Source organism: Algoriphagus aquaeductus, from assembly GCF_003253485.1.
GTDB classification, from domain to species: Bacteria; Bacteroidota; Bacteroidia; order Cytophagales; family Cyclobacteriaceae; genus Algoriphagus; species Algoriphagus aquaeductus.
This window is the reverse complement of the sequence record NZ_QKTX01000002.1, coordinates 1-57,671: the sequence shown is the minus strand read 5'-3', so window position 1 is coordinate 57,671 and position 57,671 is coordinate 1. Positions and strand designations below refer to the sequence as shown.

46 protein-coding genes (1 of these 46 running past the window's edge) are annotated in these 57,671 nt (G+C 44.1%); 27 read left to right on the top strand and 19 right to left on the bottom strand.

Translation table 11 applies throughout. The annotated features are described in order from the left end of the window. Positions 1-1,169 carry the 3' portion of a S8 family serine peptidase gene (locus CLV31_RS02565; protein ID WP_111391321.1) on the top strand. Its footprint begins 217 nt before the window's first position, so only the last 1,169 of its 1,386 coding nucleotides appear in the window; the start codon falls outside the window, past its left edge; it ends in the stop codon at positions 1,167-1,169. A 73-nt stretch (positions 1,170-1,242) separates the two neighbouring features. Here CLV31_RS02565 and CLV31_RS02560 read toward each other — a convergent pair whose 3' ends face one another. Beyond that, entirely contained in the window at positions 1,243-2,409 is a 1,167-nt protein-coding gene (locus CLV31_RS02560; protein WP_111391320.1) for an immunoglobulin domain-containing protein, read from the bottom strand. 453 nt (positions 2,410-2,862) lie between these two features. Here CLV31_RS02560 and crtD point away from each other — a divergent pair, with 453 nt between their 5' ends. Beyond that, positions 2,863-4,329, top strand: a complete 1,467-nt coding sequence (crtD, locus tag CLV31_RS02555; RefSeq protein ID WP_111391319.1) for a 1-hydroxycarotenoid 3,4-desaturase CrtD — start codon at positions 2,863-2,865, stop codon at positions 4,327-4,329. A gap of 735 nt (positions 4,330-5,064) precedes the next feature. Here crtD and CLV31_RS02550 read toward each other — a convergent pair. Further along, on the bottom strand, positions 5,065-5,487 hold the full coding sequence (locus CLV31_RS02550; RefSeq protein WP_111391318.1) for a nucleoside-diphosphate kinase: 423 nt from the start codon (positions 5,485-5,487) through the stop codon (positions 5,065-5,067). A gap of 186 nt (positions 5,488-5,673) precedes the next feature. Here CLV31_RS02550 and CLV31_RS02540 point away from each other — a divergent pair, with 186 nt between their 5' ends. The 4 genes from CLV31_RS02540 (at position 5,674) to CLV31_RS02525 (ending at position 9,019) form a co-directional block, all read left to right on the top strand. Beyond that, positions 5,674-6,708, top strand: a complete 1,035-nt coding sequence (locus CLV31_RS02540; RefSeq protein WP_111391316.1) for a DHH family phosphoesterase — start codon at positions 5,674-5,676, stop codon at positions 6,706-6,708. 234 nt (positions 6,709-6,942) lie between these two features. After that, positions 6,943-7,869 (top strand): FKBP-type peptidyl-prolyl cis-trans isomerase, encoded by a 927-nt coding sequence (locus CLV31_RS02535; RefSeq protein ID WP_111391315.1) that lies wholly within the window; start codon positions 6,943-6,945, stop codon positions 7,867-7,869. A gap of 38 nt (positions 7,870-7,907) precedes the next feature. Continuing rightward, a complete protein-coding gene (locus CLV31_RS02530; protein WP_245943304.1) occupies positions 7,908-8,468 on the top strand; it encodes an FKBP-type peptidyl-prolyl cis-trans isomerase in 561 nt (186 codons plus the stop codon). After that, positions 8,465-9,019: an FKBP-type peptidyl-prolyl cis-trans isomerase gene (locus CLV31_RS02525; protein ID WP_111391313.1), complete on the top strand. Its 555-nt coding sequence runs from the start codon at positions 8,465-8,467 to the stop codon at positions 9,017-9,019. Before CLV31_RS02530 ends, CLV31_RS02525 begins: the two co-directional genes overlap by 4 nt. Before the next feature lie 10 nt (positions 9,020-9,029). Here the strand turns inward: CLV31_RS02525 and CLV31_RS02520 are convergent, their stop codons facing one another. Then, on the bottom strand, positions 9,030-9,626 hold the full coding sequence (locus CLV31_RS02520) for a methyltransferase family protein (protein WP_111391312.1): 597 nt from the start codon (positions 9,624-9,626) through the stop codon (positions 9,030-9,032). Between the two features lie 33 nt (positions 9,627-9,659). On the opposite strand from CLV31_RS02520, the gene CLV31_RS02515 reads away from it, so the two are divergent. After that, positions 9,660-10,886, top strand: coding sequence for an NAD(P)-dependent oxidoreductase (locus tag CLV31_RS02515; RefSeq protein WP_111391311.1), 1,227 nt, complete (start codon positions 9,660-9,662; stop codon positions 10,884-10,886). Continuing rightward, complete coding sequence (gene deoC / locus CLV31_RS02510) at positions 10,879-11,544, top strand: deoxyribose-phosphate aldolase (RefSeq protein WP_111391310.1); 666 nt, start codon at positions 10,879-10,881, stop codon at positions 11,542-11,544. The genes CLV31_RS02515 and deoC overlap by 8 nt, the downstream gene beginning before the upstream one ends. On the opposite strand, the gene CLV31_RS02505 is transcribed toward deoC, so the two are convergent. Beyond that, complete coding sequence (locus tag CLV31_RS02505; RefSeq protein ID WP_245943303.1) at positions 11,541-12,701, bottom strand: Na/Pi symporter; 1,161 nt, start codon at positions 12,699-12,701, stop codon at positions 11,541-11,543. The genes deoC and CLV31_RS02505 overlap by 4 nt on opposite strands. Positions 12,702-12,874: 173 nt before the next feature. On the opposite strand from CLV31_RS02505, the gene CLV31_RS02500 reads away from it, so the two are divergent. The 7 genes from CLV31_RS02500 (at position 12,875) to CLV31_RS02470 (ending at position 20,791) form a co-directional block, all read left to right on the top strand. Beyond that, entirely contained in the window at positions 12,875-14,011 is a 1,137-nt protein-coding gene (locus CLV31_RS02500) for a hypothetical protein (protein WP_111391309.1), read from the top strand. Positions 14,012-14,023: 12 nt separating this feature from the next. After that, on the top strand, positions 14,024-14,467 hold the full coding sequence (locus tag CLV31_RS02495; RefSeq protein WP_111391308.1) for a nucleoside deaminase: 444 nt from the start codon (positions 14,024-14,026) through the stop codon (positions 14,465-14,467). A gap of 102 nt (positions 14,468-14,569) precedes the next feature. Further along, a complete protein-coding gene (locus CLV31_RS02490) occupies positions 14,570-15,175 on the top strand; it encodes a superoxide dismutase (protein WP_111391307.1) in 606 nt (201 codons plus the stop codon). A gap of 299 nt (positions 15,176-15,474) precedes the next feature. After that, the gene (locus CLV31_RS02485) at positions 15,475-17,910 is read left to right on the top strand and encodes an outer membrane beta-barrel protein (protein WP_111391306.1); all 2,436 of its coding nucleotides are present in this window, start codon (positions 15,475-15,477) and stop codon (positions 17,908-17,910) included. A gap of 107 nt (positions 17,911-18,017) precedes the next feature. Continuing rightward, the gene (locus tag CLV31_RS02480) at positions 18,018-19,343 is read left to right on the top strand and encodes a serine hydrolase domain-containing protein (protein ID WP_111391305.1); all 1,326 of its coding nucleotides are present in this window, start codon (positions 18,018-18,020) and stop codon (positions 19,341-19,343) included. A 79-nt stretch (positions 19,344-19,422) separates the two neighbouring features. Further along, complete coding sequence (locus CLV31_RS02475) at positions 19,423-20,073, top strand: TatD family hydrolase (RefSeq protein WP_111391304.1); 651 nt, start codon at positions 19,423-19,425, stop codon at positions 20,071-20,073. Continuing rightward, the gene (locus CLV31_RS02470) at positions 20,066-20,791 is read left to right on the top strand and encodes a tRNA threonylcarbamoyladenosine dehydratase (RefSeq protein ID WP_111391303.1); all 726 of its coding nucleotides are present in this window, start codon (positions 20,066-20,068) and stop codon (positions 20,789-20,791) included. The genes CLV31_RS02475 and CLV31_RS02470 overlap by 8 nt, the downstream gene beginning before the upstream one ends. On the opposite strand, the gene CLV31_RS02465 is transcribed toward CLV31_RS02470, so the two are convergent. Then, positions 20,792-21,256 (bottom strand): MaoC family dehydratase, encoded by a 465-nt coding sequence (locus CLV31_RS02465; RefSeq protein WP_111391302.1) that lies wholly within the window; start codon positions 21,254-21,256, stop codon positions 20,792-20,794. A 193-nt stretch (positions 21,257-21,449) separates the two neighbouring features. On the opposite strand from CLV31_RS02465, the gene CLV31_RS02460 reads away from it, so the two are divergent. The 3 genes from CLV31_RS02460 to mtgA all read left to right on the top strand — a co-directional run bounded on the left by CLV31_RS02460 (position 21,450) and on the right by mtgA (position 26,252). Next, positions 21,450-23,309, top strand: a complete 1,860-nt coding sequence (locus tag CLV31_RS02460) for a DUF3857 domain-containing protein (protein WP_111391301.1) — start codon at positions 21,450-21,452, stop codon at positions 23,307-23,309. After that, on the top strand, positions 23,302-25,224 hold the full coding sequence (locus tag CLV31_RS02455) for a DUF3857 domain-containing protein (protein WP_111391300.1): 1,923 nt from the start codon (positions 23,302-23,304) through the stop codon (positions 25,222-25,224). Before CLV31_RS02460 ends, CLV31_RS02455 begins: the two co-directional genes overlap by 8 nt. A gap of 332 nt (positions 25,225-25,556) precedes the next feature. Next, positions 25,557-26,252, top strand: a complete 696-nt coding sequence (gene mtgA / locus CLV31_RS02450; protein WP_111391299.1) for a monofunctional biosynthetic peptidoglycan transglycosylase — start codon at positions 25,557-25,559, stop codon at positions 26,250-26,252. Positions 26,253-26,679: 427 nt separating this feature from the next. Here the strand turns inward: mtgA and CLV31_RS02445 are convergent, their stop codons facing one another. Beyond that, positions 26,680-28,407, bottom strand: a complete 1,728-nt coding sequence (locus tag CLV31_RS02445) for a chloride channel protein (protein WP_111391646.1) — start codon at positions 28,405-28,407, stop codon at positions 26,680-26,682. Positions 28,408-28,511: 104 nt separating this feature from the next. Beyond that, positions 28,512-29,444: a M28 family peptidase gene (locus tag CLV31_RS02440; protein ID WP_111391298.1), complete on the bottom strand. Its 933-nt coding sequence runs from the start codon at positions 29,442-29,444 to the stop codon at positions 28,512-28,514. Positions 29,445-29,514: 70 nt separating this feature from the next. On the opposite strand from CLV31_RS02440, the gene CLV31_RS02435 reads away from it, so the two are divergent. Beyond that, positions 29,515-30,501 carry an NTPase gene (locus tag CLV31_RS02435; RefSeq protein WP_111391297.1) on the top strand — a complete coding sequence of 329 codons (987 nt, stop codon included), beginning with the start codon at positions 29,515-29,517 and terminating at the stop codon, positions 30,499-30,501. 195 nt (positions 30,502-30,696) lie between these two features. Here CLV31_RS02435 and yjjX read toward each other — a convergent pair whose 3' ends face one another. Both yjjX and CLV31_RS02425 read right to left on the bottom strand, forming a co-directional pair. Then, the gene (gene yjjX / locus CLV31_RS02430) at positions 30,697-31,266 is read right to left on the bottom strand and encodes an inosine/xanthosine triphosphatase (protein WP_111391296.1); all 570 of its coding nucleotides are present in this window, start codon (positions 31,264-31,266) and stop codon (positions 30,697-30,699) included. Positions 31,267-31,286: 20 nt separating this feature from the next. Then, positions 31,287-31,994 carry a YebC/PmpR family DNA-binding transcriptional regulator gene (locus tag CLV31_RS02425; protein ID WP_111391295.1) on the bottom strand — a complete coding sequence of 236 codons (708 nt, stop codon included), beginning with the start codon at positions 31,992-31,994 and terminating at the stop codon, positions 31,287-31,289. Between the two features lie 143 nt (positions 31,995-32,137). Here CLV31_RS02425 and CLV31_RS02420 point away from each other — a divergent pair, with 143 nt between their 5' ends. Next, on the top strand, positions 32,138-33,478 hold the full coding sequence (locus CLV31_RS02420) for an NAD(P)/FAD-dependent oxidoreductase (RefSeq protein WP_111391294.1): 1,341 nt from the start codon (positions 32,138-32,140) through the stop codon (positions 33,476-33,478). An 83-nt stretch (positions 33,479-33,561) separates the two neighbouring features. Continuing rightward, on the top strand, positions 33,562-33,975 hold the full coding sequence (locus CLV31_RS02415) for a DUF4890 domain-containing protein (protein ID WP_111391293.1): 414 nt from the start codon (positions 33,562-33,564) through the stop codon (positions 33,973-33,975). A 102-nt stretch (positions 33,976-34,077) separates the two neighbouring features. On the opposite strand, the gene CLV31_RS02410 is transcribed toward CLV31_RS02415, so the two are convergent. The 5 genes from CLV31_RS02410 to mutY form a co-directional block, all read right to left on the bottom strand. Next, positions 34,078-35,550 carry a glutamate synthase subunit beta gene (locus tag CLV31_RS02410; RefSeq protein ID WP_111391292.1) on the bottom strand — a complete coding sequence of 491 codons (1,473 nt, stop codon included), beginning with the start codon at positions 35,548-35,550 and terminating at the stop codon, positions 34,078-34,080. Between the two features lies 1 nt (position 35,551). Further along, complete coding sequence (gene gltB / locus CLV31_RS02405) at positions 35,552-40,045, bottom strand: glutamate synthase large subunit (protein WP_111391291.1); 4,494 nt, start codon at positions 40,043-40,045, stop codon at positions 35,552-35,554. Positions 40,046-40,438: 393 nt separating this feature from the next. Then, the gene (gene gldE / locus CLV31_RS02400; RefSeq protein WP_111391290.1) at positions 40,439-41,788 is read right to left on the bottom strand and encodes a gliding motility-associated protein GldE; all 1,350 of its coding nucleotides are present in this window, start codon (positions 41,786-41,788) and stop codon (positions 40,439-40,441) included. 72 nt (positions 41,789-41,860) lie between these two features. Beyond that, complete coding sequence (locus tag CLV31_RS02395) at positions 41,861-42,328, bottom strand: single-stranded DNA-binding protein (protein WP_111391289.1); 468 nt, start codon at positions 42,326-42,328, stop codon at positions 41,861-41,863. A gap of 45 nt (positions 42,329-42,373) precedes the next feature. Beyond that, a complete protein-coding gene (gene mutY / locus CLV31_RS02390; protein ID WP_111391288.1) occupies positions 42,374-43,423 on the bottom strand; it encodes an A/G-specific adenine glycosylase in 1,050 nt (349 codons plus the stop codon). A 145-nt stretch (positions 43,424-43,568) separates the two neighbouring features. Between mutY and CLV31_RS02385 the strand changes: the two genes are divergently transcribed. From CLV31_RS02385 to CLV31_RS02375, 3 genes are all read left to right on the top strand, one after another. Continuing rightward, positions 43,569-43,877, top strand: coding sequence for an HU family DNA-binding protein (locus tag CLV31_RS02385; RefSeq protein ID WP_111391287.1), 309 nt, complete (start codon positions 43,569-43,571; stop codon positions 43,875-43,877). Between the two features lie 18 nt (positions 43,878-43,895). Then, positions 43,896-44,726, top strand: coding sequence for a tetratricopeptide repeat protein (locus CLV31_RS02380; protein WP_111391286.1), 831 nt, complete (start codon positions 43,896-43,898; stop codon positions 44,724-44,726). A 182-nt stretch (positions 44,727-44,908) separates the two neighbouring features. Next, the gene (locus CLV31_RS02375; RefSeq protein ID WP_111391285.1) at positions 44,909-46,480 is read left to right on the top strand and encodes an Rne/Rng family ribonuclease; all 1,572 of its coding nucleotides are present in this window, start codon (positions 44,909-44,911) and stop codon (positions 46,478-46,480) included. A gap of 12 nt (positions 46,481-46,492) precedes the next feature. Here the strand turns inward: CLV31_RS02375 and CLV31_RS02370 are convergent, their stop codons facing one another. From CLV31_RS02370 to CLV31_RS02360, 3 genes are read right to left on the bottom strand one after another with little or no spacing between them, the layout of a single operon-like run. Further along, entirely contained in the window at positions 46,493-47,596 is a 1,104-nt protein-coding gene (locus tag CLV31_RS02370) for a DUF4221 family protein (RefSeq protein ID WP_111391284.1), read from the bottom strand. A gap of 57 nt (positions 47,597-47,653) precedes the next feature. Then, complete coding sequence (locus tag CLV31_RS02365) at positions 47,654-48,109, bottom strand: hypothetical protein (protein ID WP_111391283.1); 456 nt, start codon at positions 48,107-48,109, stop codon at positions 47,654-47,656. Between the two features lie 40 nt (positions 48,110-48,149). Continuing rightward, complete coding sequence (locus CLV31_RS02360; protein WP_111391282.1) at positions 48,150-48,494, bottom strand: DUF3127 domain-containing protein; 345 nt, start codon at positions 48,492-48,494, stop codon at positions 48,150-48,152. 343 nt (positions 48,495-48,837) lie between these two features. Here CLV31_RS02360 and CLV31_RS02350 point away from each other — a divergent pair, with 343 nt between their 5' ends. Beyond that, a complete protein-coding gene (locus CLV31_RS02350) occupies positions 48,838-49,440 on the top strand; it encodes an RNA polymerase sigma factor (protein ID WP_111391280.1) in 603 nt (200 codons plus the stop codon). Next, positions 49,415-49,648, top strand: a complete 234-nt coding sequence (locus CLV31_RS02345) for a hypothetical protein (RefSeq protein WP_111391279.1) — start codon at positions 49,415-49,417, stop codon at positions 49,646-49,648. The genes CLV31_RS02350 and CLV31_RS02345 overlap by 26 nt, the downstream gene beginning before the upstream one ends. A gap of 41 nt (positions 49,649-49,689) precedes the next feature. Here CLV31_RS02345 and CLV31_RS02340 read toward each other — a convergent pair whose 3' ends face one another. Continuing rightward, complete coding sequence (locus CLV31_RS02340; RefSeq protein WP_111391278.1) at positions 49,690-50,553, bottom strand: alpha/beta hydrolase; 864 nt, start codon at positions 50,551-50,553, stop codon at positions 49,690-49,692. 1 nt (position 50,554) lies between these two features. Continuing rightward, entirely contained in the window at positions 50,555-51,982 is a 1,428-nt protein-coding gene (locus CLV31_RS02335) for an aldehyde dehydrogenase family protein (protein ID WP_111391277.1), read from the bottom strand. A 469-nt stretch (positions 51,983-52,451) separates the two neighbouring features. On the opposite strand from CLV31_RS02335, the gene CLV31_RS02325 reads away from it, so the two are divergent. Continuing rightward, the coding region (locus tag CLV31_RS02325; protein ID WP_146250855.1) for an Ig-like domain-containing protein at positions 52,452-57,671 on the top strand (5,220 nt) is incomplete at its 3' end.

Sequence of the window (57,671 nt, the reverse complement as noted above, 5' to 3'; positions counted from 1 at the left end):
TGCGAAAGTATTCCGAGTCTTTACTAGCCAGCCATCGTGTCGCTCCTTCTCAGATTCGGATGACGTATAGTGCTGCTATTGATGGGTTCGCAGCACATCTAAGTGAAGAACAAGTCAATTCTCTTCGAAAAGACTCCCGTATCCTTATCATCGAAGAGGATGAATGGATACACCTGGACGGAGCTGCCTCGAAAGGGGGAGGAAAGGGAGGAACTACGACCAAAGGACCAAAATCCTATCCAACCGAACCAGCGCCTACCGAGCCAACTCCAACTGAACCGTCTGAGCCAACTCCAACCGAACCTGAACCAAGTCAGCCCACGCCTTCGGATCCTACACCTAGCCCTGAGCCTTCTCCTTCAATTGATTATGGTCCGGAGACTTCAGATCCCAATCAGGAGGTGCCTTGGGGTATCCAAAGAATTGGTGGGTTCTCTACCTATAAGGGAACCAATGTTGCTTTTGTAATTGATTCAGGGATTGATTTGGACCATCCTGATTTAAATGTCTTGGCAAGCCTGGGATTTAGGGCCGTCACCGATGATATCAGTACCACTTTGGATGATGAAAACAGCCACGGTACCCATGTAGCCGGAACAATTGCCGCTATCAACAATAATTTTGGCGTAGTTGGTGTAGCAGCTGGAGCACCTGTGGTACCGGTCAAGGTCTTGGGACCGACAGGTAGTGGAAAAAAATCTTGGTCAATTGCAGGAATAGATTACGTTGCTGGTGTAGGGAAGCCCGGAGATGTGGCCAACCTAAGCTTGGGCGGTTCTCCAAGCACGATCCAAGATGAGGCGGTGCTCAATGCAGCAGCCAAAGGGATTTTTATGGTGATTGCAGCGATGAACAACGCTGACCTCGCCAGCAATTATTCTCCGGCAAGAGTAAACGGGACTAATGTTTTCACTATTTCTTCCATGGATAGCAATGGGGCCTTGTCTTCCTTTTCCAACTATGGAAATCCACCTGTTGATTATGCCGCTCCGGGACGTAGTGTTCGCTCTACGATGCCGGGTGGAGGTTACGGTTCAAAAAGCGGAACTTCCATGGCAACACCTCATGTATCAGGGATACTATTGTTGAAAGGGGTTCGTACCAATGGGTTTATCACCGGAGACAAGGATAGTCAACCGGATCCGATCGCCTATCGAGCCGATCGATAATATTTTGGACAACAACTAAAAAAGCCCCGGAGCAGATCACTCCGGGGCTTTTGACATTATGATGGACTAATTTTTATTCAGTTTCACACTCTTTGGTCAGATCCAAGTGAATGACATAATACCTAGATCCGTCTCCTGAAAATGTAAGGCTGGAGCCTTTGTACAAGGTAAACAAACCGGAAGCTGGTCTACTACCTGGAAGAGTTGAATAGCCTTGGGCTTTTACCGGATCAGAAACATCCTGTAGAGACCAAGATCCCAAGTCGATGGTAAACATTCCAGTGCCTGAGTCATAGCTTACAGCTCCATCAGTAAGTTCTTGACCGGCATAGATGGCTTGACTCGCAGGTCCCTGAGTATCAAAATAGAACCACCAAGCTGATCCATCTCCTTCTGAATTGCCTCCATATCCAGTTTCTTCTCCGCAGGTATCCGGATCATCGTCTCCTCCGCCGTCATCATCACCGCAATCCTCCAAAGTTAAGGTGATTGGCGTTCTGGTTTCGCTTTCACAACCATCGAATAGAAGGGATGCAGCCCAGTAAGTCACACTACCAACTACATTTAAACTTGGATCTTCTACAACATTACCTCCAAACTCATCGTTATACCATATGACTGTTGCACCATCGGGAGCATCCGCAGTAGCAGTCAATGGTCCATTTTCAAGACAATCGGACTGATTGTCTCCGGTAGGAGCATCTGGTGCTTCAGTTAGGTTGTAGCAGAAGGTCAAGTTACTTAGCCCTGCTACAGTTGGTTTTTTACCTCCGGTCATGGGAGGAGTCAGACCAGTATCACCGGTTACTCCTGGTCCATACTTGTAGATATGGGAGGAGTTGCTTCCCTTGACGATCACTGCGATATTTTCCAAGCAATAGCCTTCAGGAGCATCAAAGCTCCAACTCAGGGATTTTCCGTCAACAGATACATTCACGGTGAATCCCTCAGGCCAAGTCATTGAAAATGCGCCATCTTCATAGTTGTTTCTTCCAGAAGAAAACTCATAAATACCTGCATCAGCACAAGTGGCATTGCCCCCATTTCCACCTGTCCAAAGAATAGGTGTCAAAAGTGCCGAAGTGCTGATTCTTGCATTTTCAAGACCTGAAACAGCCATCTCATCATTCTGGTCAGATACCAGATCCGCGTCCTCAAATTGAGTACAGCTCACCATAAAAATCATAAGTACCAAGCTCCATAACCCGATGGAGAAGTTGGTGAAAGTTTTTGTTTTCATATTCTTGAAAGATTTTCGGAAATCTAGAAATAAAAATGTATTTCAAATCAATAAAAAAGTCATACAAATCAAAAAATACCTATAAAATATTTGCATTTTTTACTATTTAATTACTTATAGTTTTTAATTGATCTGAATAGACAGTCGATTTAAAGATTCACTTTTATGTGTATTCGTATCATTGCGCGTTAGATTTTTCAAGGTCAATTAACTATTTGAAAAATCCCCCTAACCCCCTTGAAGGGGGAATCCCCCTGTTTTGATCCTTAAAGCCAATTTTAAATTGGTAACGTGCAAACCGGCGAATTCGCATATTCATTTTTTTGATCGAAAGATTTCAGGAGGAAGCAGACAATATTTCAGAAATCAAAACCAATGCGCCCAAATAGCAATTATCATTGTCTCGAAATTCACTTTTTTCATAAGAGAAAGTGATCTTTAAAAAAGGAAATCATGACTAAGCATTGCATCATCGTTGGGTCAGGGATAGCAGGTATCGCGGCTTCTATCCGAATGGCATTGAAGGGCTATCAGGTCCAAGTCTTTGAATCCAACGCCTATCCCGGGGGCAAACTTTCGGAAATCGAAATCCAAGGATATCGCTTCGACGCGGGACCCTCGCTCTTTACTTTGCCCGATCAGGTCGAAGAGCTTTTTTTGCTGGCGGGAAAAGATCCCAAAGAGCATTTTGAATACCAAAAGTTAGAAGTAGCCTGTCATTACTTTTGGGAAGACGGGAAGCAGATCAAAGCTTGGGCCGATCAAAATCGATTTGCTGAAGAGGTGGAGACCAAGCTGGGTGAATCCGGTACTACCATCCGGGCGGCCTTAAAGCGATCAGCCTTTATCTATGATCACTTGGCTCCGCTTTTTATGCACCGTTCCTTGCATCAATTGAGCACTTGGATTAGACCCCAAGCGCTGAAATCTTACCTCAAAATGGGAAAGCTTGGGATTTTTTCGACCATGAACAAGGCCAATGAAGCGCTCTTTGCCCAGCCCAAACTGGTGCAGCTCTTCAATCGCTACGCTACCTACAACGGTTCGGACCCTTATCAGACCCCGGCTACACTGAATATCATACCCCACCTGGAGTTCAACATCGGCGCCTTTTTCCCCAAGAAAGGAATGCATGAGATCACGCTCAGTCTCTATCGCTTGGCACTTTCCCTTGGGGTGACCTATCATTTCAACTCCTCCGTGGAAGAAATTCTGGTGGAAAAAGGAAAAGCGATCGGAGTCCAAGTTAAAGGCAAACCGGTCTGTGGAGAGGTAGTGATCAACAATATGGATATGGTCAATGCCTACAAGACCATCCTGAAAAAACAAAAACAGCCCAAAAAATTGCTGGAACAGCCCAAGTCCAGTTCTGCATTGATTTTTTATTGGGGGATCAACAAAGTCTTTCCCGAGCTGGACCTGCACAACATCCTCTTCTCGGACGATTACCGAGCAGAGTTTGAACATATTTTCAAAAAAGGGAGCATCTACCACGATCCCACGGTCTATATCAATATCACTTCGGTCTATAAGCAAGACGATGCGCCTCCGGGTTGTATGAACTGGTTTACCATGATCAATGTGCCCAACAATCAGGGCCAAGACTGGGATCAACTCATCACAGCGGCAAGAAAAAATATCATTGCCAAGATCAATCGAATCTTAAAAACGGACGTAGAACAGCTGATCGAAGTAGAACAAATTCTAGAACCGCGCACCATCGAGTATAGGACCTCTTCGGCGCAGGGGGCGCTTTACGGCAACAGTTCCAACAATAAGTTTGCGGCATTCCTTCGCCACGCCAACTATTCATCCGATATCAAAAACCTGTATTTCTGTGGAGGCAGTGTGCACCCGGGAGGTGGGATTCCGCTGTCCTTGCTATCGGCAAAGATTATGACGGAGATGGTGGGAGGCTAGGATGTAGGGGAGGGGTCAATTTTCAATGACCAAGCTCGATGGTCAAGGATCAAGGATGTTAAAGCTTGATCTCTGGTCATTGTCCATTGCCCTTTGATTTGAGAATTTCTATGTTCAAGGATCCCCTCCATTTTTACCTTGAAAATTGTTCATTGATCATTGTCCATTGCTTATTGAATCAATTTTCAATGACCAAACTCAATGGTCAAGTGAATCCATAAACCAAGCCTTGAAAATTGGTCAATGTCCATTGATAATTCAGAATTTCTATGATCAAGGCGCCCCTCCTATTTTGCCTTGAAAATTTGTCATTGCCCATTGCTTATTTAATCAATTTTCAATGACCAAACCCAATGGTCAAGTGAATCCATAAGCTAAGCCTTAAAAATTGGTCATTGCCCATTGAAAATTGGAAATTTCATTGACCAAGGCGCCCCTCCATTTTTACCTTGAAATTGTTCATTGATCATTGTCCATTGCTTATTGAATCTATTTTCAATGATCAAACTCAATGATCAAGTGAATCCATAAACCAAGCCTTGAAAATTGGTCAATGTCCATTGATAATTGAGAATATCTATGATATAAAGGCGCCCCTCCTTTTTTGCCTTGAAAATTGGTCATTGGTAATTGCCCATTGGTCATTGTCCATTGCCTCTAGCTACCTGCTGGCAGATACTAAAAAAGCCATCCAAAATTGCTTCTGGATGGCTTTGATTTGTGTTGTCTCTTGGATCAGATGACTCGCTCGTACTGATTGAAGAAGAAGCTGCCCTCGATGGCTGCGTTTTCGTCTGAGTCAGAACCGTGAACGGCATTGGCCTCAATGGATTTTGCGAAAATCTTGCGGATTGTACCTTCAGCAGCATTTGCAGGATTGGTAGCTCCGATCAGCGTACGGAAATCCTCTACGGCATTGTCTTTTTCCAAAATAGCAGCCACAATAGGACCGGAAGACATATACTTGCACAGATCTGCGTAGAAAGGTCTTTCATTGTGGACTTCGTAAAATTTGCCGGCCAGTTCCGGAGTCAATCGGGTAGCCTTCATCGCTACGATTTTGAAGCCTGCTTCTTCGATCATTTTCAGGATTGCGCCTGAGTTGCCAGCTTCAAAAGCATCCGGCTTGATCATGGTGAATGTTCTTTTTCCTGCCATGGGATTGGGATTTGCATTGGTTTATTTCGGCCGCAAAAATAGGAGATTTCGGCGTAGTATCGCCTATACCTTTGAGAATTCTCGGCTAGTCACTTCATTATCAGTCATCTTCATACTTTGGGATTTCTGGAAAATTTATGGACATTTGCAGCCTACTGGAGCCAAATGTGCCGCTGATTTGATCTAATGGAAGCTTTAGCTAAGTTTAAAAAGGAACTATCCTCACCCAAGAAAATATTCATCACTACTCATGTCAAGCCCGATGCAGATGCCTTGGGTTCTTCTTTGGGTCTGGCTAACTACCTGATCAAAAAGGGGCATGATGTCAGCGTGGTGACCCCAACTGATTATCCCTATTTTCTTACCTGGATGAAAGGAAATGATGAGGTGCTGGATTTTTCCAAAGCCTCAGATAAGCCTCTGGCCACCGCCAAATTGGAAGAGGCGGAGATGATCTTCTGTCTTGACTTTTCTGTTTTGAACAGGGTGAATGAACTGGGGGAAATGATCCGAAAGTCCAAGGCCTTTGTGGTGAATATTGACCATCACCAAGATCCTGAAGATTTTGCCGATTTCAGATTTTGGAGTACCAAAGCCGCGGCCACGTGTGAATTGGTGTATGAATTGATTGTGGAAATGGGCGACAAATCGCTTATCGACAAGGAAATTGCAGAATGCCTTTATGCCGGAATCATGACGGATACCGGAGGATTTCGTCACCCCAACACCACCAAAAATGTACATCTTGTCGTGGCAGAACTGATTGATATCGGGGCTGATTCGGCACAGATTTCCAATTTAATCTACGATTCCAATTCCGTCAATCGACTCAAATTTATAGGCTTTGCCATTACCAGACGATTGGTAGTGAGAGAAGACCTGCATACCGCGTATTTTGTGATCAGTAAAAAAGATCTTAAAAAATATCAAAGCCAAACCGGGGACACCGAAGGATTGGTGAATTATGCCCTATCTTTGGATGGGATCAAACTTGCAGCCTTGTTTTCAGAGCGTGAAGATGGAATCAAAATCTCATTCCGATCCAGCAGCGATGTAGCGGTCAATAAGTTTGCAGCGTCCTATTTCAGCGGAGGAGGTCATAAAAATGCTGCCGGTGGCAAATCTACCCAAAGTCTGAAAGATACGGTGGAGCGGTTTGAATCCTTGGTGACTCAATGTCAGGAGGAACTCTTCCATTCGGAATCCGTGACGGTAGACTAAATACCATGCAAATACATTTCAATATCAATCATCCAACAATCCAAAGAAAATTTTAAACAAGGGGAAGGACGAATCCAGGAATGCCTCACCCCTAGGCGTTGTTTCACTGGAAAAGTTACTTGACCTTTGCCTTCAAATCATTCTCCGATGAAATGCTACACAGCGAAACTTCTTGACGAAAGATGAATCGTTTTAGCCTTTTCATCTGACCTTAAAAATTCAATTAAAAAACCAATGAAAAATTACAAAAGCCTTGTGGCGCTGCTTACGCTTCTTACCGGAGTGAGTACACTTTCTTCCTGTCAAAAGTCCAAAGTGACTGAAAAAGACGGAATCGAATATACCTATATCAAAGAGGGTTCTGAGAAAGCTCCTAACGGAGACTTCCTTCTTTACAATTTGGAGATCACGACAGCAAGCGATTCGGTGATCTACAGCACCTTGACTCAGCCTTTTCCGGGCTACCTGATGGCCAATGATTCCATCTCTCCTCAAAACGGGATGGATGAAATATTCTTGAGCCTGAAAAAAGGAGATTCCATCAATTTCCAGGCAACTGCCAAGATCATTTTCAGCGGAAACCAGCCCGCTCCGATCAAAGACGAGGATATCATCAAAGTGAAGTTGGGAGCTTATGACATCAAGACTCAAGACGAAATGCAGGCCTTCTACGAGGAGGTGATGATGAAAGAGCAGGAAAAAAGTGCCGAAAGAGCCAAAACCCTGATTGTAGAAGAAGCGAAAACGATCGAGGCTTATGCAACAGAGAAAGGCCTGAACCTTCAAAAAACAGAAAATGGTCTGTATTACGTGATCGAAAAAGAGGGAACAGGGGAAGCCACTGCTCCAGGTACTACCCTGTATGTGAACTATGCAGGATACCTACTTGACGGTACCTTGTTTGATACCTCTTGGCCTGAAATCGCCAAGGCAAACAACATGTTCAATGAAGGACGTCCTTACGAGCCACTTCCGGTCAATGTAGGCATGGGTCAGGTGATCCCGGGATGGGACGAAGGACTTTTATTGCTGAAAAAAGGATCTAAGGCTAAATTCCTGATCCCTTCTCCTTTGGCTTATGGAGAAAATGGTGCAGGATCCATGATTCCGGCTAACTCCATTTTGATATTTGACGTAGAAGTCACCGACGTTCAGAAGTAATTCTGAGTATTGAACGATCTATAACTAAACCAAAACATATGAACTTCAGACTATTTGCTTTTGCAGCGTTGCTGATCGGGTCTGTTTCCATGTACTCTTGCATCGATCCTGACCAAACTCAGGAGGTGCTTTTGCAAAGAGACAAAGAGGCTATTGAAAAATACCTGCAGGAAAATTCCATTGCCAGCGTCAAAGAATACCAAGAGCCTATCGAAGGATTTTATATGTTTTGGCAAGTTTCGACCCAACAGGAGCGGAATGCGCTCTTGAGGGGAGATACCGTCCGGGTCAATTATACCGGCAGACTTTTGAACAATAAAATCTTTGACACCTCCCTTGAGCAGGTGGCAAGGGACAACAATATCTTTAACTCCGCCCGGAACTATCAGCCCCTCAGATTTCCGGTAGGGTATGGACTGACCATCTCCGGGTTTGAATTTGCCATTTCAATGATGCATCCGGGGGAGAAGGCTACCGTGATTTTCCCTTCTCGACTTGGCTACGGAAATCAGGCCAATGGTGAAATTCCGGCCAATTCTCCCTTAATATTTGAATTGGAGCTGTTGGAGGTAAAAAAAGGACCTAATCTCAATCCATGATGCGAAATCTGATTCCAATATTTATTCTTTTAGCCTTGATTTTGGGAAGCTCCTGCGAGCCCAACAATCCCTTTGACAGAGGTCCTGCCTATGATGAGGCGGGCAATTTGGCCATTGATCGAAGGAAGATCGATGCATTTCTGGACACTGCTCGGATCGATAGTATTAGCCGTATCCATGATCCATCTGGGGTGGTGGTGATTTTGCAGCGGGAAGGGGCAGGTTCCCGGCCGACCAACAACACCGTGGTCTATACTGACTACATCGGCAAGCTGATGGAAACAGGTTCTGTATTTGATACTTCTTTTGAAGATGTTGCTAGAGCAAATAATATCTTTCAGGAATCCAGAACGTACATGCCGTTTGCATTCATTCTTGGGTCAACTAGTGTTATTCAAGGTTGGGATTTTGCATTCAAGAGAATTAGACCCGCTTCCAAGGCTGTATTTATCATTCCTTCTCCTTACGCTTATCGGAATCAGGAAAATAATGACCGTATCCCCCCCAATTCAGTATTGATCTTTGAGATCGATTTCTTGGGAATTGATTAATAGAAAGGGCTTAGGCCCTTTTCTTTTTGAACAGGAATGGGAAAAACACCGGAACTTCCTCTTGATAAAGTCGGTAGGGTGCCCCAAATTTTTGAATAAGGTTCTTTTCTTCAAAGTAGATTCCGACCGGAAGGTATAGCACCAAACAGGCCCAATGGATCAGTGCACCGAGATGACCGGCTACTAAAAGATAGCCGGAAAAAACAAACAGTAATCCCAAATACAAAGGATGCCGGGTATGGGAATAAACCCCTGATACCTGTAAACTTTCCATTTGGTCAGAATTTTTCGGCGGGTAACCCAAAAAGAAAGGGAACGAAATGCTTTTCAACGAACGCGTGATCAGTACCACTCCAAGGGTAGCGATCATGTACCCGGAATACAGATGGATAGGACCTGGTAAAAACATGACCTGTCGAGGCAAAAAAAGCGCCTGTCCCAAAATTCCCAAAAAAAGCACGGTGGATAGAATACTGTAAAACAATCTGTACCATTTCATTCGGTCAGGCCAAGTTGCCTCCAAAAATCTTTTTAACTTGGAAGCAGTAAGGGTGGTGTGCAGCGAATAGAAAATCGCCCAACTCAAGATCATCATCAGAAAATGCATAACCCAAAACTAAACCCAGGACTTTAGATTTTTATGAAGATTGGCATCATTCGCGAAGGAAAAATTCCACCCGACAAGCGCACTCCCTTTATTCCCGCTCAATTGAGGGAACTTTCTGAAAAATATGGCGATCAGTTGACGTTTTTGGTGGAATCAAGTCCGATCCGGTCTTACACCGATCAGGAATATCTGGACGCCGGTATCGAGGTGGTCACCGATATTTCCAGAGCGGACATTTTGTTTGGCGTCAAAGAAGTGCCGGTGGACCAGTTGATTCCTGACAAGACCTATTTCTTTTTTTCCCATACCATCAAAAAGCAAGCAAAAAACAGAGCGCTCCTCAAGAATATTCTTCAAAAAAATATCCGATTACTGGATTATGAAGTCTTAAAAAATGAATCCGGAGAGCGTGTGGTGGCCTTTGGGCGCTGGGCGGGAATCGTAGGGGCCTACAATGCTTTCTGGACCTATGGGAAGAAAACTGGACTTTATGATCTCAGGCGTGCGGCCGAGTGCCATGATCTCCAGGACTTAAAATCTGAGTTGTCAAAAGTTTCCCTTCCTCCTGTGAAGATTGTAGTCACAGGATCCGGAAGGGTGGGCAAAGGGGTCGCTGAGGTTCTTGGTATTTTGAAAATCAAGCAGGTAGATACACAGGAATTTCTTCATTTTTATTTTGAAGAGCCGGTGTATGTGGTGCTGAGTTCCTCAGATTACAATCGGCGAAAGTCAGACGGTGGATACGACAGGGAAGAGTTTTATTCGTTTCCGGAACGGTACGAAAGCCATTTTTCCAAATTTGCCGAGGCGGGGGAGATACTCATTGCCTCAGCCTATTGGAATCCCGGAGCCCCCAGACTATTTGAATTAAAGGAGATCAGTTCGCCGGATTTTTCCCTCTCAGTGATCGCAGATGTCACCTGTGATGTGGACGGGTCTATTCCGACTACCTTTCGGGCTTCCACGATTCAGGATCCGGTCTATGATGTGGATCGGGACTCGGGCGAAGAGCTCCCGGCATTTGGCAAGCAAACCAGTATTTCGGTAATGGCGATTGATAATTTGCCCTGTGAGCTGCCGCGGGAGTCGAGTGCAGAGTTTGGTCGTCAACTCAGCGAATGGGTCATTCCTGCGCTTTTGGAGGAGTACTCCCCGATTTTGGAAAGAGCCACCATAGCCAGAGATGGAGATTTGACTTTAGAATACATGTATCTAACCGATTTTGTAAACCAAACCGATATTCCCAATTCCCATGAATAATTTCAACCGATTTTTGGAATCTACACTTCTTAAACCCACCATGACTGACCGGGAATTGGATGTGTTGGTCAGAGACGCGATCGAGGAGCAGTTTGTCGGTGTCTGTGTCCCTTCATTTTGGGTAAAAAAGGTCAAAAGAGACCTGAAAGAAGAAAATGTTCAGGTGGTCACCGTTATTGGCTTTCCTTTCGGTTTTGAGGATACTGCGACCAAAGTTGCCGAAACCCGTGAGGCCATCAGAAACGGAGCTGATGAATTGGACTTAGTCTGGTCACAGACCGCATTTCACTCGGGAATGAACTGGCCAAAAATCGAAATTGTCCAGATTGCAAAGATCTGTCATGAAGAAGAGCGGATTCTAAAAGTCATTATCGAAACCGCCTATCTGAGTACTGAGCAAATCAGAGAAGCGTGTATGATCTGTCAGGAAGCAGGAGCGGACTTTGTCAAGACTTCCACCGGCTATGCCCCAACAGGGGCCAAGGTGCAGGATATAGTCCTGATGCGAGAGGTCTTACCTTCGGCAGTTGGCATTAAAGCCAGTGGAGGGATCAAAACTTTAGATTTTGCCCAGGAATTGATCCGGGCTGGGGCCGATCGGATTGGGACCAGTTCGGCCAAAGCCTTGATGGACGCCTGGAGAAAAACCCAATCCTAGTCTTTGGAGAGGTAGATCAACAGAAACGGGATAATGAAGAAGGTCAACAGGATGTAGGCAAATCCAAATACCCTGTTTTGAAGAGAGGTTTTGCCCATGTAGTTGGCGATCAGAACCGGTATTTTTCTGATTTCAGGAAAGGGCAAAAAAATCAGGGCACCAATGCTGTTGAACAAAATGTGCACAATGGCCAAGGCGATGGCAGCCTCAGACTTGTAAATCGAGGCAATTACCGCGGTGATGGTAGTTCCGATATTTGCTCCAATGATAAATGGGAAAGCTTTGGCCAGCGTTACTTTTTTATTGGCAACCAGTGGTACGACCAAGGAAGTGGTCACTGTGCTTGACTGTACTGCTGCGGTAAAGAAGATCCCATAGAAAAATGCCAATCCAGTCTTTCGAAAAATCAGTTTGTTGATATCCTCAAAAGAGTCTTTGACAAAAGACTTATACATGGCTGTAGAAAGGACTTTGATGGCCAGAAAAACCAAAAATACGGATAGGATCATGGTCAAAAAAGGGATATTGATCTGATCTACTATCCAGTCGGTGGCAGTCCGGGTAAATATCCGGTTGTAGACTAAGGGGCCTTCAAATGCATTGTCCGAGGCAAAAAGGCCGGCAATTTTTTCAGCTAATCCGGAAAGAAACCCAAAATAGAGCTCCATTGGGAAAAGAATAATTACCGATAGGATATTGAATACATCGTGTGAAATCCCGGCAGAAAGCGCTCTTCGAAACTCCTTCTTGTTCATGATATACGACAGCGAGACTAGGGTCGAAGTGAGCGTAGTTCCGATATTGGCTCCCAAGACAATGGGAACCGCCTGCTGAAGCGTAAGATTGCCTGAAGCCACAATGGCGACCACGCTGGCGGTCACAGTAGAACTGCTTTGAATCAATGCAGTCACCAATAGTCCTATGAATAGGCTGATAAAGGGGTTTTTGGTGGCTTGCAGGATCTCAAGTGCTGCTCCACTATTGATACTGCCCATGGCCACCGTGAGGAGATCTATGGCAAAAATGAAAAGAAGCAAGGCTAAAAAGACCTGCACATATTTCAGATATTTGCCAAAAGAAGACGGTTTTTGCTCTTCCAAACTCTCCATGGGGGTATTTCTATGATTAGCGGATAGTGGATTTTGGAAAGGGAGCATTCCCGATTCAAAATTTTAATAAGAGTTTAGGGCAAAAGTTGAAATTTTTTTGCGAAAAGCAAGTCAAATCAGGCTTTCAAAAGAAGGTTTTGTTCTTAGTTAACAATTTGTTAACATACGTTGCGGAATATCTTAATTAATTTTGTCCACGATTTCCCACCCACACCAACACTATGGCCAAGAAAAAGCCAATTGACCAGAATATCAATCAGGAAAAACTCTCCAAAAAGACCTACTCCCTGTTTGATTTTACCAAAAGTGAAAGACCCTTTCTCATTACCATCTGTATCCTGATTTCAGTGGCAGGGTTGATCACCCCTTACACCTATGCTGCGATGTGGTTTGGGTTTGCGTTAGCTGCCTATTCCGCCATTGCCAATGACAGTATTCAGACCATCGGTACCTTTATCGCTTCCAACAGCACCCGACCTTGGTGGTTACTTTGGCTGTTTATGGGTGTGATTTGGGTGGGGACGGTGACCTACAGCTGGTATACCTTTGGAGGCGATGTGAGCTATGAGCGATTGAGTGTTCCAGGATTGGAAAAAGCTCCCGAAAGCTTCGTCTTCCTGCAGCTGGCTGCGCCAATTGTTTTGCTGGTCTTGACTCGCATGCGAATGCCGGTGTCTACCACCTTTTTGTTACTCAATGTATTTACCTACAAGGCTGGAACCATCCTGGATGTGATGTTCAAAAGCTTCGTGGGATATGTTTTGGCATTCGTACTGGCCATCATTGTTTGGTTTATTCTGGAGCGATTTGTCAAAAATTACCTTAAGGGACAGCCGAGACCTTATTGGATATTTCTTCAATGGATTACTTCCGGTGTACTATGGGCAGTTTGGATCATGCAGGATGCAGCCAATATCGCCGTCTTCCTTCCGCGGCAGCTTGATGGTGTAGAATTTTCGGTCTATGCGGGATTTGTATTCTTGGGATTGGGTTTCCTTTTTTATCTCAAAGGAGACAAAATCCAACAGATCGTCAACGAGAAGTCCAATGTGACCGACGTGAGGGCTGCGACTATTGTGGATTTGGTCTATGCGGTGATTTTGTTCTACTTCAAAATTCACTCCAAAGTACCGATGAGTACGACTTGGGTGTTTATCGGTTTATTGGCAGGCCGTGAATTGGCCATTGCAATAGGTAAGCACGGGAAAGCTAAAAAACGCAATGCATGGTTGGTGCGGGCATTCAGATTGGCAAGAAAAGATGTATTTAAAGCCTTGATAGGATTGATTGTTTCCCTTATACTCGCCATTATTATCAATAAGGGAGTGCGTGAGGAGATCTTTGCGTTCTTTCAATAAAGCTTTTATTTCTTGGACATTTTCACCCACGAGTATTTCATGAATGAGGCCTTGAAACAGGCCAAAATCGCCTTTGAGGAAGGAGAAATACCCGTGGGTGCTGTCATTGTATCCAAAAACAGAATCATCGCCAGGGCTTACAATCAGACGGAAAAACTAAATGATGTCACTGCCCATGCAGAGATCCTGGCGATTACAGCCGCCGAGAATTACCTAGGCGCCAAATACTTGGTGGATTGTAAGCTCTATGTGACTCTTGAGCCCTGTCCGATGTGTGCAGGAGCTCTATACTGGTCACAGATCTGTGAAGTTCACTATGGCGCATCAGATCCCAAGCGGGGCTTCCATCAATGCAATCCCCACATGCTTCATCCCAAAACCAAAGTCTCATCCGGATTGATGGAAAAACAGTCGGAAGATCTGGTTCTTGAATTTTTTAAAAAGCTCAGGGAATAAGTCTTTTTTGAAGGTTTAGAACCTTTTTTTGGAAAGTCTGGTTGAGTAGGCGTAGTTTAAAGACACGATTTTAACTTCATGTTTAACTAAAACCCGATACATATGGCTTTTCAACTCCCTTCACTTCCTTATGCTTTTGATGCATTGGAGCCTCACATTGATGCCAGAACCATGGAAATCCACCATGGCAAGCACCACAATGCCTACGTAACCAACCTCAACAATGCTATTGCAGGCACGGACCTGGAAGGCAAAACTCTTGAGGAACTGATGAAAGTGGCAGGATCCAATACTGCAGTGAGAAACAATGGCGGAGGTCACTGGAATCATTCACTTTTCTGGCAAATTCTTTCTCCTAATGGGGGAGGCGCTCCTACCGGAGAGCTAGCCGCGGCAATAGATGCAAAATTTGGATCATTTGATGCGTTCAAAGAAACATTCAACAAAGCAGCAGCTACCCGATTCGGTTCAGGTTGGGCTTGGCTTTGCGTAGACACCAAAAAAGAACTTTGTGTTTGCTCTTCTCCCAATCAGGACAACCCATTAATGGATGTTTCGGATTGCCCTGGAACACCAATTCTTGGATTGGACGTATGGGAACATGCCTACTACCTCCACTATCAAAACCGCAGACCGGATTACATCTCTGCTTTCTGGAATGTGATCAATTGGGATGAGGTCAGCAAGCGGTATGCAGCTGCGAAGTAAATCCAAGATCACAAATTGATTCTAATCCCGGGCCTGACAGTCCGGGATTTTTTTGTCCTATACCGAATAATATACTGTACGGTATTGATACAATGAATTGGCGTTGGCAGATGCGAATCCTCTATTTTGGCGATTTTAGGCCGTTTTTTTTCATTGGCACTTCATTTTCCTATAGAGTGGCACGGACAATTTAACTAAACCAACCTACCCGTGATTTTAGCAAGATACAGACACCTCCCCGGTGACATAAGAAAAACTGCAGGAATTCATGGGAGATTGAAAAATCAAATCATTAAAAAATGAAAACTGCCAACTTTATTTTTCTAACCCTTTTGACCTATCTCTTAGGCATCAGCTCTCTGGCTGCTTCTCCCAAAGAAATAGCAAAAATCTCCGGGAAAGTAGCTGACCAAAAAGGACAGCCCATACCTTACGCCAATGTCGCCCTGATCTCGGTAGACGGGGGTTTGATCGATGGGGCTGTTTCTGACGAAAACGGGATTTTCTTGATCGAATCCACCAAAACCGCAAAGGTCAACTTGGTGGTGTCTTCCATCGGATATAAAACATTCACCTCAGAGCCATTTGACCTTGCTCCTGGACTTGAAAAAAACTTTGGCGACCTATCCATCCAGGATGAAATGACCGGACTGGATGAAGTCACCGTGAAAGCCTCCCGTCCAGAAATCATCATCGAAGCGGATAAGACGATTGTCAACGTAGAAGGAACCGTGATGGCCGAAGGCGCGAATGCCCTGGATGTCATCGGAAGATCTCCGGGTATCTTTGTGGATTCGGAGGGGAATATCAACCTGAACGGACGTACAGGCGCCACCGTGATGATTAACGATCGGCCTACCTATATGAGCTCTACCGATTTGGCCAATTTTCTTCGGTCGATGCCGGCTGATAATATCAAAAGCATTGAAGTGATCAATAACCCATCGGCAAGATTTGACGCCGAAGGTGCTGCAGGGGTGATCAATATTCAGTTGAAAAAGAATACCGTAGACGGAGTATTCGGAAATATTCAGGTAGGCGGACAATACAACGGACAGTTTGCCCCCAATGCAGGAGCGACTCTGAATGTGAAAAAGGGGAAGCTTTCGACCAATGGAACCTTTAACTACAATGAATTTGCTGTATATAATGACCTGGAAATCAACAGGAACTTCACCCTTGACCAAGGAGTTTCCAGCTTCAAGCAAGACTCACGAATCACTTCCCGTTACAAAACGCCTTCTTTCAACGGGTCGGCAAACTATGAAATCGGGAAGGATCAAAATTTGGGTTTGAACGTTCAGGCATCTTCCTCATCAGACGTAAATAACAATACCTCCGGAACGGTAATTACCAATCCCGGCCAAGCCGAAAACAACTTTATTGAATCACTCAATGAATCAGATGGGAAGCGAAACCGCCTGTTTACTAACCTTCACTATGATGCTAAGCTGGATACCTTAGGCACCAAGTTGTCTGCTGACTTGGACTTTACCATCATGGATACCGAAAGCTCGGCCCTGTTGGATAATCGTTACTGGACAGGTGCTCATCAGTCCAGTGGCACCAGAGACCGTCTGAGAACTTTGAATGACATGTATTATACCATTTTCACTTCCAAGGTCGACTTGGTCAAGCCCCTCAAAGGAGGTAAAGTCCTTGAAACCGGATTGAAAGGAAGCTGGGTGAAATCTGACAATGACCTCAATCTCAGCCGTGCACAGGAAGAAGGGCCATTTGAGTTGGATCCAAACTCCAACCGATTTATCTACAATGAAAATGTGTTGGCAGCTTATGTGACGTTGAAGGGGAATTTCAATCCTAAACTGAGTTATCAGGCGGGGTTGAGAGGGGAATATTCTGACATCATCGGTAATTCCGTCACGCTGAATCAGGTAAATACACAGGAATATTTCAACCTGTTCCCGAGTGTATTTATCCAGCACAAAGTGAGCAAAAACTACCAGGTCGTCTACAATGCCAATCGCAGAATCACACGTCCAAACTACCGATTGCTCAATCCATTTATCTACTACATCGATCCATTGACATCAGAGCAAGGCAATCCGCATTTGACTCCGCAGTATTCCACCAACTTTGAAATGAATCATGTGGTCAAAGGTGCTTATCAGTTTACCCTTGGATACAGTGTGACAGAAGACGCTTTTATGCAGGTATTTGAGCAAAACCAGGAGGAACGTACTACCACCACCTTTACCGAGAATTTTGACCGAACCAAAAACGCAAACTTCCGGGCGATTCTTCCCTTCGAAATCAAGAAATGGTGGAATACTTCGAACATGGTGCAGGCCAATTACAATCAGTTCAAAACTCAAATTGGCCAGGATTTTCTGGACGTAGACCAAATCTCCTACATGATGCGTACTCAACAAAACTTTACCTTGCCAAAGGGCTTCAAAATGGAGGTCGTGGGGATGTATCTCAGCCCCCAAATCTGGGGTCAAGGTCAGATCAAAGGATTTGGCTGGGTGGATGCAGGCGTCACCAAATCTCTTATGAAAGACAAGCTTTCACTTTCTGTCAACGGTACCGATTTGTTCCGTACTCAGGTCATTCGGGCTAAAATTGACTTTGCCGATATCGATACCGGATTCAGACAGTATCGAAGCAACCAAGGGGTGAGATTTACCCTGAGATATAACTTTGCCAAAGGTGAAAGCTTCCGGGTTAAATCCAACTCAGGAAGTACGGATGAAAGAAATCGCTTGGATTAAATAAAGAACCTTCCGATTTTCAGAGAGGTTTTTTGAAAAAATAAACCTGTTAGGTTCTCAAAAACCTGACAGGTTTTTCCATTTTACACAGATATATATCCCGGAAAATGCTCAATAGATTCTTTTTCTTCTGCTTGATAGCTGTGGTTTTTACCCCATGTGCACAGGCCCAGAGTCCCAAGTATGTCCATTTAAGTCAGTTTTTGGACTCATTGGCTGCCAAGGATAAGTTTATGGGGACAGTTTTGATCGCTGAGCATGGGCAACCGGTTTTTCAGAAGGCCGTAGGCTGGGCAGATCTGGATACACAAAAGCCACTGGAATTGGAATCCAAACTACGGATTGGTTCGGTGACCAAAATGTTTACTTCTGTGTTGGTTTTCCAGGCAATTGAGCAAGGTAGACTGAGTTTGGACCAATCACTTGCTGATTTTTATCCCCAAATAAAAAATTCAGAAAAGATCAGCATCAGTCAGCTTCTGCAACACCGAAGCGGGATATTCAACATTACCAATCGACTCGATTACAATTTTTATAGAACCAATCCGCACACAGAGGAGCAGCTTTTGGCTATGATGCTGGAAGGAGGAAGTGTATTTGAGCCAGGTACTAAAGCTGATTACAGCAACAGCAATTATATTCTACTCACCTTTATTTTGGAAAAGATCTATAAAAGGCCCTATGAGGATCTCCTACGCTCTCAAATTCTGAATCCCTTGGGAATGAAGGAAACCTATGTTTTTGGTCCAATTGAAGTAGGGAAGGGGGAAGCCAAGTCGTACCTCTATAACGGAAACTGGCAAGAGGACTTGGAGGCTCATCCTTCTATTCCATTGGGAGCCGGAGCATTGACTTCCAATGTGAGTGATCTGAGTAAGTTCGCTTCAGGTCTATTTGAAGGAAAGCTTATTTCTACAGGGAGCTTGGCACAAATGATGGAAATGAAAGATGGATTTGGGAGAGGAATGTTTATGATTCCCTTCTATGAGCGAAAAAGTTTCGGGCATACTGGGGGGATTGATGGATTTAGGGCATTTTTAGGTCATTTCCCGGAGGAAAATGTTACCCTAACTGTCCTAAGCAACGGCATGAACTATGACAACAATGAGATCCTGATCGCTGCGCTGAGTGCTCAGTTTGAAAAAGAATGGGAATTTCCGGATCTCAGAGAACGGGCGATCTCTGAAGAATTGATGCAAAAATATACCGGAACCTACACCTCAACTCAGATTCCTCTTCAACTCACTGTAGAAAATAAGGAAGGAAAAGTAGCTATCCAGTTGACCGGTCAGCCACAGACAGTATTGGATGCGACAGCGGAGCATACGTTTGAATTGAAAGCGGTGCGGGCGGTATTCGTATTTGATCCCGACCAAGAACAAGTGACACTCAAACAAGGGGCGGCAAATATTCTTTTCCGAAAGAAGCAATAGCAAAGGGAAAGGCCACCCCAAGCCACCTCGTTTTTCGCGTGCGTTTTTTCTTTTCTTGTAAAAAACGGAAGTTTGTCCTATGTCCTATTGGGATTTTCATACTCATCAAGCCGATTCTTCCGGAGCGATTTTCAACGCCTCTTTGAATCAAATTCCCCTTAAGGGATTCTTTTCGGCAGGCCTTCATCCTTGGTTTTTGAGCAATGCCTGGAAGGAGGATTTTGGACATCTTGAACAATTGGCTTTATCCCAAAATCGGCTTTTGGCGGTTGGGGAGTCGGGGTTTGACCGGCTAAAAGGCCCGGAGTTATCGATGCAAAAGGAGGCGTTTTCTGCTCAGGCACAGCTGGCGAAAGCATTGGACATTCCCCTCATCCTCCATTGTGTCAGGGGGCATGATCTGCTGTTAGCCTATCTGAAATCCACTAAACCGCTGCCCCAGATCATCTGGCATGGATGGAACCTGAAGCCTGATTTGGGAAGGCAGCTTTTAGAATATCCGGTTTATTTTTCCTTCGGAAAGCATATTTTGAAGCCTGAAAGCAATGCATCCCAATGGCTGGAAGAATGTCCTTCGGATCGGATTTTTTTGGAGACGGATGACTCAGGATTGGAAATCAGTTCGGTTTATCGGGCGGCATCCCTAATTTTGCGCCTTCCTGTGGAGGAAGTGGCAAAGTTGACTTTGACCAATTGGAACCGAATTTCGAAACGTAAAATCAATGAGTGAATTTGCTTGGCTTAGCCGTACAGAACTGATCGTTGGGAGGGAAGGATTGGAAAAATTAGCCCAAAAACATGTCCTTGTGGTAGGATTGGGGGGAGTGGGATCATTTGCGGCAGAGTTTATTGCCCGGTCCGGAGTAGGGCAGATGACCATCATCGATGGAGACACGGTGGATATCTCCAATGTCAACCGACAGCTTCCTGCCACCCAACTCAATGTGGGTCAATCCAAAGCCGAATGGATGGAGCAGCGCCTGATGGCGATCAATCCCGGATTGAAGCTTCATGCCCTCCGTCAATTTCTCAATCCCCACCAGATGACCGAGCTCCTGGAAACGAGTGAGTTTGACTATGTGGTGGATTGTATTGACAGTTTCACACCGAAAATGCATCTGATCGAGGGAGCCAAAAAGCGGGGGTTCAAACTTGTCAGTTCCATGGGGGCTGGAGGGAAAGTAGATCCGACTCAAATCCGCGTCGTTGATTTTGGGGAGACTTATCAGTGCAAACTGGCCAAAATGCTGCGGAAGAGACTCAAGAAAAAAGCCATTTATGGTGGATTCAAGGCAGTTTTTTCAACTGAAGAGGTCATCAAAGAAAGCCTGATGTTGACAGACGGCCGGAACTTCAAAAAGTCTGCCTACGGCACCATGTCTTTTCTTCCTGCCGCATTTGGCTGTGCTTGTGCCGCGACTGTAATCAACGATTTGTTGGCTTCCTGATCAAAGGAAGTGATATAAGAAGACCAATACGCCGGTAAAGGCCGGCTTTTTCTGATCTTTAATCTCCAGCTTGACTTCAACTTCTGCCTTTACCGTGCCACGAAGGTTGGCCACATTTTTCAGTTTGGCCACTAGCCGGACCTCACTGTCTACGGTCACTGCCTGTGCAAACCGGAGATTTTCAATTCCGTAGTTGATCATCATCTTCAGATTGGTCACCTGCACGATTTGCTCCCAAAGGTGGGGCACGATGCTCAGCGTGAGGTAGCCATGGGCAATGGTATTTCCAAAGGCGCCTTCCAATTTAGCCCGTTCCGGATCTGTGTGGATCCATTGATGGTCAAAAGTGGCATCTGCAAAAAGATTGATTTGCTTTTGGGTGATGGTAAAGTATTGCGAGGAACCAAGCTCTTGGCCATTGTGTTTTTCGAAATCTTCAAAGCTGCCGATAAGGATGGGGGTCATAGGTAGATAGGAAATAGGGATCAAAGTAGCGAGGATAAATCTGGAATTACAAATGACTGTTCAAACTTCCAGGTCCTTTTTTGTATATCGACTACAGTGAAATGTGCTTAATTTTCCACAAAAAAATTTTTAGTGAAATGCTTGAATATTTGAAAAACTAATCTCTCTTTGCAAGGGTTATTTCCGTTTAAATATGTTGAATTTACTTTTTGGAATCCTCTTAAGTATTGAACTTTTTGGATTTCAGGATACTGCAAAAGTGCAGAAAGAAGCCCCTGTCCACTCTCATTTAGAGCAAAAAATCACTTACAGACTTCATCAAGATTATTCTCTATCTGTCGTGGATGAAAAATCCCTGACCATTTTGAGCGCCGAAGGCTTGAAGCACGGTATGGTAGTTTTGGGTTTTAACAAATTGCAGGATATCAAGGATTTTCAATTGGAAATGATTGAACCTTTGGGGGGTAAAACGATTAAAAAGGCCCGCTTAAAAGATATGACTGAACGGGCTGTGTCAAGTTCTGATTTTTTGCTGGACGATCGCTATAAGTACTTTGAGCTTTCTGCTCCACGATACCCTGTATTGGTAAAGATTAGAACGGAAATTCTCAAAAAGAGCAATTTTTATTACCCCGAATGGATGCCGGTCAAGTCCAATTACCAAAAGGTGAAGGAATCAACCTTGATTTTTCATTATCCCACAGAAATGGGGTTGAAATTCAAAGAACTTAATCTTACGGGCACTAAGGAAACCAAAGAAGAAGGAGGAATCACCACCATGATTTGGATAGAGAAAGATCTTGAGGTACAGACTCCTTCATTTGACTTGGAAATGGATCCCAAACTTTTACTTGCGCCTGTCAAATTTGCTGTCAATGAATTTCAGGGGGAGATGAATGATTGGGCTGGATTAGCTTCTTGGCAAAATAAATTGAATGAAGGTAGAGGAGAACTCCCCGAATCGGTCAAAAACCAAATCCTTTCGTTGGTAAAAGATGCAAATTCTCCCTTTGAAAAAGTGGCTATTCTCTATGATTACCTGCAGCGAAACTACCGCTATGTCAGTATTCAGTTGGGGATAGGTGGATGGCAGACTATGACTGCCAAAGAAGTGGTAGACAACAAGTTTGGAGATTGTAAAGCATTGACCAATTTCATGAAGTCCATGTTGGAAGTGGCCGGGATTCCTTCTTTTTACACCTTAGTCAACGCTGGTATTGGGGAGGAGGATATCGAAATAGATCTTCCCTCCAACCAGTTTAACCACGTGATTCTGAAAGTTCCCACAGATAAAGATCCGATTTGGCTGGAATGTACATCTAACCTCAATCCACCCGGATATTTGGGAAATTTTACCAGCAATAGGCATGTATTGGTCATTACTCCGGATGGTGGATATTTGAGCAAAACCCCCACCTACCTGGATTCAGAATGGAATAAAATTTCTTCCCATTCCAAACTTTCTTTGGATACCCAAGGTGCTGCTCAAATTGAAAGCATTTGGGAAAATCAGGGGAATCCGGCCATGCTCGCACGGGAGATCAGTGCCCGGATGGACGATCGCGAGAAAAGAGATTACCTCAATCAGAATTCAGCAGTTGCCGGCTTGATTGTTCAGGATTTTTCCATAAAAATCGATCGTAAAGACAGTATTCCTACCTCTGAAATCAAGTACGAAGGTGTAGTTCAGCGATTTACCCAATCGACTGCTAAGCGAGTAATATTCAGGCCTTTTTTGGCCAGAATAACAGCTTCGCAGTTGTCTTCTAATTTTTTAGAAAGGGAGGATAGCTATGAAATATTACTTCCTGATGACCTCGAAATGGAAGGAGGAAATCAACGGGAAATTAAAGTAAGCGGTACGGGCTACGAAGGCTTGTTGACTTTTTCCAAATCAGGTAAAACTGTTCATGTACTTCGAAAAGTATCCATTCACTTGGACCCTGACTTAAAATCCGACCAAAAATCCATTCTCATTAAGGAGATCAATACCAAATTTGACCACACTCCTGCCTTTGTAAAAACCACTTTAAGTACCCTTCACTATGAATAAATTCTTTTTGGGCCTAGTCCTTTTTCTTGGCTATACCCACCTCCCGGCACAATCCATCAAGATGGGTGAGATCAGCGAAACTGAATGGGCTATGACTGAAGTCCCCTATGAATCCGGAGCACCGGCTGTGATTTTAGCTTCCAGCGGGGACTCACGGTTTTTCGGAGGAATGCTCGAAACCAGCTATTTCTACCGACTCAAAATATTGACCGAAGCAGGTAAAGAATATGCAGATGTTCGAATCCGCTTCTACAGGGGAAGTTCCGGAACGGAAAATATTTCAGGTATCAAGGCGCAGCTCTATCATGCGGTCGATGGGCAATATGTAGAGACCAAAATCGGAAAGGAACACATCCATATGGTTGATCTAGGTGAGGGATATTCAGAGGCCCGGATTTCATTTCCGGACGCACAGGTAGGTTCAATACTCGAATACAGCTACAAAAAAGGAGACAAAAACCTTACTTTTTTGGATGGGTGGTCCTTTCAGCGAAGTATTCCTACGATCTTCTCCAAATACCAGATCAATATGGTCCCTCAATTTGAATATAAAATGATTGGTCAGGGTCAGCATTTTTTCACCAAATCCAAAAGAGTAGCAAATAATGGACTATACTCCTGGGAATTGAGAGATCTCCACTCGCTCAAAGAAGAGCCGTACATGAAAAACTATCGGGATTATCAGGAGCGGGTAGAGTTCCAGCTTTCCCGATATCAGTCCGGCGGAGGAGAATTTGTCGACGTATTGAATACCTGGGAAAAATTGGGAGATGAGTTGATTGAAGGATACACCACCAAAGGGTATTACAAAACTTCAGCTTTGGAGAGGGAATTGTTTTCCCTGGATATGTCCAAAGGGACACAGAAAGAAAAAGCAGCGCGTGCGTATTATTATATCCGAGATAATTTTATCAACGAAGGAGAGGATTGGATCTATCCTAATCAGTCACTCAATCAGTTGTTGAAATCCAAAAAAGGAACACCCGGAGAACTGATCTTGGCTTATATGGGGGTGCTTCGCTCTCAGGGAATTACCTGTGATCCGGTTTTGATTGGAAGCAAAGGGTATGGTAGAAGTGACCTCATCCTGTTTCCTTTTCTGAATCAATTTGATGAGATCCTGCTTTTGGCGGAGTTGGATGGTCAACAGCAATTTATTGACCTGAGTGATTCGCAAGCTCCATTCGGCTATGTGGACATTGACAAGCAGGTTAAAGGTGGCTTTTTGGTACAAAAAGGAAAAAGTCAGTTGATCGATATTCCGATAAAGCATCAGTCCAACAATTTGGTTATTTCAACAGCTTATCTGGACAAAGAAACCGGTGAGCTTATTATTAAAAATACGCTTCGAAGCCATCACTATCAGGGACTTCAGGTGATGCATGCAGTCGAGCGGTACAAAAAATCGGAAAAACCATTGGAGGAGATGTTTAGTAGTGATGGCTTGTTGATGGAAGTGAGAAATGCCAAAGTGGAAAATTTATTGGAAGAAAATAATTATGTGAATTCGAGCTTTGACTATGTAATGAAAGGTGCAAATGAGGCGGAGACCCTGGTTTTTAATCCCTTAAAGGTTTCTTCTTTTTCCAAAAATCCATTTACCCAGGAGTATCGGGTGTTTCCGGTAGATTTCGATTATCCCTTCAGTGAAATTTACACTGCCAATATTCAAGTGCCTGAGGGATATGAGGTAGATGACTTCCCTACCAATGAAAATATTACGATATCTGGTGGATTGGTTGGGTTTAATTATTCAGTAGAAAATTTGGGAGAAGTACTCAAGGTTACTGCCAAGTTGGATATCAGAAGTAGCCTGATTCCCGTGAAAAATTATGGAGATCTCAAATATTTTATGGAGACTGTTGCTTCCAAGTTGAGCGCACCGGTGATTTTAAAAAAGGTTGCCAAACCTTAATTCAAGGGCTTCGGCCCTTTTTTTATGGTCTTTATTCAAGAGATTTATTCTTGACGGCTTACCCTGCCTTTTGTTTGATTCGTGACCTTGATGGTCGGAAAAGGGGAAAAAGCCAACATGTCAGGTAGGTGAATCAATAGTTTAAATAATCCGGTAAACTTCAATCTTTGACCTCTTGAATGTATTTCTATGCTCTGATAGGGGGTTGATTTTGTTCGGTCTCACAAAATGACCAGCTTTCAACCCTATGCCATGAAAAATAGCAAATTCGCAAAATTGCGTATACTCGGAATTTTATATCTCTTTGTGTTTGAAAAATTAAATTCCCTGGTATGAAGATCATCCGTTGGATAGGAAGAGTAATCCTCAAAGTCACCCTTTGGTTTTTTGGCATTTCGATCGGACTGGTTATCCTATATCGTTTTGTGCCTGTTCCGGTGACGCCTCTGATGGTCATTCGCCTTGCTGAACAAGCATTTGACTCCAAAAAGGAAATGCGCCTGTACAAAGACTGGGTTTCTATAGAAAAAATGTCCAGACATGCGCCCCAGGCCGTGGTCGCGGCGGAGGACCAGAAATTCATGGATCACCGAGGTTTCGATTTTGAAGCAATGGAGAAAGCCTGGGAAAACAACAAAAAGGGAAAGCGGATCAAAGGTGCCAGTACCATTACCCAACAGACGGTCAAGAACGTTTTTTTATGGCCTTCCAGGAGTTATGTGAGAAAAGGGCTGGAAGCCTATTTCACCGTATTGGTAGAGTTGCTGTGGTCCAAAGAACGCATTTTGGAAGTTTATCTCAATGTCATTGAAATGGGAGAAGGTGTCTATGGTATTGAAGCAGCCGCACAAACCTATTTCAACAAAAGTGCCTCCAAACTTTCCCAGAGTCAAGCCGCATTGATAGCGGCTGTATTGCCCAATCCCAGGAGATGGAGTCCAGCCCGGCCTACGGGATATATCAGAGGTAGACAAGCTTGGATCATGAGGCAGATGAACAATTTAGCCCCTTTGGGAGTTGGGGCATAATTTGAATTTTCCATGTTAAATTTTAATTTTTTCAATATTTTAAACCTAATGTTTTTAACATCACCAATTCAAAACGATTCAAGGAGGGGTTCAAAATTCTTTTCCAAATAATATTCTAAAAAGCGTGAAGTATTACCGCTCTTTCGGAAGAGATTTTGGAGGATTTTTTCCAGATGTCCGAATTCCAAAAAGTGGCTTTATGACGCGCATTTGAAGAAGAAAAAACGCAAGGAAAATTTATCCACAAATTCAATTATTTATCCACACCCATCTTTGATTGGTATATAAAATGTTAAAAAACAACAAGTTATGACTTGATCGCTGTAGTTGATTTTGTGGATAAATGAAGCTAACTGAAAAAAAATGATGAATATTTTTGTGGTGCCCGTGGATAATTTCCCAATCCAAATTTTATTTCAATTTGGGTTTAATCCTGCTTTTGTCGAATCAATCTTTTTCGATAAGCATTGAATATTCTTGCTTTGGAGACGAAGCCCAAATACTTGTTTTCCTCCAGTACAGGCAGATTCCAAGCACCCGATCGCTCGAATTTTTCCATAGCAGATTGCATATTTTCAGTTGAAAATAGGATTTCTGGGGGACTGTGCATGAGCTGACGGATGAGTACTGTTTTTTGCTTTTCCGGATCAAACATGATGTCTCTGATGTCGTCCAGTGTGATGATTCCGTGGAGGGTTTGGGCCTCATCCACCACCGGGAAAATATTGCGCTTGGAAATTTTAACCCGTTCTATCAAGTCCTCCAAATGAGCCTCAGGATGGATGGGTAGTAAGTCACGCTCGATTACTTGGGTGATGCTGATGGTTTCGAGCAATTCCTGGTCTTTGGTTTCCGGCAAATGCTTCCCTTGGGCTTTAAGTTGCAAGGTGTAGAGACTGTCCTTTTGAAATGAGGTTTTGGTGATGAATGAAATAGCTGAGACAAACATCAAGGGGACAAAAAGTTCATATCCTCCCGTCAGTTCGGCTATTAGGAATATGGCAGAAAGTGGGGCGTGTTGGACACCAGCCATGACTCCACACATCGCGACTAGGGTAAAATGAGCCAAAGGGAGGGGAATGTGGAAGCCAAACATGTTTTTTGCAAAAGCAAATACGAATCCGGTGATACCTCCCACATACAGGGAAGGTGCAAAAATTCCCCCGCTTCCGCCTGCCCCAATCGTAATAGCCGATGCGATGGGTTTGAGGAGAATAATCAATACCAGAAACACCAAGATCATGACGGGATTTTCTATGGCTGAGAAAAAGGGGCTTTTGTCCAATACTTCTGCAGAGGTGCCTTCGATCAGAATGTTGAGGGTATCATAACCCTCGCCATAGATTGGAGGGAAAAAGAACACCATAAATCCTAAAAATGCTCCACCGTAAGTAATCCTCATCCATTGATCCCCGATGTCATCCATGATTTTTTCGGTAGACCGCACCAGCTGGCTGAAATAAAGCGAGACAAATCCACAAATGATCCCAAGGAGCAAGTAATACGGCATGTGGGCTGCCTGAAATGAATCCTTGAGGTTGAAATTGAACAAGGATTCTTCTCCGATCAAAATCATGGAAGTAAGTGAGCCGGTTACCGATGCTATCAGCAGAGGAATAAAACTCGCCGTACTGATTTCCATCAAAATAACCTCAATCGCGAATATAACTGCACCAATAGGAGCTCCGAAGATTGCCGAAATTGCTCCTGCAGCCCCGCAACCGATCAGTAGGGTTCTCTTTTTTGCATTCAAGTGCATTAAGACTCCTACATTGGAACCGATGGCCGATCCCGTCATCACCATGGGAGCTTCCAATCCAACAGATCCGCCAAATCCGACCGTCAAAGCCGAAGTAATGACTCTACTGTACGTTTTGACCCGGGGAATTAGACTGGAGTTTTTGGATATGTTAAAAAGGACATCTGGGATGCCATGCCCTCCGACGTCTTTCAGAATAAATTTTCCGATCAGAAATGCCGATGAGATCCCGATCAGGGGATATAATATGTACATGAAATTGGCATACTCGGTATAAAAATCCTCGGTCAGGAATTTTTGAATACCATGCACAGCTGTTTTTAAGACGACCGCAGCCAATCCGGAAAAGATACCGATCAAACCACTCAAGATCAGAATGAAGGTCTGATTGCTCATGTGTCTGAGTCTCCAGATGAGTAGGCGGGTGATCAGATCATTTTTTCCCAAAGCACAAAAAGATTAAGGTCCTCATTTAGCAGAGAAGATACAAAACGTTCGCGCTATTCCAGCAATTCAGTATCCAACGCGATCAGGGATTTTAGTACAAGGTTGACGGCATTGATATAGAATTGGGGTTGGATATTTTTGAACTCATCACTGGGTTTGTGGTAGTCGATATGGTCCTCCACACCGAAGTACAGGTGAGGTACTTTCTTTTCAAAAAAAGCTCCGTGGTCCGAGGATTTTGTCCAGTCATTGCTTCCAGTACCGGGTTCGTCATGTCCAAAGCGTAATGTGGGATTGGATCCGTTGGCCACTTTTTCCAAAATGGTTTTAAATCGTGGATAGTAATATGTCCCTGAGATATACAGCTCGTTTTTATCACTTCTGGAAAGCATGTCCATGTTGAGATTCAACACGATTTGATCCAGGGGATACGGAAAATCATTGACCAGTGCGCGGGCTCCCCTGAGACCCATTTCCTCAGCATCCAAAGCGACAAACATCATTCCGTGTTTAGGGCGGTTTTGTGAAAAGTACTCCGCTAAGACCATTAATGCTGCGGTGCCGGAGGCATTGTCATCAGCACCATTATAGATGGAGTCTCCCTTGCTATCCGCTTTTCCTATTCCCACATGGTCATAGTGTGCTGTGATCACGATGACTTTTCTGGACTGGCTGCCGGGAATGAACGCCACCAAGTTGGCAGCATCCTTGTAGTTTTTGACCTCTCGCTGGTTGAGAAAAGAAAAGTTCTGAATGAAATCAGGATAAAGAGGCTCCACCAAGTCGAAAGAGGTGAGTTCATCCAAGATGTATTTTCTTGCTTTCATGCTACCGTCACTGAGGGGTTTTCGGCCGGCTAAGTCATCTGAAGAGAGATATTCGATGTGCTGGAGTAGTTTTTTTGAGTTGACTTCCTGGGCAAAAGAGCTCCAAGAGGAGATAAGAACTAGAATTATTGTAATTAATTTGTGCACTGGAGAATTCATCTGGATACCTATTGTTCGTTATGTATATTCGTAAAAATACAGACCGATCTGTCTTCACCTCAGGAATCGCATGAAATATATCTTTGCTTTTGTTTTTTTTCTTGCTCTGACTCCCCTCGTAAATGCTCAAGGCAGTTTGCCGAACTCTTTTTTTGAGGGCAAGTCAGTTGTGGTGGTTTCCACAGATCCGGGTGCACGTCCGGTATTGGCCTGGCAGCAGCTGGCAGACAGTGTGCACAAGTATCTAGTCAAGGCGGGAGCAGATCCAGTGGCATATTTTGAGCTGGAGCAAGTGGCTCTTTCCGAGGCAAGACAGGCAGATTATGCGAAGGCATTTTTACAAAGACAGGTCCAAAACATCATTCTGGTCACTCGGCAAAAGGAAAATTTGAGCATCCATGTAGGGCCTTTTTCCAGAGATGGAAAAATTATTTCCTCAGCCTCTCTTTTTGGAGTCTCTGGAAAAGATTGGAATGAAGCAGGAAGAATGTTGGCAGAATTGGGAAAAACTGCCAAATCACAAAATCTTTTGGTCATTGATGTGGCAGAATTTCCTTCAATAAGCACTCAGGAAACAGCACAGTCAGTCCAGCGCTTTCTTCCCAGAAATCCCCTAAACCTGGAAGTTTTCAAGCTGGGAATTCCGCTGGAGGGATCTTCGGCAGAGACAGGAGCGATGAGTTATTTTCGATATGACCTGTATGGCAAATCCGAAGCTTCGATTTTGGCAGAGCAAGCCGCTCAAAAATCACAGATTCAGAGCATTTTTGAAGCAAACTATCCCCACCAAATCGAATGGCTGACTGAGGCAAAAACTTCCCAACAGCTGATCGCTGACCGTGTCCAATTTCTTCTTGTCAAAGTGGAAGGACGGCAGGCCGATTTGATGAAAAGTATGGGACTCGAGCCTATCGCCGGAGAGGAAGGTTTCAAAACGGTGGTCAAGTATTATATCCGTTTTTTAGTGAGAGATGAATTATTCATTGGCCCTGAATGGGATGCAGACCCGGATTGGAGGATCGCGCTGACCCGATTCCTTGAAAACCTAAAAAAATAAACCTCCCGGAGGAGGTTTAGTACTTAGGGTGGAGGTGACCAAAACAACTTTTACAAACTTAAAACTCTGTGAAGAGATCAAATGTTTATTTGAACTGCATTTTGATGTAAATGAAGCGATTTATTTCAATAAACCAAATTCTTCCATTTTTTTTCGTGTTGATACAAGGATTTTGGCCCTAAAATTCAGATCTGCTTAATAAAACAGGGGTTTATTTAGAAAAGGAATCAAGGCCAAAATGATCGCTTGTCGGTAATATTCTTCCCGGTTGATCACTCCTTGAGTCAAAATTCCTACCGAACCCCCTTGCTGTTTGGAATTTTCTTGTTCGAAAATCAAATCGTCAGCTTTTCCAAGTTCCATTCCGTTTCTAACCAGTTCAGCAACCTGAGTAGGAAGGTAGAATGTACCCGTTTTGGACTGACTTGTTTTACCTGAATTATCCAGAATAAAAATCCAGGCAAAGGCAAACATACCCTTTTCATCCTCATCCACTCCCCCTTCGATTCCCACCCAATAGTTGGCTTCCGGGAACACTTCCCTGGAATTGTAGGCTCTGTTTTTGGCACCTAGGAGGGTTTCTCGCTCTCCAACTGGCTGCTCTGGTACACCTGAGGAGGCATTGATGCCCTCTACCAGGAATGAACTATTGAATGCTCGGGTAAAAGCATCTTCGGTACAGGAAATTTTTACCGGATTTTTGCTTCCGACCAGGACCAGCAGTTTGTCAGTGGGTCGGAAATTTTCTCTTCTTTTAAAACTCATAGCAAAGCCAGGCGCAAGCCTTAGGCCATATTGGTAAATACCTGATTTACATCATCATCTTCTTCCAGACGATCGATCAGTTTGTTAATGATTTCTTCTTGCTCCTCAGTCAACTCGGTAAGGGTACTTGGGAAACGCTGAAAATCCGCAGAAATGATTTCAATCCCTCGGTCCTCCAATGCTTTTTGCATGCTTCCAAAGTCTTCAAACTCCGTGTATGCAAAGATCTCCCCCTCGTTTTCGGCAATTTCAGTCAGACCAAAGTCGATCAGTTCGAGTTCAAGCTCATCCAAATCATAGTTAGCTTTTGCAAATCGGAATACAGCCTTTCGGTCAAACATAAAGCTAACGGAGCCTGATGTCCCCAAAGAACCGCCAGCCTTGGTAAAGTAAGAGCGGACATTGGCTACCGTCCGGTTGGTATTGTCTGTGGAGGTTTCTACAATGATTGCTATCCCAAATGGACCATAACCTTCGTATACTACTTCTTCGTAATCCTTCTCATCCTTGTTGGAAGCACGCTTGATTGCAGCCTCAATCCTGTCCTTGGGCATTTGAGCGCCTTTGGCGTTTTGGATGACAGTTCTCAGCTTCGCATTGCTGATCGGGTCAGGTCCTCCGGACTTGACAGCCATCACTATTTCTTTGCCCAAGCGGGTAAATACTTTGGACATTTTGTCCCAACGCTTGAATTTTCTCTCTTTTCGGAATTCAAATGCTCTTCCCATGGATTTGCTCGTTTGTGGAGGGCAAAAATAGCAAATTCTTTTTCTTAGCCGAAGGTCAATTATCTCATCTCCTGTGACTGAATTGTTCAAAAATTGTAGACATAGCTTGGTGAGATTTCGTGTAAAGAGTAAACCTTTTTTCAATGAACTCTCCCTTTGATCAGTCTATTCCAAATCTACCCCAGCTAGGCCTTCCCAAAGTAGTTATTGTCGGAGCCGGATTTGCCGGATTAAAACTTGCCAGAAGCCTGAGAAATAAACCTTTTCAGGTAATCCTCTTGGATAAAAACAATTATCACCAGTTCCAGCCGCTTTTTTATCAGGTGGCCACCGCAGGTTTGGAGCCAAGTGCCATTTCCTTTCCTCTGAGAAAGATTTTCCATAATACCAAAAATGTGAGTTTCCGCATGGCTGAGGTACTCCAGGTAGATAAGGACAGAAAAAAGCTTTTCACGGATATTGGATTTATCGAATACGATTACCTGGTATTGGCCATGGGGGCCGATACCAATTATTTCGGGTCAAAAAATATTGAAAACTTTTCCTCTCCCATGAAGACCGTTTCGGAAGCGCTTTACATCCGAAACAAAATCATTTCCAACTACGAACGAGCCATCAACATTGAGCGAATGGAGGACCGTAAATCTCTGATGAATGTGGTGATTGTAGGTGGAGGCCCGACTGGGGTAGAGTTGGCAGGGGCTATGGCCGAATTGAGGAATAATGTGTTTCCCAAAGATTATCCGGAGCTAAGTTTTAAAAACATGAAAGTGGTGTTGATCGAAGCAGGCCCCAGTTTGTTGGGGGCGATGTCTTTAGAGGCCCAACAAAAAGCCTTGGATTATTTAGTGCAATTGGGAGTGGAAGTTTACCTGGGTACCCGGGTTTTGGATTATGATGGTCATGAGGTGTCCTTGGAGGGAAAAGATCCTATTCAGACACAAACCTTACTTTGGGCAGCTGGAATCAAACCCAACCGAATAGATGGTTTGAGCCCAGACCAATATTCCGGAAATGGAAGGCTGTTTGTTGATGAATTCAATCAATTGAAGGATGCAGAAGGGATTTTTGTATTGGGAGATCAATGCCTGATGCCGACCGGTAATTTTCCCAAAGGTCATCCTCAGGTCGCTCAGGTGGCAATTCAACAGGCAAAAAATCTTGCTCAAAACTTAAATAAACTTACCTCTGGTAAGGCAATCGTTCCATTTACCTACAAAGATTTGGGATCGATGGCCACCGTGGGAAGGAAACGGGCTGTAGTGGATTTGCCTTTTCTCAAATTCCAAGGTGCACTGGCGTGGTTGACTTGGCTGTTTGTCCACCTGATGGCCATTTTGGGGGTGAAAAATAAGCTTTTCATTTTCCTTGATTGGTCTTGGAATTACCTGAGCTTTGATCCAAGTCTCAGGTTGCTGATCAAGCCAAAGTATGTTCGTGCCTCCGAGCGGAAGGAATTGATCGAGGAAAAGAGTGGAGTTTAAGGTTTCTTAACAGGTTGATTTGAAGGCAGATTTAAACCCAAATAGGTTCTACGGGTCTAATCTTCAAACAAACCAAAACAACTATGAAACAATGGATGATTGGGGCAGTAGTACTGACCATGATGAGCCTGGGCGTGGCTGCCCAAGACCAAAGAAAAATGCCAAGTCCTGAGGAGCGTGCCCAGCGCATGACCGAGCGGATGGCCTCCGAATTGAAGCTTACGGAGGAGCAAAAGCAGAAAGTCCTTGCAATAAACCTCGAGCATGCGAAAAAACGCACAGCCGAAATGGAAAAGCAACGGGCTGAAATGGAATCAAGAAAGGCTGAGATGAAAGCCCAAGAAGAGAAAATCAACGAAGTCCTGACTGAGGAGCAAAGAAAGCAATGGGAAGAGATCAAAATGGATCGGCGGCCCGGTAGAAGGCCAGGGGGAATGATCGAAGATAGGAGAGATTTTCAACCCCAACACCGTCAGCATCGGGATGGAGGAAGATAAATGAAGAAAGCCCCGCATCGCGGGGCTTTCTATATCGCAGGTGGGTCAACTAAACAGGGTACTATTGGGAGTCAGCATAAGCCCAAAAGATTTATGCTGACATTAACCCGCGATTTGCTCTTCTACCTCAAAGAACGAAGCATCCTTCATCGGTAGCGTCGATGACCCCATGAGGAATTCATCTACTTTGACAGCTGCTTCCCTGCCTTCGGAAATTGCCCATACGACCAAGGATTGGCCTCTGCGCATGTCTCCTGCCAGGAAAACCTTCGGGTTTGTACTCTGGAAATTCTTTGATTTTGGAAGGCTGTTTTCTAATGTTTCCACTCCAAAAGCCTGTAAAAGACCATTTTGAGCGGGCCCCATGTATCCAATGGCAATAAAGGCGAGATCGCAAGGGACTGTGCGTTCGGTACCCGGAATTTCTTCGAAAGTCATCCGTCCGCCTTTTTCCTTCCACTCGATATCCACTAGGGTCAGTCCGGTGACTTCACCCCTTTCATTTCCCACAAATTCTTTGGTCAGGATCGAAAACATTCGATCAGCACCCTCTTCATGAGAGCTGGATGTTCTCAACGTCATGGGCCATTCTGGCCATGGATTTAAGATGTTTCGCTGCTTTGGCGGCTTTGGTAGCAATTCCAATTGAGTGATAGAAGCAGCACCATGACGATTGGAGGTGCCAATGCAGTCACTTCCGGTGTCCCCGCCACCAATGACGATGACATGTTTTCCTTTGGCTGAAATCGGGTTTTCACCCAATTCCCCACCAATGACCTGATTCTGTTTGCCCAGGAACTCCATCGCAAAATGCACTCCTTTCAACTTGTCCCCTTTGATATTTAATGCTCGAGGTTGCTGCGCACCGGTAGAAAGAACCACTGCATCGTAGTTTTGAAGGACACTTTCAGCCTTGATATTGAAACCAATTTCTGTTTTGGTCGAAAAGATCACTCCTTCCTGTCTCATCAATTCAATGCGGCGGTCGATGACCCATTTTTCCAATTTGAAGTCAGGAATCCCGTATCGAAGTAAGCCTCCTACTTTCGCATCCTTTTCAAAAAGCGTTACCTCATGACCTGCTTGGTTTAGCTGGTCTGCAGCAGCCAGTCCTGCAGGACCCGAGCCGATGACAGCCACTTTTTTTCCTGTTCTTTTGGCAGGCGGATTGGCTTTGATCAATCCCAGCTCATAGGCTTTTTCAGCAATGCTTTTTTCGATCAGCTCAATGGCCACGGGGTCTTTGTTGATACCAAGGACGCAGCTGGCCTCGCAAGGGGCTGGGCAGATTCTGCCGGTAAACTCCGGGAAGTTATTCGTGCTGCGTAGAATATTGATGGCCTGAGCCCATTCTTTGTTGTACACTGCGTCATTAAACTCCGGGATTACATTACCCAGCGGACAACCGTTGTGGCAGAAGGGCACTCCGCAATCCATGCATCGGGCTGCCTGATGATTGAGTTTTTCGCCAGAAAATGGCTCGTATATTTCTCTGTAATCTCCAATCCGCTCTTTTGGATCCCGGCTTACAGGTGTTTCTCTTTTGAATTGGATAAATCCGTCTTTCGCTCCCATCTTACACCAATGATTTAGCTTGTTCTTGTGCTCTTTTTTCCAAAACCGCCTTGTAATCTCTAGGGATCACTTTGATGAATTTCTCTTTGGCAGTTTCCCACTCCTCAAGGAATTTTTGTCCCAAACCGCTGTTGGTCAGCTTGACATGACGCTTGAGGTAAGTTTTGATTGTGGCAAAATCCTCGTCTTCGAGTAGGTCAATGTCTACCATTTCGGTATTGATCTCCGTGATGTAGTCCTTGAGAATATAGGCGATTCCCCCGCTCATCCCAGCGGCAAAGTTTCTTCCTATTTCACCAAGGTTGATCACAAGACCACCGGTCATGTATTCGCAACCGTGATCTCCGATTCCTTCGATGACCGTTTTTACACCGGAGTTTCGTACACAGAATCGTTCTCCTCCTTTGCCGTTGATATAGGCTTCTCCCGAGGTGGCGCCATAGAAGGCTACGTTGCCGATGATGATATTTTCCTCAGGTACAAATCGGGCATTTCGGCTCGGGTAGATGATCAGGCGACCTCCGGAAAGACCCTTTCCGAAGTAGTCATTGGCTTCGCCTTCCAGCTCAAAGTTGACTCCTTTGGCCAAGAATCCTCCAAAAGTCTGGCCTGCCGAACCGTTGAATTTGAAATGGATGGTGTCTTCGGGCAGCCCCACTCCTCCATAGATTTTTGAAATCTCATTGGAAAGCATAGCACCGACAGATCGGTCTGTGTTTTTGATCTGGAAGTTGCCCTGTACTTGAATGGCCTGCTCCAGAGCCGGTGTGGCTGCTTTGATCAGCTGTCTGTCCAGCACATTTTGCAATTCAAATTCCTGATCGATTTGCTTGTGAATTCCCACATGGTCAGGGACTTCCACTTTGTGGAAAATCGGAGAAAGATCAATTTTTTCCCACTTCCAATGATTGAGATGTCCGGTAGACTGGAGTACCTGACTTTGACCTACCATCTCATCAATGGTTCGGAATCCAAGGGAAGCCATGATTTCACGAAGATCCTGTACAAGAAACTTGAAATAATTGACCACATGATCAGGATCACCCGTGAAGAGTTTTCTCAAATCGGGGTCCTGCGTGGCGATGCCGACTGGACAGGTATTGAGGTGACACTTACGCATCATGATGCAACCTTCCACGACCAACGCACCTGTAGCGATTCCCCATTCTTCTGCTCCCAAAAGGGTGGCAATGGCCAGGTCGCGACCTGTCCGGAGTTGTCCGTCAGTCTGAAGGACCACACGGCTTCGAAGGTTATTTTTGACCAAGGTCTGATGGGCTTCGGAGAGTCCAAGCTCCCAAGGAAGTCCTGCATGTCGGATTGAGCTGAGTGGCGATGCGCCTGTTCCACCATCTGCACCCGCGATCAAAATCACGTCGGCAGCAGCTTTGGCTACACCGGCAGCCACAGTTCCTACACCTGCTTGAGACACCAGCTTCACATTGATTCTGGCTTTTCTATTTGCGTTTTTCAAGTCGAAAATCAGCTGTGCCAAGTCTTCGATCGAATAGATGTCGTGATGGGGTGGAGGAGAAATCAAACCTACACCGGGAGTAGAATGTCTTACTCTTCCGATCCACTCGTCCACTTTGTGGCCGGGTAGCTGACCTCCCTCGCCTGGCTTGGCACCTTGAGCCATCTTGATCTGAAGCTCGGCTGCATTGGTCAGGTAGTGGGATGTCACTCCAAAACGGCCGGAAGCTACTTGCTTGATGGCAGATCGTTCCCAATCGCCGTTTGGTTTTTTCTCATATCTGATCTCATCTTCTCCACCTTCACCGGAGTTGCTCTTGGCGCCGATGCGATTCATAGCAATAGCCAAAGTGGTATGAGCTTCGTGAGAGATCGATCCAAAGGACATCGCTCCTGTGGCAAATCGTCTCATGATTTTTTCCGCAGGCTCTACTTCGTCAATGGGTACGCTGATTTGCTTTTTGAATTCAAATAGACCACGGAGAGTCAATGCATCCTTTGTCTGCTCATTGATTTTGGCAGCAAACTTTTTATAAAGCTCATAATCTCCCAGTCGGGTAGACTTTTGAAGCAGGTGGATCGTCTCAGGGTTAAACATATGTTTTTCCCCTCTTCGCTTCCATTGGTAGACTCCTCCCGTTTCGAGCACAGGAGAATGTGTCTCATAAGCTGCTCTGTGTCGGATCAATACTTCTTCAGCGAGTTCGTCGAAGGATATCCCGCTGATTCGGGACACGGTGCCTTTGAAGCATCGGTCCATCACTTCAGGTCCCAATCCAATCGCTTCGAAGATCTGGGCCCCCTGGTAGGACTGAAGTGTCGATATTCCCATTTTGGAAAGCACTTTCAAAAGACCCTTTCCAATTGCGTCTTGATAGTTGGCAAAAAGGGTTTTCTCATCCTTTACTTTGCTCAGCTGGCCTTTTTTGAATAGGTCCAAAAGTGACTCCAGCGCCAAATACGGATTGATCGCAGAGACACCATAACCAATCGCTGTGGCAAAATGGTGGACCTCACGGATGTCGGCAGATTCCAGAACCAATCCGGCTCGGGTTCTGATTTTTTTCTTCACCAGATGTTGATGAACCGCTCCAATGGCCAATAGAGAAGGAATGGGGGCTTGACTTTCGGAACTGTTTCGATCAGAAATGATCAAGACATTTTTACCCTCGTTAAGGATGGCCTCCTCAGCTTCTTTACAAAGTCTATCCAAGGCTTCCAGGAGTCGACCAGGCTTATGATCTGCATTAAAATGTCCGAAGAGTCTTTTGGTCCGATAGCCCAAGTGGCCCATTCGGGTAATTTTCTCCAGGTCTTCATTGAGCAGCACGGGTTGAGAAATATGAATCTGCTTGGTGTGCTGCGGGGTTTCTTCCAAAATGTTGTGTCCCTCACCGATTCGGGTGAAAAGTGACATCACCAAGCGCTCCCGGATGGGGTCAATTGGCGGATTGCTTACTTGGGCAAAAAGCTGCTTGAAGTAATTGGAGATATGCTGGCTTTGCTTGGATAAGACAGCCAATGGAGTATCTGCGCCCATGGAGCCCACTGCCTCATAGCCGGTATCTCCCATCGGGGAGAGGACAATCTTGAGCTCTTCGGAAGTATATCCAAAAACGGTCTGGCACTTCTGTATATTCTCAGTGGAGTAAGGGTGAGTCAATTCCTCCGGATCAGGCACAAACCGTAACTTGGTGCGCTGCTCATTGACCCATTTTTCATAAGGCTGTCGCCGGCAGATTTCACCTTTTACTTCTTCGTCAAATAGGACTCTTCCTTTTTCCAAATCTGCCCAAAGCATTCTTCCGGGACTGATTCGGCCTTTTTCAGTAATGGTGGCCTCTCTGATCGGAAGTGCACCTGCTTCTGAAGATAGGATGAGTCTGTTGTCTTTTGTGATAAAATACCTGAGGGGTCGGAGGCCGTTTCGATCGAGAGTTGCCCCTACCGATTTACCATCTGTAAACAAAAGAGCAGCAGGGCCATCCCAAGGTTCTACCAGTGAGGCATGAAATTTATAGAAGGCCTTTCGGTCACGGTCCATGACTTGATTGTCTTGCCAAGCTTCAGGAACCAGCATCATCATGGCATGAGGAAGCGAACGTCCGCTCAGGGTCAACAGTTCCACCATGGCATCGAGGTTGGCTGAGTCTGAGTTCATCTTATTGGTGATGGGCATCAGTTTAGCCAACTCGTCATCGGTGAAAAACTTGGACTTCATCAAGGCCTCTTTCGACTTCATCTTGTTGAGATTGCCTCGGATTGTGTTGATTTCCCCGTTATGAGATAGGAAGCGGAAAGGTTGTGCCAGTCTCCAGTTTGGAAAGGTATTGGTAGAAAAACGCGAATGAACGATGGCAAATGCAGATTCAATTCTTGGGTTTTGAAGGTCTTTGTAAAAGGCTAAAACCTGATCCGTTCTCAGCTGACCCTTATATATAAGTGTCAGGGAACTCAGACTGGCAAAGTAGAAGGAGTGATTAACCCCGGGTATTTCCGAATTGATTTTGGATGTGGCGTAGTTTCTGAGCACATACAGTTTTCTTTCCAAGTCGATCCCTGTGAGGCCTTTTTTATGGCTGACAAATAACTGTTCGATATTTGGCATGACATCCAGTGCACCTGATCCCGGTACAGTCTCATCCACGGGAACTTCACGATATCCGATCAGATCAAAATCCATTTCCTCAATGAGTTGGTTGAGGAGTGCCTTCGACCTTTTATAAAGCTGTTTGTTTTTGGGAAAGAAAGTCATTCCCACACCATAGAAACCCGGGGAGGGAAGATTAATTTCAGTTCGGGCGGTAACATCCTTAAGAAACTGGTGGGGCACTTGGATCGAAATACCTGCCCCGTCTCCCGTTTTGGGATCAGAACCGCGGCCACCTCGGTGCTCCATGTTACTCAGCATGTATAAGGCATCGCTGATAGTTTCATGAGTTGGGGTATTACTCAAGTCAACCACTGCTCCAATACCGCAGGAGTCATGTTCAAACTCCGATCGATATAAACCTTGCTGCATTCTAAATTGTATTTAATAGGTTCAAAATTTCCAAAAATTACAAAAAAAAAATCCTTTGTTAAAATTAATGCAATGAATAGGCTCTTTTAATGCAGTATTATCTATAAAAATGAGGTATGCTGATTTTTTTTCAATTTTAAAATCTGATTTCATTTTAAAGCTACCAAGTGAAAAAGTTTAATGTTTTTCAAAATTTGGGTAAAATTTTATCCGATTTTTCATAAAAATTTGTAAAAATCTCAGAAACTGGTTTTTGAAAAAAAAATTGAAAAAACCTGAAATTTTTTATTTCTCCATAATTGATAGGAAAAGTTTTGGAGATATGCTTTTTAACAAAAAGCAAAATTAAATTTTGAATATTAGGATAGTGTCAGAATATTATAAATTAAAAGATTAATCAGTAAATGGAGTGGTACTGTCTTTTTCGCCAGATTTCAGGTGTACTTTCACCTTTTTGATTTTTCGGGCATCCACTGCCAATACCGTGAATTCAAAATCTTCAAAAGTAATTTTTGTGCCGTTTTTTGGAAGTTTTGAGTTGAGTTCGAGCAACAAACCGCCCAATGATTCGCTTTCTCCTTTTACCTCTTCAAACACTTGAGGATCTAATTCAAGCTTTTTGCAAAAATCATTAAGGGACACTTTTCCTTCAAATATAAACGTATCCGTATCGATCTCCTGGAAAAAAATCGTCTCCGTATCATCAAACTCGTCATTGATTTCCCCGATGATTTCTTCGATCAGATCTTCCAAAGTCACCAATCCGGAGGTACCACCGTATTCATCTACCACGATGGCCATGTGGACTCTCATTTTTTGAAAGTCTTTGAGCAGGCTGTCTACTTTTTTGTTTTCAGGGACAAAAAAACTTTTCCTGATCAGGGTTCTCCAGTCAAAGTTTTCGTCTTTGTCCAGGTGAGGAAGTAGGTCTTTGATGTATAATATGCCGATGATGTTGTCGATGGTCTCCTCGAAAACAGGGATTCTGGAGTAGCCGCTTTTATTGATCCTGTCCATCAATTGATGGAAATCGATCTCTGCATCCACTGCGGTAATTTCCATCCGGCTCCTCATTACCTGTCTGACACTCAAAGTCCCGAAGTTCACAATCCCTTTGAGAATTTCCTTTTCTTCCTCGGGAGTGTCTTCGGTGGTTAATTCGAGGGCATGATGCAATTCATCTACTGAAAGGGAATACCCTTTTTGTTGTATTCGTTTTTCAATGATATCACTGAAAGCCATGAGAAAGGCTGAAAATGGCCTCAAAACAGAGTTGAAGAAGACCAAGTAAGGCGCCATGTTTACTGAGAATTGGATTTTTGCCTGATTGGCATACACCTTTGGGACGATTTCCCCAAAGAAAACAATAGCGAATGTCACCCCCACGGTTTGAATTAAAATCACAATGGCGCTTGTGGTATTCATCCCGAAAAATGACCAAGTGACAAAAGTGGTCAATGTGACAATGGCAATATTGATCAGGTTGTTTAGGATGAGGATGGTGCTGAGCAGTCTTTTGGGTGAGCTGAGGAGATTGGAGATGGCCGCTCCTTTTTCGGGATGTTCCTCATTTATGGAATTAATGTCCTCATTTGTCAATGAAAAAAAGGCAACTTCTGAGCCGGAGACCAAGGCCGAGCCCACCAACAAAAGTATAAGAGCCAGTCCATTATAAAGGAAATAACTGAAAGAAAGCTCTTGAATCTGTGCAATCAGTAAATAACTCGGGTAAGGATCGTCCATGTAGGAAAGAAAATAATGGTACAAATTTAACAAATCCCCTTTCCGAATGGATAAGGGGATTTGAGCTTGAGGTTAAAATGGTAAATCATCATCTGCGTCGTCCATCGATATGTCCGGTGCCCCGCCTGTATTCATCGCTGTTGCCTGCTTAGCAGGTGTAGAAGTGGAGGCAGTTGGAGCCGTTGATCCGGGTCCGCCCATTCCTTCAGGTTTTCCGCCGACCATGGTAAAACTGATCACCCGTATTTTTGTCCGTTTTCTGTTTTGACCTTGGTCATCTTGCCAGGTATCGGATTTGATTTTCCCTTCGACGTAGATTTGGGAGCCTTTTTTGAGGTATTGTTCGGCTATTTTGGCCTGCGGTCCCCATAGCTCAAGATCATGCCATTCGGTTTGATCTACTCTGTTGCCATTCCTGTCCTTGTAAGATTCTGTGGTAGCCAGTCTTAGATTGGCGACGACATTATCTCCTTCCAGATACTTCACTTCTGGGTCTGCTCCGAGGTTACCCAGTAATATCACTTTATTTACTCCTGCCATAATATGTTGTTTTTTGGGTTAAAAAATTAGAAAGACTGAAATTACTCAAATCCCGTGATCGTTCAAAAAGTTCACAATCAATTTAGGCTTGGCCAAGTATTCCATCTCTTTTTCTGAAACCAGCAAATAGCCCTCCTCTTCGCACCATTGAGCAAGATGAGGATGTTGTTCACTGGGGATGATTATTTCAGAAAATCCAGCATCAAGCTTTTGATGAGACAAGATGTGCCTGTATCTTTTGGGGAAAGGTTGGAGTTTGTAGGACGTGTCAAATGGAAAATTTTCCTGTTCTAAAAGAGGAAAATCATGCAAACCCGTCCAGATATCACCTGAGCCTCTTTTTTTCCAAACCCAATGTTCTCCGCATTTGATGACGGCATATTCCAGTTTTCTGTCTTTTACTTTGGTTTTATTGATTTTCACGGGAAGCTGACTGACTAATCCATTTTTTTTGGCAAAACAGCTCCCTTGAAAAGGGCATTGAGTGCAATCTGGATTTTTTGGCACACAAAGTCTCGCACCGAAATCCATCATGGCTTGGTTAAACTCCCCGGGGTTTTCTTTTGGGATCAGTCGATTGGCCAAGATTTCAAATTCCTTTTTGGCTTTGCCCGTGGCAATGTCTGTTTCAATGCCAAAATATCGTGACAGGACCCGAAAGACATTGCCGTCCACGACGGCTTTTACTTCACCAAATGCAAAGCTTGCTATAGCTGCGGCCGTATAGCTGCCTACACCCTTTAATCGAAGGAGTGTCTCATAGGTGGAGGGGAACTTTCCTTCAAATTCATCCCAGATATATTTGGCGCAGGAGTGGAGGTTTCTGGCTCGGCTGTAATATCCCAAACCTTGCCAAAGTCTTAATACTTCGGATTCTGAAGCATGTGCCAAATCTTTTATGGTAGGATAGTTTTGGACAAAAGCATAATAATAGGGTAATCCTTGTGCTACCCGGGTTTGTTGGAGAATGATTTCAGAAAGCCAAATTTTGTAAGGATCTGAAGTTTCTCTCCAAGGTAATTCTCTGGGATTTTCCCGATACCAAGAGATAATAAGGTTTGAAAAGGCTTGATTGTCAGTGTTTTTACTATTCATGAATTGGAATTATTTCATTTACAAACCAAGGGAATTTTTTCGAATATGTTTTTTAATTGCATTGGTTCTCTTACATTTGCAGTCCCAAAAACACTTGGTTAATAGGTTGTTAAGCTTATTTCGTAATTTCTAAATTAAAATCACTGTGACAAAAGCAGAAGTAATCACCAAGATTTCCGACAAAACCGGAATCCAGAAGGATGATGTGACACAAGCCATCGAGGCGTTCTTTAAGGTAGTAAAAGACTCTATGGCAGAGGGCGATAATATCTACGTTAGAGGATTTGGAAGCTTCATCAATAAGAAGAGAGCCAAAAAGATTGCCCGTAACATCTCCAAGAATACGGCTATCGTGATCGACGAGCACTACATCCCCGCTTTCAAGCCATCCAAGGTATTTGTAGAAAAGATCAAAAACAGCAAAAAAATCAAACAATTGGCTCCTCAGGATTAATCCTGAGCAGACATTAGTATGAAAAAATCACAGCTCATTCTCGTAGCAGTAGGAATAATCGCCATCGTTGTGTTATTCTCTTTACCCAAAGTGGTGGTAGATAATGATGCGACATCGGCAAAAATTGAGGATTCCGGAGAGCCATCTGATACTCCTTCGGACATCATCTCCCAATCGCATGAGAATGAGCTGTCTTCTCAAAATAGAACTCAAGCCGATCAGCTGATCAGGAACTTCTTGAATGCTCCGACCAAGGAGGAAAAAGTCACTGCAGCTCAGATTTTGGCCGGGATTTACAAGGAAGAGGGTTTGTTCGACAGTGCTGCCTATTATTGGGAACAGGCTGCTGTAATCCTTCCCGACAATATGTTTTTGGCTGAAGAGGCCGGGAAAGCAAGTTACGAGGCTTTTTCCTTTGCTTTGGACAAAAATAAGGTGGAGGCACTTGCCGAAAAAACCAGAAATTATCTCAACAAAGTTTTGGAAAAAGATCCAAAACGCTTGGATTTAAAAACCAAGGTGGCGATGACCTTTGTATCTTCAGCCAATCCTATGCAGGGAATTACCATGCTTCGCGAAGTGCTCGAGGAAGATCCCCAAAATGAGGATGGCTTGTTTAACATGGGGGTGCTTTCCATGCAATCTGGCCAATATAAGAGAGCCGCAGATCGTTTTGAGGAACTGGTCAAGTATCATCCTCAGAATATCCAAGGGCAATTTTATTTAGCTGTCAGCTACTTTGAGGCCAACGAAAAAAACAAAGCGAAAGCACAGTTTGAGGAAGTAAAGAAATTGACTCAGGATCCAATGATTTTGAGCAGTGTGCAGAGCTACCTCGACAGACTATAAATTATTCTAAACACTTTAAATTCAAAAGACTATGCCTTGCGGTAAGAAAAGAAAAAGACATAAGATCGCGACTCACAAGCGTAAGAAAAGACTGAGAAAAAACAGACATAAGAAGAAGTAATCCACTTCTTCTTTTCCTGTTTTTACACAATACGTTCATTTACATACTATAAGACGAAAAATTGAGTACGGAATTGTTAATCGATTCTGCTCAAAATGGAAGTCGAATTGCCTTACTGCAGGAAAAGCAGCTGGTTGAACTTCATTCCGAAGGAATGGACAATCAGTTTAAGGTGGGTGATATTTATTTGGGCACGGTCCGCAAGATCGTCAATGGACTCAATGCTGCGTTCATTGACGTTGGGTATGAGAAAGACGCCTTTCTTCACTACCAGGACCTTGGCCCCAATATCAATAGTCTGTTGAAGTTTACCAAAATGGTTCGCAACAACAACTACACCAACTACATGCTGAAAGGTTTCGAGAATGAACCTGAAATAGATAAAGTCGGTAAAATCGACAAAACTCTAGCCAAGACCAATCAGGTGTTGGTTCAGGTTGTCAAAGAACCCATTTCCACCAAAGGCCCTCGACTATCCTGTGAGCTCTCTCTACCCGGACGCTATCTGGTGCTAGTTCCTTTTTCGGATACAGTCAACGTATCCAAAAAGATCCGAAGCAGCGAAGAGCGTAAAAGGCTACTCAGACTCATCAATTCAATCAAACCTGCCAATTTCGGAGTAATCATCCGAACTGTGGCCGAAGGACAGTCCGTGACGGAACTTGATAAAGACCTTCGAAATCTTCTCACCAACTGGGAAGAGGGGATGAAAAAATTGCTGAAAGCCAAAAGTCGGGACAAAATCATCGGAGAGATGAGCATGGCTTCCTCATTGGTGAGAGACCTGCTCAATGAATCATTCGACGCAATCACCGTAGAAGAAGAGTCAACTTACGATCAGATCCGTTCCTACATCAGGTCTATAGCACCTGAAAAAGAAAAAATTGTCAAGCTTTACAACGGTAAAGCCAAGCTATTTGAAAGTTTTGGAATTGAAAAGCAAATCAAAAGCTTGTTTGGACAGACCGTCAGCCTACCTCAGGGTGGCTACGTCATCATCGAACACACCGAAGCCCTGCATGTCATCGACGTCAACAGTGGCAACAAGTCCAATCAAGAAAGTGACCAGGAATCCACAGCACTAAAAACCAATCTGGTCGCTGCTAAAGAAATTGCCAGACAGCTCCGCCTCCGAGATATGGGAGGAATCATTGTGGTCGATTTTATCGACATGAAAAAGGCCGAAAACAAAAAGGTCATCTATGACGCAATGATGCAGGAGATGAAGTCTGACAGATCCAAGCATACCGTCTTGCCTCTGAGTAAATTTGGACTCATGCAAATCACCCGGCAGCGTGTTCGCCCTGAGGTCAATATCGTGACCAAAGAAACCTGCCCCGCTTGTAACGGTACCGGCAAAATCCAAGCCTCCATTTTGGTGGCGGATAAGCTGGAGCACGATCTGGAGCATATTGCTACCATCCAAAACGTGGACAAAATCCACATCGGGCTGCATCCCTATCTGCACGCATACTTCACCACTGGCCTGATTAGCCGAAGAGTGAAGTGGTTTTTCAAGTACTTCAAATGGATACGACTGATCAAAGATTCTTCCCTACCCGTGACGGAATACAGATTCCTTGATGAATCTGGAGAAGAAATCGAACTACAAGTAAAAAGCGAGACTGAGTAAGTCTCGCTTTTTTTATGGATTGATTTTGGAAAAATCGATTCGTGCAAAGGCTACCTCGTCCTCTGTTCTTGTGTAGCCGATATTCAAATAATAGCCCTTTGGAGTACTAAATCCTCCGAGTTGGTCAGGCAAGATGACTTCCGCTACTTTTTGATAATTTTCATCCAAAACCAGTAGTTTGATCATTGGAGACTTGCCTTCTTCTTTGGTCAAATTATTATTTGGGATGACAATGCTTTGACGTATCGTTTTTTTACTCATAGGATCATAGCAAACCCAAGTATGTCGACTGCTGGTATGGTTGGGTAAAAAGGCTATAAACTCGCCTCTTTCTTCGGTGGTCCCTCTGAGGAAATTCATCCTCTCCTTCGGTGCTGCTGAAATCCATTTTTCTGAATTTTCAGAAATGACCAAAATGGAATCCGTTGCCGGGAAGGAAATCAGAATCTCGTTTTTATCTGGATTATAAAAATGACTGTATTGCCCAAAAACCGAATCATCTAAAAATCCTGAATAATACTTGGGGTACTTAAACTCCACATATTCATGAGTGGAATTGGTGGGGTCAAATTTTATCAGCCAGTTTTCATAAGTCAGCAAACTTTCCTTTAGCAGGTAAGGAACATCACTGACCAAGTACCGATTTCCAATTTTTGAAATCGGATTGGTGGGGAAGCTGGTATAATTGGAGGCAAGTCGGTCTGCACCCGCTTCGGGAAGTGCAAGTCTGGAAAGAACTTTTGCATTCTTGGTAGCGGTGGTCCAGTTGCCATTGGATAAAAAGTGAATCAGGCTATCTTCCAGATAATGACCTGAAACAAAAGACCCAATTCCATCAGGGCCTTCGACCTCAAAAGGCACTTTACTGATCAATTTCCCTTCAGGATAGGAATAGGTCAGTAGCTTGTGGCTTTGGAAAACAGACAAATACTCTTTCCCATCCTGTTCAAAAAATGTAAAATTGGAACCGAGATTTCTGGTCTGTGAATCTTTTTCCAGATACAAAGTGTCGACGATCAAATCTGAAAGATTCAAGATCAGTACTTCCTGAGAATTCTTGGAAGGGCTGCAGGAAACAATAAAAACAAGCAAAAAGAAGTAGGCTGGAATTCTCATACCATATGATTATTTCCTAAACCTAGTAAAAAACCCTATTTAGTCAATCTATTTTGTCTAAATAAACAACCCCCAGCCGTCGTCGTATTTTTCAGCCGAGTCAAAGCCTTTTACCCAATCCACAAAAAGTAACCGAAATTCATCAATTGCCTCCCTGAGTAATTGGAGATGCTCTTCGGCATGGGTTTCTTCCATCGCCAATTGAAAAGTCATGGAGTGAAGATGGCGGGCATGGACCTTCATGATTGTGGCGTTTTCCATCTTTAGGATGTAGCTGTCTACACCCTCCGCTCCAGCAAATTTGGCACTCATGACCGAGGCATCCTCCATCATCATTCCTCCATAGAGTTCTTTGCGGGCTTCATCCAGACTGCCTACCAAGGCATGAGTGAGGGAGACGATTTCCATCGCTTTTTTCATTAAAGGGTGAGAATAAATTTGATCCCGCATGGATTTGGGGTCAAATTCATTCTCATCATCCCAGTCCGGTTCTTGGTCAAAATCGTCCCACATAGAAAAACTCAGATTAAAAAAGAGGTTTGGTTTTTAAAGATTAGAAAGGAAGCTTATCCTCTTCACTTTCGGAGTAAAAGGTGTCGACTTCAGGCATCACCGGCGCGCCGGCACCACCCTGAGACCGGTCCACTTTGTATGCTTTCACTTCCGTATACCAGCGGCCGTTGTATTCTCTGCTTTCCACATCAATACCGAGTGTCACCTGTTCGCCTACTTTCAATCCGAATTGATCAATTTTGTCTCCCCAAATGGACACACATACTTTTTTGGGATATTGACCGCCCGTTTCTATAATGTATTCCTGTTTTCTCCAGGAGTTGCCGCTTTTTGAACTTCCGCTTACTTCTGGAAGCTGATTGATTACTTTTCCGCTTAAATCCATTCTTCTGATTATTTCAATGTATAGTTACGAAGGTAATCATTGGGATTTATTTTTGAGGGATTTTAGACTGGTCATCCATCAGGTTTTTGGCCCTTTTTTTGGATTGACTCACAGGTCATACAAAAGGAAAGGCTTTGTCATCTGGATTTCCAGTTGCTTATTGAATCGTAACGAGGTTTTGCAAAATTTCATTTCGAATTTTAATAAGGTCTTGACATTTCAGAAAAAATCGAGTTAGATTAGAAGTCTTCAACATCTAATACCGAATCCTAATTCCTATTTCTTTTCACCTCTAATAAATACTATGGCCTAGACTTCTACGTTTTTCATAAACCAACTTAAGATGAGTAAGCGATTGGGTCCTGAGGACGGAGAGTTAATAGCTCAGTATAGAAATGGCAGTGAGGCTGCCTTTGATCTTTTGGTAGATCGGTATCAAAGTAAAGTGTACACCACCATATTTCTGATCGTGAAGGATCAGGAAATTGCTGAGGATCTCCTTCAGGACGTGTTTGTCAAAGTGATTCAGACCCTGAATTCTGACAAATACAATGAGGAAGGCAAATTTCAGCCCTGGTTGATGAGGATTGCGCATAATCTGGCAATTGATCATTTCAGAAAAGCGAAAAGGTATCCCACCATTGTATTGGAGGATGGATCCAATTTGCTCAACTCGATGAAGTTTGCCGAGGATTCCATTGAGGATATCCGGGTGAAGGAAGAGACACTGGAAATGGTAAAAAGACTGATTGAAGAATTGCCTGATACTCAAAAAGAAGTCTTGATCATGAGGCATTACCTGGAAATGAGTTTTCAGGAAATTGCCGATCAGACTGGTGTAAGTATCAATACCGCCTTGGGCAGGATGCGCTACGCGCTGATCCATCTGAGGAAAAAAATGAAACAATTAAATGTTGCCTATGATAAAATCTTTTACCCCAAATGACTTGGCTAGATATATCTACCAAGAAATGCCGGAGGTAGAACAAGAACTCTTGATGCAAGCCTTGCACAGCGATGACGCTCTGATGCAAGAATATGTGGAAATGCTGAGCACGGTGGAGTTTTTGGAGCAGGTCAAACTGCAGCCTTCCGAAAAAGTAGTGAAAGCCATCAAAGAATTGGCCCATTCTACGGGACTTCATCAAGTCTAAAGAAACCCGGTAATCCCGCCCATTTGAGCGGGATTTTTTTTTCAGAAATCTCCAAAGAATGTGTTGGCCTGTATCAGAAGAGCGGCGTTGGTTTCGGCTGTGAAGCCATGACCCTGATTGGGGACCCGGACAAACTCATGTTTGATTTGGGCATTTTTTAATGCTGTTTCAAGCCGTTCACTTTGAGTCATAGGCACCACTTGGTCTGTTTCTCCATGGAAAAAGATGGTAGGAGGATCATCTGAGCTTGCAAAATTTACCGGGCTGGCGTTTTGATAGATCAAAGGAACCGTCTGAGGTGTACCACCCATAATTTCGGTCAATCCCAAGGTGGTCAGATTGTTGAACCCAAATAAGCTGGTCAAGTCAGTTGGGGGGAAAAACGCGATGACACCTTTTATGTCATCTTCCCTGTTTTTGTATCCATGCAGTAAAGCCAAATGTGCCCCGGCACTCGCGCCGCTTAGTAGGATGCCTTCAGACACATCCCATTCGGCTAGTTTACTCCTTATATATAGGAGTGCCGCTTTGATGTCCTCTTCCTGTGCAGGAAATCTGTTTTGTCGGCTCGCAAAATCATATAACCTGTAATTGATGGTGATCATGGCAAATCCCGGAAAAGCCTGCTCAACCAAAGGCTTGACCTGTAAAAACTCACTTTTGTCCCCATCAATCCAGGCACCTCCGTGTATGTAAATCAATACGCGGGTTTTTTCGGCAGATCTGCCAGCCGGTAAGAAAACATCCATTTTTTGTCGGGGGTCAATTCCATAGGACGCATTCGATATCTCAAGCGCCGGAAGTTGATCAAGTTCGTTTTCTTGATTTAAGGAACAGCCATAGAGGAATAGAATGGAAAATAAAAAGACAAAAAATGATTTCGGAAAAAGGGACTGAATCTTCATTTTAAAACCATTTGATCAATGAGGAGATGATTTGTTTGGCTTTGATGCCATAGGGAGGTCTTAGCAAAGTCACATTATTATATCCAACCCGCTGTTTAAGTATTCCTTTTTCATTGCTAAAAGCCAGAAAACCCTCATGCCCATGGGCTTTTCCGATCCCGCTGTTGTTTACGCCCCCAAAGGGAAGTTCGTTGTGCAGGAAGTGAAGGACACAATCATTGATGACCAAATTGCCGGATGAAGTCTCTCGGATCACTTGATCCATGGGTTTGGAGTTGGTGCCGAAAAAATAAAGGGCTAATGGTTTGGGTTTCGAATTAATCAGAAGGATGGCTTCACTCAGCTCCCTAAAGGTAATTATGGGCAATATGGGTCCGAAAATTTCCTCTTGGAAAAGAATCATGTCTTCCCTGATTCCGGAGACCAAAGTTGGTTCGAGGTAATTGGTGGATGCATTGTAGTTTCCACCAAATTCGATTTTCCCACCTTTTTCCAAGGCGTCATCCAAATAGTTCCTCAGTCTTTCAAAATGCTTTTGGTTGATGATCCGGGCATAGTCGGGACTAAGTTCTATCCCCTTGAATTTAGGGTCATAATAGGTTTGGAGCTGGACCTTTGCCCTCATGACAAACTCTTCCTTCAAATCTTCTTGGATCAGAATATAATCCGGAGCAATGCAGGTTTGCCCGCAATTGACAAATTTGCCCCACATGATTTTCTGAACTGCGTCTTCGAGGTTGGCTGATTGATCAATGATTGCAGGAGATTTTCCACCAAGTTCCAACGTAACCGAACTCAGGTGCTCCGCTGCCGCTTTCATGACGATTTTTCCCACTGCAGGACTGCCGGTAAAGAATATATGGTCAAAAGGTAAAGCCAGCAACTCCGTGGCCACAGAGGTTTCTCCAAGGAATACCGCTACCTCCTCTTCCTCAAATATTTCCCGAATCATTCTTACTATTAGTTTAGAGGTATTTGGAGAGTATTCAGATGGCTTGATGATCGCCGTACAGCCGGCGGCAAGGGCTGAAACCAATGGACCTACCGTCAGATTGAACGGGAAATTCCAGGGTGAAATAATCAGGGAGCGTCCTTTGGGTTCTGCTTTAATAAAACCTGTTGTGCCGATCATGGGAAGCGGAGTAGCCACTTTTTTAGGCTTCATCCAGGACTTTAGATTTTTTATGGCATGGTTTATTTCTGAAGTGACCGGAAAAACTTCACTTAAATCGACCTCTGGAGCAGGTTTTGAAAAGTCTATCCATAAGGCAGACTGAATGTCCTTTTGGTGATTTTTGATCCAATCTCTAAGTTTTTTCAGTCGGAGGATCCTTTCTTCTGCAGCGGATTTTCGCCAAGAAATGGAGGTTTTCAATTGCTTTTCAAAAAGATCTGATGGTGATAGTGGCAGTGTATGTTGAGAATTCATTTTAATCAGACTGACTTTATTTATGAGTGGATGAAGAAAGGTACTCAATATCAAGGTCTATTTCTAAACGATTTCAATTCAGGAAAAACCGGTGTGAGCATGATTTTTTGGGATTCTAGATTCCATTCTGAGAATTTTTCTTCCATTTCAAAGACAAATTCCGGGCTTTTGTTTAAAAAAACAGGAATTTCTATCCACAAAAACGATTTTTAAAATCTCTAAAAAGCTTTTCGTAATAAAAAAAATGCATTACAAATAAAATTTTTCCATCAAATACTTGGATATGAAAAACAAATAAGTGTATTTTTATAGCAAAATAAGTATTGTGAGTTGGTCTCTGGTTTTTGATTTCTATAAGAAGGTGAGAGTCAGGGGGATTGTTGGGGATCATTGCTTTAAATGACACCCTTGAATTTGTTCCAGAAAAAATCAAGTGAATACGAATCCTGAAATTTTAAATTCTACAAATATGGACTACTTATCCAAAATTGAGAAGTCTCTTCAACCTCCGAAAGTGGGAGGCCAAGGGGGAGACAGATGGTGGTCAACATCCGGGCTAAACCGATGGCTGGTACTTATGTTGATATTCTTTTTTGTTCAAGGAGCAGTAAGGGCACAGGATGGCAAAACTATAGTTTCGCAAGCCTCTTCTTTCAATTTAGTCAATGATCCAAAATGTCCTCAAAACAACATTTCTGTAGACTCTGTTCAATTTAGAAACATTAATGGACAACCCTTTGACCCTGTTTTTCTGGCAGACAATTATCAGCTGGGGGATTTGGTACCCGGATCTATTTGGGTTCGTATTCAGAGGTCAGGTGGAGCTCAAGGATATAATCCTCATGTTCAATATGATGTTTTTCAGGATGGGGTTTTCACAGAAAATATTGCCACCTGTGTTCGGGTTATTGACACGAGTACTCCTTCTCAAACTATTAATTTTGAAGGTGGTACTTTTTACAGAGTCGCTGAATTTCAGTGGGAGTATGGCAAGGAATTCGAGATTCGAAATTTTTTTATGACTTGGCAGACTGGTAGAGCTCCTACAACTGAAACTGCATGTCCAACGAGCCAAGGTGGTGGAGCACAATGTTTCTTCAAAAGAGATGGATTTTTAGTAAGAACTCCTTTAGTGGCTCGATTTGAATATGAGGCTAATTGCGTTGACTATCAGGTTAAATTTTTCGATAACTCCACAGGAGGTGACCCAGGGGATTATTCTTGGAAATGGTTTGTTGATTTGGCAAACAATGGAAGCTTTTCTCAGTTTTCTACTGCCCAAAACCCAACATATACATTTCCTGGACCGGGAACTTATCAAGTAAAACTTGATGTGACAAGCGAAGGTATTACTCAATCCGCAATCCAGTCTCTAATACTTTCACAGTTTTTGCAGCTTTCCACTTCCAAAGTGGATGATGATTGTTCAGATGCCAATACCGGGTCGATCGACCTTACTGTAAATGGAGGTGTAGGTCCCTACAATTATGCGTGGACCAAGACTGGTGATGCAGGTTATTCTTTTAATGGGCAAGATCCATCAGGATTGTCCGCCGGAACTTATACGGTTTTGGTCACTGATTCAAGGCAGTGTACCTCTACTACCTCTGTTACGATTGTAAAACCAACTCAATCTCCTGCACCTAACGGCCAAAATTTTGTCTATTGTGAAGGTGATGGAGACCAAGCACTTTCTGTCAGCCCCGCCATGGGATATACCCTCAAGTGGTATGATTCAGACATGAATCCATTAGGTGGAGCTCCTACGGTTTCTACCGCAGCTGCGGGTTCTTTCACTTATTATATTTCTCAGTTTAAGGATGGGGAATGTGAAAGTGCCAAAGCCCCAATTAATGTGACCATCAATGCAGCACCCGCAGCTCCGACCAATCCTTTGGATATCACTATCTGTGAAGGAGATCAGGAAAGCATTTCTGCTGAAGTGACGGTGCCTCAAGGATTCACCATCGTGTGGTATACCACCATGGATGGAAATGAAACCACAGACAACCCAACACTGAGCACAGTAGGTTCTGTTACCTATTACGCCGCATCTAAGAATCCGACAACCGGTTGTGAGAGCCTGACCAGAACTCCGGTTACGCTGACCATCAATGCAGCACCTGCAGCTCCGACCAATCCTTTGGATATCACTATCTGTGAAGGAGATCAGGAAAGCATTTCGGCTGAAGTGACGGTGCCTCAAGGATTCACCATCGTGTGGTATACCACCATGGATGGAAATGAAACCACAGACAACCCAACACTGAGCACAGTAGGTTCTGTTACCTATTACGCAGCATCTAAGAATCCGACAACCGGTTGTGAGAGCCTGACCAGAACTCCGGTTACGCTGACCATCCATGCAGCACCCGCAGCTCCGACCAATCCTTTGGATATCACTATCTGTGAAGGAGATCAGGAAAGCATTTCTGCTTCCGTGACGGTGCCCCAAGGATTCACCATCGTGTGGTATACGACCTTGGATGGAAATGGAACCACAGACAGTCCAACACTGAGCACAGTAGGTTCTGTTACCTATTACGCCGCATCTAAGAATCCGACAACGGGTTGTGAGAGCCTGACCAGAACTCCGGTTACACTGACCATCAATGCAGCACCCGCAGCTCCAACCAATCCTTTGGATATCACTATCTGTGAAGGAGATCAGGAAAGCATTTCTGCTTCCGTGACGGTGCCCCAAGGATTCACCATCGTGTGGTATACGACCATGGATGGAAATGGAACCACAGACAGCCCAACACTGAGCACAGTAGGTTCTGTTACCTATTACGCAGCATCTAAGAATCCGACCACCGGTTGTGAGAGCCTGACCAGAACTCCGGTTACACTGACCATCAATGCAGCACCTGCAGCTCCAACCAATCCTTTGGATATCACTATCTGTGAAGGAGATCAGGAAAGCATTTCTGCTTCCGTGACGGTGCCCCAAGGATTCACCATCGTGTGGTATACCACCATGGATGGAAATGAAACCACAGACAGCCCAACACTGAGCACAGTAGGTTCTGTTACCTATTACGCAGCATCTAAGAATCCGACCACCGGTTGTGAGAGCCTGACCAGAACTCCGGTTACACTGACCATCAATGCAGCACCTGCAGCTCCGACCAATCCTTTGGATATCACTATCTGTGAAGGAGATCAGGAAAGCATTTCTGCTTCAGTGATGGTGCCTCAAGGATTCACCATCGTGTGGTATACTACCATGGATGGAAATGGAACCACAGACAGCCCAACACTAAGCACAGTAGGTTCTGTTACCTATTACGCCGCATCTAAGAATCCGACAACCGGTTGTGAGAGCTTGACCAGAACTCCGGTTACGCTGACTATTCAGGCTGCACCGGCTGCACCTGAAAGCTCAGGAAGTATAGTAGAATGTGAAGAAGATCCTATTCAAACACTTCTTGCAGAAGCAACTGTGCCAAGTGGTTTTACATTGGTGTGGTATAATGCACCTACCGGAGGAGAGGTTGTAGAAAATCCAATTTTGAATACTGTCGGTTCTGTTACTTACTATGCCGAGTCTGTTAATGACGAAACAGGATGTAAGAGCCTATCGAGGACTGCATTTACACTGACTATCCTAGATGCTCCAGCTGCTCCAAAAAGCGATGGTGATATAATTATTTGTGAAGGTGATGAAGAGAAGATTACAGCTTCAGCTACTGGCCCTGGTACAATCGTATGGTATGATCTGCCGGTTGGCGGAAACCTAGTTGAAGACCCAAGTTTAAGCACGGTAGGAACTGTTACATACTATGCACAATCTATTGGTTCTTCTTGTTCAAGTCTTGAAAGAACTCCCGTAACACTAACCATTAATGCAGCACCTTCTGCCCCAACAAATCCTTTGAATGTAACCATCTGTGAAGGTGATCAGGAAACTATACTGGCAAGTGTGGATGAGCTTCAAGGCTTCACCATTACTTGGTATGATGCAGCAATAGGAGGAAATGTTGTTGAAAGTCCATCTTGGAGTGAAGTAGGCTCAATTACATACTATGCTGAGTCAGTAAATGACGAAACCGGCTGTAAGAGCTTGACCAGAACTCCGGTTACGCTGACTATCAATTCAGCGCCTTCTGCCCCAACAAATCCTTTGAATGTAACCATCTGTGAAGGTGATCAGGAAACTATACTGGCAAGTGTGGATGAGCTTCAAGGCTTCACCATTACTTGGTATGATGCAGCAATAGGAGGAAATGTTTTTGAAAGTCCATCTTGGAGTGAAGTAGGCTCAATTACATACTATGCTGAGTCAGTAAATGACGAAACTGGCTGTAAGAGCTTGACCAGAACTCCGGTTACGCTGACTATCAATGCAGCACCTGCTGCTCCAACAAATCCTTTGAATGTAACTATCTGTGAAGGTGATCAGGAAACCATACAGGCAAGTGTGGAGGTACCTCAAGGCTTCACCATTACTTGGTATGATGCAGCTATTGGAGGAAATGTCGTTGAAAGTCCTTCATGGAGTGAAGTAGGCTCAATAACTTACTATGCTGAGTCAGTAAATGACGAAACCGGCTGTAAGAGCTTGACCAGAACTCCGGTTACGCTGACTATCAATGCAGCGCCTTCTGCCCCAACAAATCCTTTGAATGTAACCATCTGTGAAGGTGATCAGGAAACTATACTGGCAAGTGTGGATGAGCTTCAAGGCTTCACCATTACTTGGTATGATGCAGCAATAGGAGGAAATATCGTAGAAAGTCCATCATGGAGTCAAGTGGGCTCAATTACATACTATGCTGAGTCAGTAAATGACGAAACTGGCTGTAAGAGCTTGACCAGAACTCCAGTTACACTTACTATCCTGGGGGCTCCGGTTGCGCCGATCAGTGAAGGCGATAAAGTAGAATGTCAGGTAAGCCCACTTCAGACTTTAACCGCAGAAGCAAATGTTCCACAAGGATTTAGCATTGTTTGGTATAATGCAGCTATTGGTGGTAGCGTGGTGGCAAGCCCTACCCTAAACACTGTGGGTTCAGTAACCTACTATGCACAAGCGGTTAACAATGAGACTGGCTGCGAAAGTCTAGATAGAACAGCCGTGACTTTGACCATTTTGGCGGCACCAGTTGCTCCGGTAAGTCAAGGCAATCAGATTGTCTGTGAATCTGTTGAACCTCAGAATCTGGTACCGTCTGCCTTGGTTCCTGATGGATTCAGTGTCGTCTGGTACACTGCGGCTACAGGAGGAAGTGTAGTAGCAAATCCTTCCCTAAGTACGGTAGGAACTGTTACCTACTATGCACAAGCAGTCAACAATCAAACTGGATGTGCAAGTTTGACTAGAACTCCAGTATCCTTGACAATCGTTCAAGGTCCGACTGCTCCAGTGAGTGATGGCGACAAAGTAGAATGTGCGACCTTCCCGGTTCAGACACTAACCGCAACTGCTTCCGCACCGGGTACCTTAGTATGGTATAATGCACCTATCGGTGGTGATGTGGTCACCAACCCAATCTTAAACACTGTTGGTACGGTCACTTATTATGCCCAGACAGTTGACGGAAGCTGTGCAAGCCTTGTTAGAACTCCTGTTACTTTGACTATCCTTCCGGCGCCATCATCTCCGGTGAGTGGTGGAGATCAGGTATCGTGTTCGAGTTCGGAGTTGAGCAGTCTGACTGCCACGGCGAGTGTTCCTTCGGGCTTC

Coding starts and splice junctions, on each gene's coding strand:
- deoC (WP_111391310.1), top strand. CDS start 10,879: ATGAATAATTTCAACCGATTTTTGGAATCTACACTTCTTAAACCCACC.
- yjjX (WP_111391296.1), bottom strand. CDS start 31,266: ATGAGTTTTAAAAGAAGAGAAAATTTCCGACCCACTGACAAACTGCTG.
- CLV31_RS02445 (WP_111391646.1), bottom strand. CDS start 28,407: ATGAGCAATCAGACCTTCATTCTGATCTTGAGTGGTTTGATCGGTATC.
- CLV31_RS02535 (WP_111391315.1), top strand. CDS start 6,943: ATGAAAAATTACAAAAGCCTTGTGGCGCTGCTTACGCTTCTTACCGGA.
- CLV31_RS02350 (WP_111391280.1), top strand. CDS start 48,838: ATGAGTAAGCGATTGGGTCCTGAGGACGGAGAGTTAATAGCTCAGTAT.
- CLV31_RS02500 (WP_111391309.1), top strand. CDS start 12,875: ATGGCCAAGAAAAAGCCAATTGACCAGAATATCAATCAGGAAAAACTC.
- CLV31_RS02470 (WP_111391303.1), top strand. CDS start 20,066: ATGAGTGAATTTGCTTGGCTTAGCCGTACAGAACTGATCGTTGGGAGG.
- crtD (WP_111391319.1), top strand. CDS start 2,863: ATGACTAAGCATTGCATCATCGTTGGGTCAGGGATAGCAGGTATCGCG.
- CLV31_RS02335 (WP_111391277.1), bottom strand. CDS start 51,982: ATGAATTCTCAACATACACTGCCACTATCACCATCAGATCTTTTTGAA.
- CLV31_RS02515 (WP_111391311.1), top strand. CDS start 9,660: ATGAAGATTGGCATCATTCGCGAAGGAAAAATTCCACCCGACAAGCGC.
- CLV31_RS02490 (WP_111391307.1), top strand. CDS start 14,570: ATGGCTTTTCAACTCCCTTCACTTCCTTATGCTTTTGATGCATTGGAG.
- CLV31_RS02480 (WP_111391305.1), top strand. CDS start 18,018: ATGCTCAATAGATTCTTTTTCTTCTGCTTGATAGCTGTGGTTTTTACC.
- CLV31_RS02550 (WP_111391318.1), bottom strand. CDS start 5,487: ATGGCAGGAAAAAGAACATTCACCATGATCAAGCCGGATGCTTTTGAA.
- CLV31_RS02525 (WP_111391313.1), top strand. CDS start 8,465: ATGATGCGAAATCTGATTCCAATATTTATTCTTTTAGCCTTGATTTTG.
- CLV31_RS02360 (WP_111391282.1), bottom strand. CDS start 48,494: ATGGATTTAAGCGGAAAAGTAATCAATCAGCTTCCAGAAGTAAGCGGA.
- CLV31_RS02460 (WP_111391301.1), top strand. CDS start 21,450: ATGTTGAATTTACTTTTTGGAATCCTCTTAAGTATTGAACTTTTTGGA.
- gltB (WP_111391291.1), bottom strand. CDS start 40,045: ATGCAGCAAGGTTTATATCGATCGGAGTTTGAACATGACTCCTGCGGT.
- CLV31_RS02345 (WP_111391279.1), top strand. CDS start 49,415: ATGATAAAATCTTTTACCCCAAATGACTTGGCTAGATATATCTACCAA.
- CLV31_RS02380 (WP_111391286.1), top strand. CDS start 43,896: ATGAAAAAATCACAGCTCATTCTCGTAGCAGTAGGAATAATCGCCATC.
- mtgA (WP_111391299.1), top strand. CDS start 25,557: ATGAAGATCATCCGTTGGATAGGAAGAGTAATCCTCAAAGTCACCCTT.
- CLV31_RS02540 (WP_111391316.1), top strand. CDS start 5,674: ATGGAAGCTTTAGCTAAGTTTAAAAAGGAACTATCCTCACCCAAGAAA.
- CLV31_RS02340 (WP_111391278.1), bottom strand. CDS start 50,553: ATGAAGATTCAGTCCCTTTTTCCGAAATCATTTTTTGTCTTTTTATTT.
- CLV31_RS02395 (WP_111391289.1), bottom strand. CDS start 42,328: ATGGCAGGAGTAAATAAAGTGATATTACTGGGTAACCTCGGAGCAGAC.
- CLV31_RS02440 (WP_111391298.1), bottom strand. CDS start 29,444: ATGAATTCTCCAGTGCACAAATTAATTACAATAATTCTAGTTCTTATC.
- CLV31_RS02415 (WP_111391293.1), top strand. CDS start 33,562: ATGAAACAATGGATGATTGGGGCAGTAGTACTGACCATGATGAGCCTG.
- CLV31_RS02505 (WP_245943303.1), bottom strand. CDS start 12,701: ATGCTCCCTTTCCAAAATCCACTATCCGCTAATCATAGAAATACCCCC.
- CLV31_RS02485 (WP_111391306.1), top strand. CDS start 15,475: ATGAAAACTGCCAACTTTATTTTTCTAACCCTTTTGACCTATCTCTTA.
- CLV31_RS02475 (WP_111391304.1), top strand. CDS start 19,423: ATGTCCTATTGGGATTTTCATACTCATCAAGCCGATTCTTCCGGAGCG.
- CLV31_RS02560 (WP_111391320.1), bottom strand. CDS start 2,409: ATGAAAACAAAAACTTTCACCAACTTCTCCATCGGGTTATGGAGCTTG.
- CLV31_RS02410 (WP_111391292.1), bottom strand. CDS start 35,550: ATGGGAGCGAAAGACGGATTTATCCAATTCAAAAGAGAAACACCTGTA.
- CLV31_RS02465 (WP_111391302.1), bottom strand. CDS start 21,256: ATGACCCCCATCCTTATCGGCAGCTTTGAAGATTTCGAAAAACACAAT.
- gldE (WP_111391290.1), bottom strand. CDS start 41,788: ATGGACGATCCTTACCCGAGTTATTTACTGATTGCACAGATTCAAGAG.
- CLV31_RS02520 (WP_111391312.1), bottom strand. CDS start 9,626: ATGCATTTTCTGATGATGATCTTGAGTTGGGCGATTTTCTATTCGCTG.
- mutY (WP_111391288.1), bottom strand. CDS start 43,423: ATGAATAGTAAAAACACTGACAATCAAGCCTTTTCAAACCTTATTATC.
- CLV31_RS02425 (WP_111391295.1), bottom strand. CDS start 31,994: ATGGGAAGAGCATTTGAATTCCGAAAAGAGAGAAAATTCAAGCGTTGG.
- CLV31_RS02455 (WP_111391300.1), top strand. CDS start 23,302: ATGAATAAATTCTTTTTGGGCCTAGTCCTTTTTCTTGGCTATACCCAC.
- CLV31_RS02420 (WP_111391294.1), top strand. CDS start 32,138: ATGAACTCTCCCTTTGATCAGTCTATTCCAAATCTACCCCAGCTAGGC.
- CLV31_RS02435 (WP_111391297.1), top strand. CDS start 29,515: ATGAAATATATCTTTGCTTTTGTTTTTTTTCTTGCTCTGACTCCCCTC.
- CLV31_RS02530 (WP_245943304.1), top strand. CDS start 7,908: ATGAACTTCAGACTATTTGCTTTTGCAGCGTTGCTGATCGGGTCTGTT.
- CLV31_RS02365 (WP_111391283.1), bottom strand. CDS start 48,109: ATGTGGGACGATTTTGACCAAGAACCGGACTGGGATGATGAGAATGAA.
- CLV31_RS02370 (WP_111391284.1), bottom strand. CDS start 47,596: ATGAGAATTCCAGCCTACTTCTTTTTGCTTGTTTTTATTGTTTCCTGC.